Source organism: Streptomyces sp. NPDC058326 (genome assembly GCF_042879855.1).
Lineage (GTDB): Bacteria > Actinomycetota > Actinomycetes > Streptomycetales > Streptomycetaceae > Streptomyces.
Genome location: NZ_JBHVZO010000022.1, coordinates 56,270 through 113,940, shown reverse-complemented (window position 1 = coordinate 113,940; position 57,671 = coordinate 56,270). Strand labels below are relative to the sequence as shown.

Below are 57,671 nucleotides of genomic sequence, written 5' to 3'. Positions count from 1 at the left end.
CGGACGGACCACCGGCCCGGCCTCGTCGTCGAACCAGTGGTGGGTGCCGGGGGCCTGGTTCTGGTCCGGCTGGTTCCGCCGGTCTGCGTCACTCATGCCGTCCCACTCATCCTCCCGAGGGCTGGCCGGTCCTGGGGGCGGTCGCGAGGTGGGCCCCGACCCGCTTCACCATCAGCGTCATCTCGTAGGCGACCTGGCCCACGTCGGAGTCGGCGTCGGCGAGCACGGCCAGGCAGCTGCCGTCACCGGCGGCCGTGACGAAGAGGAAGGCGTCCTCCAGTTCGACGACCGTCTGGCGGACGTTGCCCGCCTCGAAGTGACGGCCGACGCCCTTGGCGAGGCTGTGGAAGCCGGAGGCCACGGCGGCGAGGTGCTCGCCGTCCTCGCGGGTGAGGTCCTGGGAGGCGCCGGTGGGGAGGCCGTCGCTGGAGAGCACCAGGGCCTTCCGGATGGAGCCGACGCGCTGGACGAGCTCGTCGAGGAGCCAGTTCAGCTCGCCGTTTCCGTGGCCGTGGCCGGAGGTGGTGCTGGGTGCTGCGGCGTTCGGTGCGGTCATCGACCGTCCCCCTCGGGTGTCGTTCCTTGTGCTGTCGGGTCGTCAGGGCCGGCGTTGTCCCGTCGCCCGCGCTGCCAGCCACGCTGCATGGCGGCCATGCGTGCGCGTACCTCCTCGGCGTCGCGCTCGAAGGAGTCGGGGTCCGTGGGCGCGGCGCCGCCGTTCCCCCGGGCGTCGGCGCGCCCGGCCGGGCCGTCGGTCGCGCGCAGCTGCGGCGCCAGGCTGGCCTGGCGGACACGGCGGGGCAGCCCGCCGAACGGCTCGGGGTCGGCCGGGGGTACGGGACGCTTCGGCGGCGCGGAGTCCTCCGGTGGTACGGGGCCCCTCGGCGGCACGGGTCCGTTCGGCGGCACGGGGACGAGGGTGGGGCCGGTTCCTCTCGGGGGCGCCGGCGGGTCGTCCGGTCCGGCGCCGTGGGCGAGGTGGCCCGAGCCGGGGCGCCCGGGCGTCCGGCCGGGGGCGGGGTGCGCCCGGCCCGTGAGCGACGGGTCCCGGGCGGGAAGCTGGTGGTCGCGGGCGGTGAGCCGGCTTTCCCGGTCGGGAGGCTGGTGGCCGCCGACGGGGGGCTCGTGGTCCCTGGCGGGGAGCTGGTGGTCCCTTGCCGGGAGTTCCCGCGCGCGGCCGGGGACCTCACGAGAACGGTCGGAAAACGCCCGCGCCCCGCCGGAGGGTGCGTCCGGCGTGGACTCCGCGCGGGCCGCGAGGGGGTGCGTGCGGTCCGGCTCGTCGACGCGCCGGCCGTGGTCGACGACGAGCGTCGGGGTGCGGCGGCGCGGCAGCGGCACCGGGCCGAGGACTCCCCCGTCGGCCGCCGTCCCGCCCTCGCCGTGGCCGTTCGTCCGGTCCGCGGCCTGCTGGTGCTGTTCGCCGGCGGGCGCGAGCCCGGCGCGGCGCCTGCCGCGGGGCAGGAAGAGGCCGCCTCGCTCGCTCTCGGTGTCGAGGAGGTCGGCGGACCGGTCGAGGAGCGCGTCGAAGTCCTCACCGCCGACGGGTCCCTCCAGCTCCACGGGACCGTCGAGCGGCCCGGGGCCCTCGGCCACGTCCGGGACCCTGGCGAGCGCCGGGCGCCGGCCGGGCGGCGTACCGCCGTCGCCCGCCGGCTCATCGGCGGCGGCGATGCGCTCCAAGGTCTTGCGGTCCAGGCGGAAGCCGGCGCCCTGGGTCTCGGGCGCGTCGGTGAGCAGCGCGGCCGGGATGAAGACGACCGCGGTGGTCCCGCCGTACGGGGAGGTCTGGAGCGAGACGCGGACGTTCTGTCGCTGAGCCAGCCGGCTGACCACGAAGAGGCCGAGGCGGTCGGTGTCCGAGAGTTCGAACTCGGGGGTCTCCGCGAGCCTGAGGTTGGCGTCGAGCAGGGCGTCGGGGTTCATGCCGAGGCCGCGGTCGTGGATCTCCAGGGTGAAGCCGTTGGCGACCCGCTCGCCGAGCACCTGGACGGCTGTGTGCGGGGGCGAGAAGACGGTGGCGTTCTCGAGGAGTTCGGCGATGAGGTGGGTGAGGTCGGCGACGGCGGGACCGCCCACGCCGAGGCGGGGCAGACGGCGCACCTCGATCCGCTCGTAGTCCTCGACCTCGGCGACGGCGGCGCGGACGACGTCCATGAGCTGCACGGGCTTGCGCCACTGCCGGGAGGGTGCGGCGCCGGAGAGGATGACGAGGCCTTCGGCGTGGCGCCGCATGCGGGTCGTGAGGTGGTCGAGCCGGAAGAGGTCGGCCAGCTCGTCGGTGTCCTCGGTGCGCCGCTCCATGGTGTCGAGGAGGGTCAGCTGGCGGTGGAGCAGGACCTGGTTGCGGCGGGCGAGGTTGACGAACACCTCGGAGACGCCGCGCCGCAGCTCCGCCTGCTTGACCGCGGCCTCCACGGCGGCACGCTGAAGGGTGTTGAGGGCCTGGCCGACCTGGCCGACCTCGTCCTCGCCGTAGCCGAGGTGGGGCACCTCGGTGCCGACGTCGACCTGTTCGCCCGCTGCGAGCCTCCGCATCACGCTGGGCAGGCGGACGCCGGAGACCTCCTGGGCCTCCTTCCGGAGGCGGCGCAGGTCGCGGATGAGCTCACGGCCGACGCGTACGGAGATGACGATCGAGGCGAGCAGGGCGATGAAGCCGAGGACACCGGCGACGCCGGCCTTGAGGAGGACGCTGTACGCGGCGGGCTGGACGCGGTCCTGGTAGCGGTCGCCGGCTGCGGTGTTCTCTCGGGCCAGGGCGTCGAGGACGGGGCCCGTGTGGTCCTGCCAGTAGGCGGCGGTGACGGCCCGGGGGCTGTCGGTGGGTCCCTGTTCGACGATCGCGTTCTCAGCGGTGCGCAGCGGCCGGGTGTCGGGGCCGCGCCAGTACTTCTCGAAGCGTACGCGCTCGGCGGCGGGCAGGAGTTCGAGGTTGACCTCGTAGAACTGCTCGCGGTTGGCGATGAGGTCGGATATCTCGCGGATCTCCGGGGCGGTGATCCGGTCGGCGACGAGGGCGGAGAGGACGAGGGCGTCCTCCCGGGAGAGGAGCTCACGCGCGCGGGTGATGCCGACGAGGGCGCGGCCCTGCTTGTCCATCTCGACGTTCTCGAGGGCGTGGAGGGTGACGAGGAAGCTGTAGCAGGGGTCGACGAGACGGTTGTAGAAGTCGAGCGCCTGCATACGGCCGATGTCACGTTTCTCCACTGAGCGGCGCAGCGAGGCGAGGCCGTCGAGTGCCTGGAGGAGGGAGGTGAGCCGTTGTGCGGTGACGGGCCGCATCTCCTCGCGTACGCCGGGGTCGGCTGCGTTCGCGCGGATGCGGGCGATCTGGCGGTCGGTGGCCTCGCGGGTCTCGCGCAGGGAGCCGAGCGCGTCGGAGCCCCGGGGGTCGGCGAGGTAGATGAGCGACTGGCGGCGTTCGAGCTGGATGACCCGGGCGGTGTCCTCCAGGGGGTAGCCGACCTTGTCGACGATGTAGCCGACGTCGAGGAGCTGGTCGGCCTCGCGTCCGGTGAGGGCCGTGGCGAAAACCCACAGTCCGGTGAGGGAGACGAGCGGTACGAGCAGCAACGCCACGATCTTCCGGCGGATGGACTTCCCGCGAAAGCGCATGGCCTCCCCCAGCTCGGCCCCCGTGGCCACGGGGGTCCTTCACGTTCGTGACGTCCCGTGTCAACACGCGGCGTCTACCTTGAGTTCCAACAAATGGCGGCGCGAGCCTACTACTGCATCACGGCCATCCCGAAGGCATGTCCGGGCTATTTTCAGCCTGTCGAGTGAGTGTTGATCATGAGATGTCCTGTTATTCGGGGAGTTGGGATCGGCCACTGTGGTGCAGGACACCTGATGTCGCGGCTTTTCTCCGGCCTGCGGAGATGGCTGGAATTGTTTGTTCCGCTCCCGTCCCCGTCATGTTCGTCCCGGGGCGGGCGAAACCTTTTCCCTCTCTCGTGCGTCAATAAGTACGGGGAGGGCTCTGTCCGTGTAAAGGCGCTCAAGACGGGCAGCCGACCCTGAAGTCGTTCAGTGGTGGGGAGTGACAGGACAATGGAACACGAGGCGCGGTCGGCGCGGCAGTTGTGGGTGGACGAGGAACGGGGCCGACGCCGGATGCCCGATCCGGTGCGTACCGCGGCCGTACGAGCCGTGATGATCACATCGGTGACGCTCATCCAGGCGGTGGTGGCGTTCCTCTGCTCCTTGGCGGGCTCCTGGCTGGCGTTCCCCGTGACCGTCAGCGCGGTGGTCTTCACCGTCGTGGCCACCTGGAGTGTCCTCGACGTCTGGATCACCCGTCAGGTGTGGCGCCAGCGCAACGGTGTGGTGTCGGAGCCGAGCAGCACGGCACGACGGCCGATCCGTGAGAAGCACGAGGAAGGCCGGACGGGAACGGCGTCGCTGTCCGAGGCCGCCTGAGCCTCGGACAGCGGACAGCGGAGAGACGGTGAATGGCCCGGCCCCTGGAAGGGGGCCGGGCCATTCACCGTCCACGGGGTGCTACAGGGTGTTCGTCGGGGCGGCTTCGTCGGACTGGTGCCGGCGGAACATCCTGGTGGCCGTGATCTCGCCGTGGATCGTCTCGCCCTCGGCCGCGGTCTGCGGCAGCCCCGGACGCAAGTGCTCCTCCACGCTGATGTACTTCAGCCCGGCCCGCAGGTCGGCGTCGTTGCGCAGCCGGATCACCAGCGGGAACTCGGCCAGGGCGGTCGTGTCGAACAGCCCCGTCGTGTACAGCAGCTGGACGCCGAGCGCGTCCGAGACGGCCCGCTGGAGCTCCAGGAGATACGTGGCGTTGGCGCGGCCGATCGGGTTGTCCAGGAACAGCGTGCCCGCGTGCCGGTGCTTGTCACGGCCCCGGTCGTTGGAGCGGAGCGCCGCCATCGTGCAGTACAGGGCGATGGCCGCGGTGAGCAGCTGACCGCCGGAGAAGACGTCACCCATCTGTCCGACGGGAACCCGCTCGGCGCGGAGCACCGCGTCCGGCTTGAGGATCTCGACGGAGACACCCTTGGGTTCGAGGGCCGCCTGCACCCCCCGCAGCAGCAGGGACATGCCGTCGCGGCGCAGGTCGGAGTTCTTCTTGACGGCGGCGCGGGTGGCCTCGTCGACGACCTCGCCGAGCCGCTCCGCGAGGGTGGCCTGGTCGGGCTCGTCGAAGCGGATCCGCAGGAACTCCTGGCCCGACCACTCGCCGAGGCCCTCGGGGAGCCGGGAGAGCCGCTGCGCGGAGCGGAGCGTCGCGAGCGAGGACTCGACGAGGCCGCGCAGCCGGTCCACGATCGAGTCGCGGTTGCGCTCCAGCTGTTCCAGCTCGTCGGTGAGGACCCGCAGCCGGGGGGCGAAGGCCTCGGCCCACTTGGCGGCGTGCTCGGGCAGCGCTGACGCCGGCAGTTCGCGGATCTGCTGACGGGCCGGGGTGCGGACCTGCTCGTAGCGGGTGGAGTTGGCGTGGCGTACGAGGATGTCGCTCGCCTCGCGGACGGCGGCGTCGGCCGCGGACAGCTCGGCGGTGCAGCCGCGCAGTGAGCGGCGCGTCTCGGCGGCCGTCGTACGGGCCTCCTCCAGGCTGCCCGGGTACGGCTCGGCGGCGTCACGCTCCTCGTCGGCGTGGTCGCGGAGCAGGTCCCGCAGCAGGGCCGCGGCCTCCTCGAAGCCACCCGCCGCGTCCTCGGCGGCCCGGTGGTCCCGCAGCAGGCCGGCGTGGGCGGCGCGCGCGGCCTCCAGGGCGTCCGTGCGGGAGGCGAGTTCGGCGGTGGCGGTGCGGAGCAGGGCCTGCGCACGCTCGGCGTCGGCGGGGACGAGCTCCTCGGGCAGCTCGGTGTGCGCCTCTCCGTCCTCGGGGGCGAGGCGCTCGGCCTCGCCGCGGAGACGGCCGAGCTTCTCGCTCGCCTCCGACGCGCGTGTCTCCAGCATCTGCACGAGGGACTCGGCGCGGGCGGCCGCCGCCTGCCGGGAGGGGCCGTCGGCGCCGTCGGTGGACTCCAGGAGCTGTTCGGCGCGGGTCCTCACCTTGTTGGTGAGACGGTCCAGTTCGGCGAGGGCGGCGGACTCGTCGCTCTCGGCGCGGGCCTGCTCGGCGCGCAGGTCGGCGCCGACGCCGACCTTCTCGTACAGCTGAGAGGCGGCCCGGTAGGCCTCGCGGAGGGTGGGTAGCGCGGCGCGGGGCGCGGGCGTGTCGTCCTCGGGAAGGGTGTCGGGGGCGCCGGCGATCTCGGCGCGCTCGGCCCGCAGGGCACGGGCGGTGCGGTGGGCGTCGTCGGCGGAGCGCTGGGTGGCGCGACGGTCCTCGTCGGCGGCACGGGCGCGTTCCAGACAGGTCTGGGCGCGGGCCTCCGCCTCGGCGGCGTCGTCGGCGAGTTCCCTGAGCTTGGCCTGCCAGGCGGACCGCTCGCGCAGCCGGTACGCGAGGCCCGCGAGGGCGTCGGCGACCCGGCGGGCACGCTGGGCCGCCTCCTGACGCTCGTCCCGGAGGCGGGCCGCCTCGGCGGCGGCCTCCTCGGCCTCAGCGCGCGCGGTACGGGCCTCTTCGAGGGTCGCGGCGGCCGCCTCGGCGTTCTCGCGGGCGGTCGTGGCGACGGCGGCGAGTTCGGCGAGCATCCCGGGCGGGCAGTCGGCGCGCCAGGACCCGATCCGCGCCGCGAGGGAGCGGTCGCCGGCGAGCCGGGCGGCGAGGGTACGGATCTCCTCGTCGCGGGCGGCCGCGCGGGCGCGCAGGGCGTGGCGCTCCTCGTCGGCCGCGTGCTCGTCGTGCATGGCCGGGTTCGGCGGTACGAGGAAGACGCCGTGGGCCCCGGTGTCGTCCGTCGTGTCCTGCGCCGGCGCGGGGGCGAGCAGGGCGGCGGCGGTGCCGACGGCCACGGCGGAGCGGGGCAGCAGGGCGGCAGAGCCGAGGACCTCGCGGGCGCGTCCGTACGAGACGGGGTCGGTGATCACGACACCGTCGACGAGCTCGGGGCGGGCGGCGAGGACGCGCGCGTGGTCGGCGGGGTCCACGGACTGGGCGAGGTAGCGCCAGCCGGGGAGGGCGGGGATGCCGTGCTCACCGAGGTACTCGACGGTGGCGAGGACGTCGGGTCCCGGCGGCAGCAGACCGCCGTCGCCGAGGGCGCCGAGGATGCGGGAGTCGTCGGCGGCGGCGGTGCGCAGGTCGAAGAGCTGGCGCTCGGCCGAGGAGACGGCCTGGTCGAGCATGCCGCGCAGGTCGTCGGCGTACCGGTCGAACTCGGTGACGGTGAGCGGGCCTTGGACGGTCCGGCCGGTGCCGGCCCCGGCCGTCTCCCCGGCGTCGGCGGTGGCGGCTCGCTGTCCCGGCAGGGGGGAGCCGGAGGCGGGGAGGCTCAGGAGTTCGGCGAGGCGTTCCTCCGCGGCGAGGAGCTCGGCGGCTCGGCGCTCCGCGTCGTAGGCGTTCCCCGCGGCCTCGGCCGCGTCCGCGGCGCGGGCGGCGGCGAGTTCGGCGCGGGACTCCGCCGCCGCGGTCTCCCGCGCGCGCTCCGCCGCGGTGCGGGCGGCCTCGCGGGCCGTGTCCCAGGCGGCGACGGTCGTCTTCTCGGCGTCGCTGGCGGCGAGGGCCGCGCGGGCCGGGTCGGCGTCGGGCGCCGTGTCGTCGAGCCAGCCGGCCCGTACCGCCTCCGCGGTCTCCTGCTCGACCTCGGCGAGCCTCTGGCGCAGGTGACCTGCCTCGCTGCGGGCGCGCTGGGCCTCGGTGGCGGCGGCCGTGGCGTCGCGGTGCGCGGTCTCGCCGACCTCCTGGAGGGCGGTGGAGCGTTCCTCCTCCTCGGCGGCGTGACGCTCGCCCTCCTCGGCGGCCGCGGCCAGGGCACGGACGAGGTCGGCGGCCGCGTCGGCGCGGGCCGCGAGGGCCGGGGCGGCGTCCCGCTCGGCCTCCCGGATGGCGACGGCCACGCGCGCGGAGCGATCGCTCGCGGCGCGGTGGCGGAGGACGACCTCGGCCGCCTGCCAGGCGGCGTGCGCGGTGCGGGCGTCGGTGAGTTCGCGGCGCTGGGAGTTCGCACCCTTCTCGGCGGCGGTCAGGGCCAGGGAGGCGTGCCGGTAGGCGAGTTCGGCGGCGATGAGGGAGCTGCGTCCGCGTGCGGTCTCGGCCTCGGCGACGGCGTGGGCCGCCGAGGTCACCTGCTGGGCGAGCTCGGCGCCACGGCCGCGCTCCTGGGCGGCGCGGGCGGAGAGCCGGCGGGCCAGGGTGCGGGTACGGCGCTCGGCGGCGGTGTGGATCTCGCGCGCGTGGGACCGGGTCTCGGCGGCGCCGACGATCCGGCCGAGGAGGTCCACCGAACCGGCCGTGAACTCGCGCTCGGCGGTCAGTTCGGCGCGGCGGCCGAGCTTGTCGCCGAAGCCGCCGACGAGGTCGGCGAGGCCGTCGGTGTCCCGGGTGTCGGTGACGGCGCGCAGCAGCAGGTCGGTGAAGTCGGAGTCCTTCTTGACCGCGAAGAGGCCGGCGGCCTCGCCCTCGTCGGCGTTCATCTCGCGCTGGTAGCGGAAGAGTTCGGGGTCGAGGCCGAGCTCGCCGAGGTGCTCGTTCCAGCGGTCGTGGATCTCCTCCCAGTAGACCTCCAGGTGCGGGTAGGCCTTGCCGGCCTCCGTGATGGCGTCGCGGAAGCCCTTCATGGTGCGGCGGCGGCCGGTCGCCCCCGAGGCGCCCTCGACGGGCGGGCGGACGGACGTCGCCTCGGCGACGGGGAGGTTGTCCAGGCTGAGGCCCGGGCCGGGGCGGAAGGAGTACCAGGCCTCGGCGAACTTCCGCGGGTCGTGGGAGACCTGGCGGCCCCGCCACTCACTGGCCTTGCCGACGACGACCAGTTCGCCGGTGAGGGTGTGCTGCCACTCCAGGGCGACGTGCCCGCAGTCGTCGGCGAGGAGGAACTTGCGCAGGACGCCGGAGCTGGCGCCGCCCAGGGTGTTGCGGTGGCCGGGGAGCATGACCGAGAAGATCAGCTTGAGGAGGACGGACTTGCCGCCGCCGTTCTCCAGGAAGAGCACGCCCGCGGGGGCGGGGCGGCGCGGCGGGCCGACCGGTTCCTCCTCGAAGAACTCCGCCTGCGTGGGGGCGGGGTGGGGCACGGGCGCGCCGACCCCCCGCAGGTCCAGGACGGTGTCGGCGTAGCGCGCACCGGCGGGACCGATGGAGTACAGGCGGACCCGGGACAGCTCGTACATGGCGAGGGACTCTCGTGCTCTCGTGCTCTGGAAGGTCGGTTGCGCGGGGCGGTCGGGCAGGTGGGTCGCCCGGCTGGGTCACGCGGCTTCTGACGCGGGTCGGTTACGGGTGGAAGGGCAGGCCCGCGCCGGCCGCGAGCTCCAGGTCGTCGCCCTCGGGCGGGGGCAGCAGGGTCGCGGAGCCGTCGCTGACGGGGACGACGCCCAGTTCCAGGAGTTCGGCCATGGCGGCGGAGCCGGCCATGTCGCGGACCTGGAGCTGGTAGCGGGCGGTGGTGCGGTAGGAGCCGCCGCCCTCGTCGCCGGTGCGCTGGAGGAAGCCGGAGTCGGTGAGGAAGGCGGCCGCCTTGCCGACGATTCCGGTGGTGGATCCGGCGAGGCGGCGGGCGTCCTTGGTGGCGCCGGTGGCGCTCCGCCGCGCGTAGATCCGCCAGGCCGCCTCAAGGCCGGGCGCGTCCGAGGCCGGGTCGGTGTTCTCGCCCTGCTCCTCGGCTCGCTGTTCGAGGCGCAGACATGCCTGGCGTACGAACGCGTCCACGCCGTTGACGGTGAGACGGCCGATGTACGCGTCGTCCGCGAGGTCCTCGGGGCGGGGGAAGGCCGTGGCGGCGACGGCGAGATGGGCCAGTCCGTGCAGGAACCGGTCGGCGGAGTCCGTGGAGGCGCGGCGCGCGTAGTCGCCCATGCGGACGGCGAAGACCGAGTCCTCGCCGGCGGTGACGGCCATGCCCGCGCGCGGGGAGACCTCGAGGACGACGAGGCCGAGACCGGTGGCGACGGCGTCGGCGAGGCGCGCGAACGGGGGGTCCTCGCGGTAGCGCCGGAGGAGCTCCCCGTACTCGGCGTCACGGGCAGGGAGCAGCTTGGGCTGGAGCCCGAAGGAGACGAGCCGGGCGGCGTCGGCGGCGTCGGCGGGGGTGACGGCGGCGGTGCCGGTGGCCGTCGCGGGGGTGGCCGGGGGCTGCGGGGGCTCCTGCTCGCCCCACGCGTCCGCGTACTCGGCGTGGGTTTCGCTCACGGCTGGGGCTCCTCGGTGCGGCTCTCGGCCGGTGTCGGTACGGCGGGGGTGACGGGTCGGGGCAGGGGCAGCGGCACGGGGGTGACGGCCGCGGGGGGCGTGGCGGGCCGGTCCGTGGAGGTGGGCGGTTCTTCCGTGAGCCGGACGGCGCGCACGGAGGGGACGTCCCGCCGGCGGGCGGACGCCGTGCGGGACGCCTCGGGCACGGCCACGACCCCGAAGCGGGGCCTGGTACCGGACGGCGGGGGCCGGTCCCCGGCGTCACCGCGCGCTCCGGCGGGCGGGTCGACGTGGACGGGCCGCACGCGGGGGCCGGCTTCCGGTTCCGGTTCCTTCCCCGGTTCCGGTTCCTCTTCGAGGACGGGCTCGGGCTGGAGTTCCGGTTCCGGTTCCGGATCCTCTTCGAGGATGGGCTCGGGCTGGAGTGCCGGTTCCGGTTCCTCTTCGAGATGGGGCTCGGGCTGAGGCGGCACGGCGGCGAGGGCGATCGTGGTGGGGGCGGGCGGGACGAGGGTCACGTGGCCTCCGTACGGTCGGCGGCCATGCCCGCCGCGTCGAGCAGGGCCGTACCGACGATGAGGTCGGCACCGCCGAACTCCGGGTCGTCGAGCGGGGTGCCGTCGTCGACGGCGAAGAGAAGACGCTCCTCGCCCTGGCGGTAGGCCGTGCCGACCGGGGGGCTCGCCGCGTGGACCGCGAGGAGGGCGACGAGGTAGGGCAGGTCCCCGTCGAGCTCGCGGGCCTCGGCGAGCAGCCCGGAGAGGCGCCGCGGGGCGTCGTGCTCCAGGTCGAGCAGGCGCAGGGCGCTCGCGAGCTGTTCCTCGCTGAAGCGGGAGTCGTCCGGGGTGGCGATGAGGTCGGGCTCGGGCATCTCCGCGCCGAGGTGCTCGCGCTCGACGGGCGGGGTCAGCAGCAGGTCCACGAGGTCGCCGAGGCGCACGGAGGCGGGGGTGCGCAGTCCGGTGCCCCGGGCGAAGAAGGCGTCGGTGACCCTGGCGGCCTGTTCGACGGGGAGCGGCAGGGTCGGGGCGACGAGCTGACCGTACAGATCGAGTCCGGTGTACGTGGTGGGGGCGGCGAACGCCTGCCGGTCCTGCTCGGCGCGGAAGAGCGGCCCGGCGTCCAGGAGTCGGGACTGGAGCTGGGTGTGGCGCCGGATGCAGTCCTTCACTATGTCGACGAGCTCGGCGGCGCGCCGCTTGTGCTCGGCCGTCCTGGCGTCGGACATCGCCTCGGCCTCGTCGCGGACCCTGCGGATGTTGGTGAGGATCGCGTTCTCGTGGCGGTAGCGGTCGGCGACGTGGTCGAGCGCCTCGGCGATCATGTCGGGCACCGCGTTGAGCCAGTCCACCGCGCGCACGTTGCGCCGGGTGGCCTCCAGGGTCTTGCGGAGGGTCTCGGCGTACTGCACGGTCCGGTAGCGCGCCTGCTCGGCGGCGAGCTGGGCGTCGGCGAGGCGGCCCCGGTTGATGAGGACCTCCAGCTTCACCTCGGCGGCGATCTGGGCGCTGGTGACGTCGGTGTCGAGCGCTCCGACGAGGACGTTGACCGCTTCGTCGGTCGTCCGGAGGTAGACACCGCCGCCGTACCCCGGGACCTCCTCGATGAGCTTGAAGTCGTAGTCCCTGCGGACGTAGACCCCGTCGGTCCCGAAGGTGCCGTAGACCGCGCGGAAGCCGCGGTCGACGCTGCCGACGTTGATCAGGTTCTCCAGGACCCAGCGGGCGACGCGCTCGTGCTCGGCGGCGGGCCGGTCGGGCGCCTGGGCGGCGACCCGGGGCAGCAGGCGGGCGACGATCTGCTCGTGGTCGGCGCCGGTGTCGAAGTCCATGTTCAGCGTGATGAGGTCGATCGCGGCGAGGGCCACCTCGGCCATCGCGTAGACCGAGTACTCACCGGCGAGGTTCGCCTTGCGCGCGTCGAGGTCGTGCAGCGGGGCGGTGCACGCGAGCGCGCGGAGGCGCCGCGCGAGCCCTTCGTCGGCGGCCGGGCCCTGCGCGGGCCGCGGCCCCGCGCTGAGCTGGGGCGGAACGAGGTCCGTCGAGGCAGGCGAAGTCACGGTGCACAGATTAGGTCCTCGAACTGACAACGGTCGAAACGGCGCAGATGCGACCGGCCCCGGGGAGTCGGTCCGGCCGGGCTCCGGGAGGTCAGCGCGACCGGGCCGGCGGGCTGTCGACGGCCCGCTCGTACGCGGCGGCGAGCCGGGTGCGGGAGTCGTCGAGGTAGCGGGCGAGGAGGTCTTCGGCCCTGGTCCGCTCGCCGGCCCGCAGGGCCTCCAGGATCTCCCGGTTCCGGGCCAGGTACGGCTCGTGCAGGGCGCGGGGATCGCCGACGAGGTGGAACGCGAGGCGGAGTTCGGCCAGGACGCCCCGCATCAGCTCGTCGGTGCGGGCGCTGCCCGCGAGGGCGACGAGCTCGCGGTGGAAGTGGATGTTGGCCGTCGAGACGCCGTTCCAGTCCCCCGCCCGGGCCGCGGTCTCGCCCTCCGTCACGGCGGCAGTGAGCGCGTCCAGGGCGTAGGGGGGCTGCCCGAGGCCGCGCACGACGGCGCACTCGACCAGCCGCCGGGTGCGGTGGATGTCGTCCACGTCGTCGACGGCGAGCACGCGTACGAAGACGCCGCGGTTGAGCTCGTGGACGAGCAGCCGCTCGTGGGTGAGGAGCCGGAAGGCCTCGCGCAGGGTGTTGCGGGACACGCCGAGGGCGCCGCCGATGCCGTCCTCGGAGAGCCGGGTGCCGGGCGGGAAGTAGCCCTCCGCGACCCGGGTGCGCAGGATGTCCGCGACCCGTTCCGCCGTGCTGGTGCGTCCGAGGAGCACGCGGTCGGCGGTCAGGTCCCCGGTTTCGCTCGCTGCCACGCCGCTCCCTCTCGTACACCGGACATCAGTCTTCTTGTCGGATCGTTCAACGATCCTCTACCTTGACGGCACCGTACGGTACCCCTCCCTCCTGCGAGGTGCAGATGCGCACACCCCCGGCCCAGGCCCCGATCGATCTCAACGCCGATCTCGGAGAGGGCTTCGGCCGCTGGACGCTCACCGACGACGAGCAACTGCTGTCCGTGGTGACCAGCGCCAACGTGGCCTGCGGATTCCACGCCGGGGACGCGGCCACCATGCGGCGGGTCTGCGAGCTCGCGGCCGGACGCGGGGTGCGGATCGGGGCCCAGGTCTCCTATCGCGACCTGGCCGGGTTCGGGCGGCGTTCGATGGACGTGCCGGCGGCGGAGCTGGCGGCCGAGGTGGCGTACCAGATCGGCGCCCTCGAGGTCTTCGCACGGGCAGCGGGCGCGCGCGTGGCGTACGTGAAGCCGCACGGGGCGCTCTACAACCGGGTGGTCCGGGACGAGGAGCAGGCGGCGGCGGTCGTCGAGGGCGTGCTGCTCGCGGACCGCTCGCTGCCGGTCCTGGGGCTGCCCGGTTCGCGGCTGCACGAGGCGGCGGAGGCGGCGGGGCTTCCGGTCGTCGCCGAGGCCTTCGGCGACCGGGCCTACCGGGCCGACGGCTCCCTCGTGCCGCGTGGGCAGGCGGGCGCGGTCGTCAGCGACCCGGCCGCCGTGGTGGAACGGTCGGTGGCCATGGCCCGGTTCGGAGTGGTCACGGCGCACTGCGGGAGTTCCGTGGCGGTCCGCCCCCGGTCGCTGTGTCTGCACGGCGACACTCCGGGGGCGGTGGAGCTCGCCCGGCGGGTCAGGGAGCGCCTGGAGACCTCCGGGGTCCGGGTGGAGGCCTTCGCGTGAACGCGCGGGCGCTGCGGGTCGGCGAGCGGGCCGTCCTCGTGGAACTGGCCGGCGGCCCGGAGACCGAGGCGTTCCACGCCGAGCTGCTGCGGCGGCGGGCGGCCGGCACGCTGCCCGCCGTACGGGAGATCGTGCCGGCGGCGCGGACCGTCCTCCTTGACGGGGTGGCCGACCCGGACCGGCTGGCGGCCGAGATCACCGGTTGGGACGTGGGGCCGCTCCCCGCGCGCGTGGGCCGGGCGGTCGAGATACCGGTGCGCTACGACGGACCCGATCTCGGAGAGGTCGCCGCGCTGTGGGGGGTGTCCGTCGAGGCGGCGGTACGGATCCACACGGCCGCCGAGTTCCGGGTCGCGTTCTGCGGGTTCGCACCGGGCTTCGGCTATCTGACGGGGCTCGACGGGCGGTACGGGGTGCCGCGGCGGGCCACTCCTCGTACCGCCGTCCCGGCCGGTTCGGTCGCCCTGGCGGGGCCGTACACGGGCGTGTACCCGCGTTCCTCCCCGGGCGGCTGGCAGTTGATCGGCACGACGGACGCGGTGCTCTGGGACAGGGCCCGGGAACCGGCCGCGCTGCTCACCCCGGGGACCCGCGTCCGGTTCACGGCGACGGGCGTCACGACGGAGGGCGGGCGATGAGCGACCGCGCCTTCGCCGTGGTCCGGGCCGGAGCCCTGACGACCGTGCAGGACCTGGGCCGTCCCGGCCACGCGCATCTCGGCGTGCCCCGCTCGGGCGCCCTCGACCCGGCGGCCGCACGGCTCGTGAACCGGCTCGTCGGCAACCCGGAGACGGCGGCCGTCCTGGAGACCACCGTCGACGGCTGCGCCGTGCGGCCCCGGTGCGCGGTGACCGTCGCGGTGGGCGGCGCGCCCTGCCCGGTCCGGGTGGACGGACGGCCTGCCGCCTGGGGAACGACGGTACGGGTGGGGGCCGGGTCCGTCCTGGAGGTCGGCCATGCCGTGCGTGGGGTACGCGCGTACGTGGCGCTCGGGGGCGGGATCGGCGTCGAGCCGGTGCTCGGCAGCCGCTCCACCGACCTGCTGTCCGGCCTCGGCCCGGCACCGCTGGGGAACGGGACCGTCCTGCCGCTCGGACCGTCTCGTCCGCCGGCCGAGACCGTCGCGAAGGGGCTGGTCGACGTTCCCCCGTGGCCGGGCCCACCCGACGAGCTCGTGCTGCGGATCCGGCTGGGGCCCCGCGACGACTGGTTCACCGCCGACGCGCTCCGCACCCTCGCCACGCGCGCGTACCGGGTGTCGCCGGCGAGCAACCGCATCGGACTGCGACTCGAAGGCCCGGCCCTCGAACGGGCCCTGCCCGGAGAGCTGGCGAGCGAGGGCATGGTCCTCGGCGCGGTCCAGGTGCCACCGGACGGGAGGCCCGTGGTGTTTCTCGCGGACCATCCGACCACCGGGGGCTACCCGGTGGTCGGGGTGGTGCGGGAGGCCGACCTGGGCGCGGCGGCGCAGGCGGTGCCGGGGACTCCGGTGCGGTTCGTCGCGGTGCGCTGAGGCCGTCGGGGGGAGCGGCGGTGAGCCTCTCGCCGTACGGAAGCGAGGCGCGGGCGTCTCGCCGCAGGGAAGCGGCGGCGGTGAGACGTCTCGCCGTACGGAAGCGGCGGCCCGGGCGTCTCGCCTCCCCCGGGGCCGTTCACGCCTCGACGGGTGGCGGGCCGTAGCCCCCGCCGCCGGGGGTGCGCAGTACCAGGACGTCGCCGGCGCCGACCTCCGTGGTGGCGGCGCCGGCGAGGTGCTCGACGGTGCCGTCGGCGCGTTCCACAAGGTTCTCGCCGAGGGCGCCCGGCTCTCCGCCCGCCATGCCGTACGGGGGAACGCGCCGGTGCCCGGTGAGAAGGGCCACCGTCATCGGCTCCAGGAACCGGATGCGGCGCTCCACCCCGCGTCCGCCACGCCACCGGCCGCGCCCGCCGCCGTCGTCCCGTACCGCGAAGGCGTCGACCCTCACCGGGTGCCGCCACTCCAGGATCTCGGGGTCGGTGAGCCGCGAGTTGGTCATGTGCGTCTGGACGGCGTCGGCGCCGTCGAAACCGTCCCCGGCGCCCGAGCCGCTGGCCACGGTCTCGTAGTACTGCACGCGCGCGTTGCCGAAGGTGACGTTGTTCATGGTGCCGGAGCCCTCGGCCTGGACGCCGAGGGCCGCGTACAGCGCGCCGGTGACGGCCTGTGAGGTCTCGACGTTTCCGGCGACCGTGGCGGCCGGAGGGACGGGCGCGAGCATGGACCCGGGCGGGACCCGGATCTCCAGGGGCTCGAGGCAGCCGCTGTTGAGCGGGATGTCCTCGTCGACGAGGGTGCGGAAGACGTACAGGACGGCGGCCATCACGACGGCCGTGGGCGCGTTGGCGTTCCCCGGGAGCTGCGGGGAGGTGCCGGTGAAGTCGATGAGCGCGGAGCGCCGTTCGCGGTCGACGCGGACCGCGACCTGGATCACCGCGCCGCCGTCGGTCTCGTAGCGGTACGCGCCGTCCTCCAGGCGCGCGACGATGCGGCGCACGGACTCCTCGGCGTTGGCGCGGACGTGCCGCATGTAGGCCTGGACGACGTCGAGGCCGAACTCGTCCACGGTTCTCCGCAGTTCCTCGATGCCCTTCTCGTTGGCCGCGATCTGGGCGCGCAGGTCGGCGAGGTTGGTGTCCGGGTCTCGGGAGGGGTGGCGTGCGCCGGTGAGCAGGGCCCGCGTCTCGGTCTCGCGCAGCCGTCCGTCCCGTACGAGCAGCCAGTTGTCGAAGAGGACGCCCTCCTCCTCGACGGTCCGGCTGAAGGCGGGCATGGAGCCGGGGGTGATGCCTCCGATCTCGGCGTGGTGGCCCCGTGACGCGACCAGGAAGCGGAGTTCGTCGCCCGTGTCGCTGAACACCGGTGTCACGACGGTGACGTCGGGGAGATGGGTGCCGCCGTGGTACGGGTCGTTGATCGCGTACACGTCGCCGGGGCGCAGGTCGTCCGCGCGCCGCCGCAGGACCTCCTTGATGGATTCGCCCATCGAGCCGAGGTGGACGGGGATGTGGGGGGCGTTGGCGATGAGGTTGCCCCCGGCGTCGAAGAGGGCGCAGGAGAAGTCGAGGCGTTCCTTGATGTTGACGGACTGGGCGGTGTTCTCCAGGCGGACGCCCATCTGCTCCGCGATGGCCATGAAGAGGTTGTTGAAGACCTCCAGGAGGACGGGGTCGACGTCCGTGCCGGCCGCCACGCGCGCGGGGCGTGGGGTGACGCGGTGGAGGAGGAGGTGCCCGGTGTCGTGCGCGGTGGCCCGCCAGCCGTCGTCGACGACGGTGGTGGCCTCGGACTCGGCGAGGATCGCGGGGCCGTCCACGGTGTCGCCTGGCCGCAGATCCTCCCGCCGGTGGAGAGGGGCGTCCCGGGGTGTTCCCCCGCTGTACATCCGGACGGTGGCGTGGGGCGTGAGGGGGCCGGTCCGGCCGTCCGGGCGCCCCGGGCCGGCGTGGACGGGGCCGTGCGGGCCCGCGCGGCCGACTGCCTCGACGGAGACGGCCTCGACGACGAGGGGCCGGTCCAGGCTGAAGGCGTACCGCGCACGGTGGGCGGCTGTGAACGCGGCTTTCAGCTCTTCGGGGGGCGCGAGGTCGACCTGGAGGCTCGCGTCCGTGCCGGCGTACCGCAGGAGTACGCGCGCGTGCGTCGTGATCGCCGCGTCCGGCAGGCCGTCGGCACGCAGTTCCGACCGGGTCAGCGCGGCGAGTTCGGCGCAGAGGGCCGTCACGCGCGCGGGGGTTCCGGGGGCGGCGAGTTCGGCCTCGACGGACCGCTCCCGCATGGCCGTGGCGTCGGCGAGCCCGATGCCGTACGCGGAGAGCACTCCGGCCAGTGGCGGTACGAGGACGGTGTCGACGCCCAGGGCGTCGGCGACGGCGCAGGCGTGCTGGCCGCCGGCGCCGCCGAAGCTGGTGAGCGCGTACCGGGTGACGTCGTGGCCGCGTTGCACGGAGATCTTCTTGACGGCGTTGGCCATGTTGAGGACGGCGATCTCCAGGAAGCCCGCGGCGACCTCCTCCGGGGTGCGGCCGCCGCCGACCTCCCCGGCGAGGGCCGCGAACCGTTCGCGTACGACGTCGGCGTCCAGGGGCAGGTCGCCGGACTCGCCGAACACGGCGGGGAAGTGGGCGGGCTGGACGCGGCCGAGCATGACGTTGGCGTCGGTGACCGTGAGGGGTCCGCCCCGGCGGTAGCAGGCGGGTCCTGGGACGGCGCCGGCCGAGTCGGGGCCCACACGGTAGCGGCGTCCGTCGAAGTGGAGGACGGATCCGCCGCCGGCCGCGACGGTGTGGATGCTCATCATCGGTGCCCGCATCCGTACACCGGCGACCTGTGTACCGAGTTCGCGCTCGAAGGCTCCGGCATAGTGCGACACATCGGTGGAGGTGCCGCCCATGTCGAAGCCGATGACCCGCTCGTAACCCGCCTGTGCCGAGGTGCGCGCCATGCCGACGACCCCGCCGGCCGGTCCTGACAGGACCGCGTCCTTGCCCCGGAAGTGGGCCGCCTCGCGCAGTCCTCCGTTGGACTGCATGAACATGAGGCGGATTCCCGCGAGTTCACGGGCGACCTCGTCGACGTACCGGCGCAGGATCGGCGAGAGGTAGGCATCGACGACGGTGGTGTCGCCGCGCGGGACGAGCCTGATGAGCGGGCTCACCTCGTGCGAGCAGCTGATCTGGGCGAAGCCGGCGGCACGGGCGATCTCCGCGATCCGCGCCTCGTGTGCCGGGTGGCGGTAACCGTGCAGGAGGACGACGGCGACCGAGCGGAATCCGTCGCCGTGGGCGGCGGCGAGCGCCTCGGTGACGGCGTGCTCGTCCAGGGGACGGACGACGTGCCCGCGGGCGTCGACCCGCTCGGGGGCCTCGACCACGCGCGCGTAGACCGCTTCCGGGAGCACGATGTGGCGGTCGAAGAGCCGGGGCCGGTTCTGGTAGGCGATGCGGAGCGCGTCGCGGAAGCCCTCGGTGACGAGGAGGACGGTCGGCTCGCCGCGCCGCTCCAGGAGGGCGTTGGTGGCGACGGTGGTGCCCATCTTGACGACGGCGATCCGGTCGGCGGGGACGGGTTCCCCCGGCGTGAGCCCGAGGAGGAGACGGATTCCGGCGACGGCGGCGTCCTGCTGCCGGGCGGGGTCGTGGGAGAGCAGCTTGCGGGTGACGAGCCGGCCGTCCGGCCGTCTGCCCACGATGTCGGTGAAGGTGCCGCCCCGGTCGATCCAGAACTCCCAGCGCCCGTTCATCTCTCCATTGTGGCCGCGAGCGCGGCGCCGAGGGCGGCGTCCGCGCGCGCGTCGAGGGGAGCGGGGCCGGTGCCGTCGGCCCAGGGCCCCCGGGCCCGCGCCCGAGCGGCGCGGGCCCCCGCGCGCCGGCCGTCCCGGTCCTCCGGGGCGGGGCCTCGCGTGGCGGGTTCTCCGTCGCGGGCCGCGCCGCCCCGGGGCCGGGGGCGGGGGTGACCTGGGTCAGACCTGGAGGTCCGGGCCTATGCGGTTGCGGACCGCGGTCTGGACCTCGACCTCCTCGGCCGGGTCGGCGGCGAGGCGGCGCAAGCGCTCGGCGACGCGTACGTCCCCGGTCTCGGCGTGCTGGGCCGCGACCTCGCGGGTGGTCTCCTCGCAGTCCCAGAGGCATTCGACGGCGAAGCCGGTCGCGAAGGTGGGGTCGGTGGCGGCGAGGGCGCGGGCCACGCGCCCGCGGAGCTGCGAGGAGGCCGTCTCGCGGTAGACGTGGCGCAGCACGGGGGCCGCGCAGGCGATGCCGAGACGCCCCGCGCCGTCGACGAGCCCGGCGAGCGCGGGCGAGTCGGGGCCTTCCGAACGGATGGTGTCGCGGAGTGCGCCGAGGACGGAGGGGGAGTCCTGGGCGGTGCCGCGGCAGGCGAGCACGTCGGCGGCGGCGGCGCCGAGGGCGTCGGTCCTGCGGACCCACGCGCGGGCGCGGGCGACCGCGTCCTCGCCGCACATGCGCCGGTAGGCGGCGACGGCGGCTTCGGCGACCTCGTGCGAGTCGCCGTCGGCGGCGGCCTCGACGAGGTCGAGGACGGCCGGGTCCCGCGACTCGGCGAGGTGGTGCAGGGCGGCGCCCCGGGCTCCCACCGAGCCGTTCCGGGCGGCGGCGAGCAGCTCGGGCCGGTCCTCGGGGCCGGCGACGGCGGTCAGGCAGCGGGCGGCGGGCCCGTAGAGGACGGCTCCGCGCTCGTACCCCTCCTGCGCCCAGTCGAGGACGGCCCGGACGCTCCAGCCGGGGCGGGGCCCGGCGGGGCGCATCTGGCGCTGCCAGCGGTCGAAGGAGCCCTGTTCCTGGGCGGCCCTGACCCGGGCGCCGACGGCGTCGCGCCGGTCCTCGGCCCAGAGTCGCCACGGGCGCGGCTCGAAGGCGTCCCGGACGATGCCGGCCAGCTCGGCGTCGCCCTCCGCGTCGGCCGGGAAGCGGGCCAGTACGGGACCGGCGAGCGCGCGCAGTCCGGCGTCGTCGTCGCGGAGCGCGAGCTCGTCGAGGGCCCAGGCCCAGTTCGTGCCGGTCGCCGCGTAGCGGCGGAGCAGGAGCAGGGCGTCCTGGCGTCCGTAGGACGCGAGGTGCCCGAGGACGGAGAGCGCGAGCCCGGTCCTGGACTCCTCGGTGTCGAGGTGGTCCTCGGCCGCGAAGAGGTGGGCCTCGATCTCCTCGAGACCTCCGTGGAGGTCCAGGTAGAGACGGGCGTAGTAGAGGGAGCGGTTCTCGACCTGCCAGTCGTGGCGGGGGTCGTCGAGAACGCAATGGTTGAGGGCCGCGAGGGCCTCGGCGCGTGGCGCGGCGAGCGCGTGCAGGGTGCCGTCGCCGCGGCCCCGCTGCAGCAGGCCGAGCAGGGTGCCGCTCGGCGCTATGACTGGATCGAACATGGGAAGACGCCTCACATCAAGCTGTCGACACGACCGGGGGATACCGGGATGACCCGGGTCAGGCGGTACATCGCTGTACGCCTAGGCCGTGCGGCAACATGTCGGGCCGCCCGTCGTCCTGCGCTTGCCAGTGACCATCTTCCTCTGCCTCTCGTCGGTGGCCCGTTTTGCCGGGCCCGACGTCATGATGACCCACCCATTTCGCCACCGCGACCACATTTACGACGCTGCTCTCACCTGGGGTTCAGTGCCCGTTCACCGGGTTCCGAAGAGCTCGAGGAGTTCGGTCTTGCCGAACATCCGGGCGGTGTCGACAGCGGACGGAGTCCCCGCTTCCGGATTTGCGCCGCCGGCGAGGAGCGCGCGGATCACGGCGTCCTCACCCTTGAAGACGGCGCCGGCGAGCGGGGTCTGGCCGCGGTCGTTGGCGCGGTCGGCGTCCGCGCCGCGCGCGAGGAGGGCGGAGACGGCGCCGGCGTGGCCGTGGTAGGCGGCGAGCATGACGAGGGAGTCGCCCTTGTCGTTGGTGAGGTTCGCGGGGACGCCCGCGTCGACGTAGGCGGCCAGCGCGTCGGCGTCCCCGGTGCGCGCGAGGTCGAAGACCTTGGACGCCAGCTCGATGACCTCGGGGTCCGGAGTCTCGCTCATCGGGTGGGACCGCCTCTCTCCTGCGTTGTCGGCCTGCGCACGGCGAGCGCCGCCGTACGAGTGAATCGACAGGGTACTGCCCGCCCGGTGACATGACCTCGCCCGACCGAGGCAAAGATCACGGCAGCCCGCACCCGGTTCGTCCCTCTAACCCACCCCGGGCATTTCGCCACCCGACAGTGCGTTCGACATCCGCCGGTCAAGTGAAATCGCCCGTTTTTCACCCGAATGAACCTTTAGTCACATAGATACTTGCTGTGAACTTGGAAGGACTCATGGTGACTGTCCCCTCAACCAGGAGAACAACCAATGATCCTGTCCATCTCAGGCGTCGTCCTGCTCGGCATCATCTGCTTCCTGTTCTTCAAGAAGGACGGGATGAAGGCCTCGCACGCCCTCGTCAGCGCGCTGTTCGGCTTCTACCTCGCGGGCACCGCCATCGCCCCGAGCATCACGGCGGGCGGGCAGAGCCTCGCCGGCCTCCTGGGCGGGATCAAGTTCTGACGCCCTTCAGTCCCTTCCACCACCTCAGGAGTACTTCGTGGCCCGGCGACCACTCCCCCGCATTCTGAGCAGCGGCAGCGTACAGATCGCTCGCAGTCGAGAGATCGCGCGTACGGCCGCCGACAGCGCCACCGACGTGCTCCATCCCCTGATCACGGTCTCCCGTGGTCTGCGGAAGCTGGCCGCCACCGCGCGCGCCAAGTGGGCCGCGACCCCCAAGGAGCGGCGTGGTCCCACGCTGTTCCTGGTCGCGGCCTGCGTCCTGGTCATCGCCCTCGCGCCGTACGGGCCGCTCTTCGCACTGGTCACGCTCATGGGCGCGGCCGCGTGGAAGGGACGCGAACGGCCGGTCGCGAAGACCGGGCCCGACGACGCGGAGGCCGCCCGGCTCAAGGGCCTGTACGAGGCCCTCGTGCCCTACTTCTCCGTGCCCGACGACCCCTCCCCGCTCTTCGCCCACGGAGGCGACTGGAGCAGCGCCTTCGCGGAGTACGCCTTCGACGAGGACGGGCGGCTCACCCGGCTGCGGATCGCGTACCCCCCGTACTTCACCGACGGCGAACCCGACGCACGCGCGCGCATCGAGCATCTGCTGCACGCCAAGTCGGGACGCGGCCGCGAGTACCGCTTCGACTGGGACGAGGAGGGCAACCGGCTCGTCATGAGCGTGCTGCCCGCCCTGCCCACCACCATCGCCGCTCAGCGCTTCGTCACCGTGCCGGGCGAGACGGTCCTCGGCTTCACCGACGCGGACGCCGTGCAGCGGACCGTGCCCGTGGTCGTGGCGGACGGTACGGAGGACGCGCCGGCCGTGGTCTGGCGCACCGGGCCCCGGTCCACCGAGCCGCATCTGCTCGTCGTGGGCCAGCCGGGCAGCGGCACCACCTCCCTGCTCCGTTCGATCGCCCTGCAGGCCCTCCCCCACGGAGACGTACTGATCGTCGAGGGCGGCGGCGCCGGCGAGTACGCCTGCCTCACCGGCCGCGACGGCGTCCTCGCCGTCGAGTGCGGGCTGTCCGGCTCCCTGGCCGGCCTGGAGTGGGCGGCGCACGAGACGGAACGCCGGCTCATCGCCGCCAACCGGGCCCGGCAGGCCGGCCACCCGGCGCCCGAGGACACCCGGCGGCCGCTGTGGATCCTGCTCGACCGGCCGAGCATCCTCGGCCACCTGGCCGCCGCCGACGGCCGCACCGACCCGCAGGAGCTGCTCCAGGTGCCACTGCGGCACGGGCGCGCCGCCCAGGTCACGGTGGTGGTCGCCGAGCAGTTCGACAGCGTGGAATCGCTGAGCGAGGCGGTACGCACGCACACGCGTGCCCGGATCGTGCTCGGCCCCGCCGCGCCGCGACAGATCGCGGCGGTCCTCGGCGTGGAGCCGCACACCACCCCCACGCCCCAGGTCCCGGCGGGCCGCGGCTACGCGCGCCTGGGGACCGGCCCGGTCCTGCGTCTCCAGGTGCCGGCCACACCGGACCCGTACGACGAGGCGACGAGCGAGGCGCACCGCAAGGCGGTCCTCGACCTTCTCCCGGAGCGCCGCGCGGTGACGGCCACGACGGTCGGGACGGTCGCCGGCTCGGCCGCCCTGTCCAAGGCCGTCGGCTCGTCCCCCGAACCCAGGGCCGTCGCGGGCCCGTCCCCGGAGCCCAAGACCGTCGTCAGCCCGGCCCCCGTGCCCGAGACCATCGCCGCTCCGGCCCCCGACCCGGCTCCCGCGCCCCGCGCCGAACCGCACCCGGGCCCGGCCCCCCTGCACGCCCCGGTGCCCGCCGAGGGCTGAGCACGCGCACGGGGAGAGGCCGGTACGGACCCCAGGTCCGTACCGGCCTCTCCCCGTGACGAAGCTCCCTACGCCACGAACGACCGCGGCGGCTCCGTCCCCCCGCCCGCGCCCGACTCGACCAGGCGGGCGGCGGCGGCCAGCCGCGCGGCGGCCTCGTCGGCGACCGCCCCGCCGACCGTGAAGGGCAGCCGGACGAAGCCCTCGAAGGCCCCGTCGACGCCGAAACGCGGACCGGAGGGGACGCGGACCCCGACCCGCTCGCCCGCCTCGGCGAGCCGGGAGCCGGAGAGGCCGCCGGTACGGACCCAGAGGGTCAGGCCGCCCCGTGGCACCGCGAACTCCCACTCGGGGAGCTCCCGGCGGACGGCGGCGACGAGCGCGTCCCGGTTCTCCCGGGCCTGCTCGCGGCGGAGCGCCACGGCCTCCTCCCAGCCGCCGGTGTGCATGAGCCAGTTCACGCCGAGCTGTTCGAGGACGGGAGTGCCGAGGTCCGCGTACGCGCGCGCGGCCACCAGGGAGCGGATGACGTCGGGAGCCGCCCTGACCCAGCCGATCCGCATGCCGGCCCAGAACGCCTTGCTGGCCGAGCCGACCGTCAGAACGGTGGAGCCGGCCGGGTCGAAGGCGCAGACCGGACGGGGCATCTCCAGGTCGTCGTCGAGGTGCAGCTCGGCCATGGTCTCGTCGACGACGAGGACGGTGCCGGCCGAGCGGGCGGCGTCCACGAGCTGCCTGCGCTGGTCCTCGTCGGCCAGCGCCCCGGTCGGGTTGTGGAAGTCGGCCACGACGTACGCGAGGCGGGGTGCCGCGTCCCGCAGCACCTGGCGCCAGCGGCCCAGGTCCCAGCTGCCGAGGCCCTCGGACATGGCGACGGGCACGAGCCGGGCCCCGGCCTCCCGCATCAGCTGGAGGATGTTGGCGTACGAGGGGGATTCGACGGCGATGCGCTCGCCGCGTCCCGCGAAGAGGTGGCAGATGGCGTCGATGGCACCCATGGCGCCGGTGGTGACCATGATCTGCTCGGGCATCGTGGGGATGCCCCGCGCGGTGTAGCGGTCGGCGAGCATCTGCCGGAGCGCGGGCAGTCCCGCCGGGTAGTCCCCGTGCGTGTGGGCGTACGGCGGCAGTTCCTCCAGCGCGCCCTGGATGCCGCGGGTGAGCCAGGGTTCGGGCGCGGGCAGGGCCGCGCAGCCGAGGTCGATCATCGAGCCGAGGGACTCCGGGGGCAGCGGTTCGAGGCCGCGCGCGGGCAGCGGGTTCCCGGCCGGTACGGCGGTCCAGCTGCCGGCCCCCCGCCGGGACTCGAGGAAGCCCTCGGCGCGGAGCGCCTCGTAGGCCGCGGCCACCGTCGTGCGGCTGACGGTGAGGGCGAGGGCGAGTTCCCGCTCGGCGGGCAGCCGGGCGGCGACCGGAACCCGGCCCTCCAGGACGAGCAGGCGGATGCCGTCGGCCAGCGCGCGGTAGGCGGGCGGCTTGCGGGTGCCGGGCCCGCCGGGCCGCGGCTGCTGCGCCCGGAGCTGCCGCGCGAGCTGAGCCGGTCCTACCGCCGAAGTCCACTGGGCCATCGAAATCAGTCCACCTTCCTCGAATTGGCCATGGTTGGCATCCGTTCCCCCGCCACAGAGTGTCATGGGCCAGTCCACTACCACCACCCTGGGGGAATTCCTTTGTCCATCGCCTCCGGCCGCGACGGCCGGCACCTCACCCGTCGGCTGATCCAGCTCTACGTGGGTCTGGCGCTGTACGGGGCCAGCGCGGCGCTGCTCGTGCGCAGCGGTCTCGGCCTCTCGCCCTGGAGCGTCCTCGACCAGGGCCTCGCGGAGAAGACCGGGCTGACCATCGGCGTGGTGTCGATCATCGTCGGCGCGGTGGTGCTGCTGCTGTGGATCCCGATCCGCCAGCGGCCCGGTCTCGGCACCGTCTCCAACGTGTTCGTGATCGGTCTGGCGATCGACGGCACCCTGGCTCTGGTGCCGGACGTCCACGGCCTCGTCGGGCAGGTGCCGCTGCTCGTGTTCGGCGTCGTCCTCAACGGGCTCGCGACGGGCCTGTACATCGCGGCGCGCTTCGGGCCCGGTCCCCGCGACGGCCTGATGACCGGTCTGCACCGCCTCACCGGCCGCTCCATCCGTCTGGTGCGGACGGCGATCGAGGTGGTGGTCGTCGCCACCGGTTTCCTGCTCGGCGGCTCGGTGGGCGTCGGCACGGTGCTGTACGCGCTGGCGATCGGGCCGCTCGCCCAGTTCTTCCTTCGCTGGTTCGCCGTTCCCGAGCCTGACTCCGGCAGCACCGCGGTCGCCCCGGCGACACCCTCAGGGGCCATACTGCGGCGGTGACTCGCGTACGCCACCCCTATCTCGACCATCCCTCGCCCCTCCCGTTCGCCCATCGCGGCGGCACGGCGAACGGCCTGGAGAACACCGCTGCCGCCTTCCGCCGGGCCGCCGCCGCGGGCTACCGGTACTTCGAGACCGATGTGCACACGACGGCGGACGGCGTGCTCGTCGCCTTCCACGACGCGACCCTGGACCGGGTCACGGACACCACGGGCCGGATCCGGGACCTGCCGTGGGAGGCGGTGCGCGAGGCCCGCGTGGCGGGCAGCGAACCGCTGCCGCTCTTCGCCGACCTCCTGGAGGAGTTCCCGGAGGCCCGTTGGAACGTGGACCTCAAGGCCGAGTCGGCCCTGGAGCCGCTGGTGGACCTGATCCACCGGACGGGGGCCTGGGACCGGGTGTGCGTGGGCTCCTTCACCGAGGCCCGGGTGGCACGGGCACAGCGTCTGGCCGGCCCCCGGCTCGCCACCTCGTACGGGGTGCGCGGGGTGGTCGGGCTGCGGCTGCGCTCGCTCGGCATCCCGGCGGCGGTACGGGCCGGGGCGGTGGCGGCGCAGGTCCCCGAGCGCCAGGGCGGCGTCCAGGTGGTGGACCGGCGTTTCGTCCGGGAGGCGCACGCGCGCGGGCTCCAGGTCCATGTGTGGACGGTGAACGATCCGGCCCGGATGAACTCTCTCCTCGACCTCGGGGTCGATGGCATCATGACCGATCAGCTGGAGACGCTGCGCACGGTGCTGACCGAGCGGGGCGTGTGGGTCTGAGCGCGCGTGCCGGGGGCACCGGGCGCGGGTCACCGGTCCGGATCACGGGGACGAACGAGGGGGCGGGGCCTTGACCGCTGGAACCACCGAACCGGAGGAGTACGCCGCCGGGCCCGCCGAGCGCCGGAGGGAGCAGCGGGGCTGGTACTTCTACGACTTCGCGTGCTCGGTGTACTCGACGAGCGTGCTCACCGTGTTCCTCGGGCCCTACCTGAACTCCGTGGCCCGTGCGGCGTCCGACGCGGAGGGCTTCGTCCACCCGCTCGGGATCCCCGTGCGGGCCGGTTCGCTCTTCGCGTACGCGGTGTCCGCCTCGCTCGTGGTCGCGGTCCTGGTGATGCCACTGGTGGGCGCCGTGGCGGACCGTACGGGCCGGAAGAAGCCGCTGCTCGCCGCCTCGGCGTATCTGGGGGCGACGGCCACGGCGGGGATGTTCTTCCTCGCGGGCGAGCGGTATCTGCTGGGCGCGTTCCTGCTGATCGTGGCGAACGCCTCGCTCGCGGTCTCCATGACGCTCTACAACGCCTATCTGCCCCAGATCGCCGAACCCGAGGAGCGGGACGCGGTCTCGTCGCGCGGCTGGGCCTTCGGCTACACGTCCGGGGCGCTGGTCCTCGTCCTGAACCTGATCCTGTACTCCGGCCACGACTCCTTCGGTCTCACCGAGGGCGAGGCGGTCCGGATCTGTCTGGCCTCGGCCGGTGTGTGGTGGGGCGCCTTCACCGTCGTACCGTTGCGGCGGCTGCGCGACCGGCGGATCCGCTCCGAGGGGTACGACGGGGCGGGCGGGGGTGGCGTCGGCAGTGGGTGGCGGCAGCTGCGGGCGACCCTCAAGGACATGCGCCGGCACCCGCTGACTCTCTCCTTCCTCCTCGCCTACCTGGTCTACAACGACGGCGTGCAGACGGTGATCTCGCAGGCCTCCGTGTTCGGCTCGGAGGAGCTGGGGCTCGACCAGACCACGCTCATCACGGCGGTCCTGCTGGTGCAGGTGCTCGCGGTGGCGGGGGCCCTCGGCATGGGGCGACTCGCCCGGGCGTACGGCGCCAAGCGGACGATTCTGGCCTCCCTGGCCGTCTGGACGCTGATCCTGGTGGCGGGCTACCTCCTGCCGGCCGACGCGCCGGTCTTCTTCTACTGTCTGGCGGCCGCGATCGGCCTGGTCCTGGGCGGGAGCCAGGCCCTGTCGCGCTCGCTGTTCTCGCATCTGGTGCCGCGCGGCAAGGAGGCGGAGTACTTCTCGGCCTACGAGATGAGCGACCGTGGGCTCAGCTGGCTGGGTCCGCTCGTGTTCGGTCTCGCGTATCAGCTGACCGGAAGCTACCGGGATGCCATCATCTCCCTGGTGATCTTCTTCGTGGTCGGCTTCGCCCTGCTCGCCCGGGTCCCGGTGCGGCGCGCGGTGGAGGCCGCGGGGAACGCCGTTCCGGACCGTATTTAGACGTGGCAGTGAAAGGGCGGTAGTGTACGCGTTTGACCTGCCAGGCGGACCGTTACTGCGTGCTGCTTTGGTGAAAAGGCCGGGTTACTTCTGCCGTCAGATGTGACAAAACGGGCACTGGTGGGTACAACAAGGGGCGGCACGACGGGCGACGCATGACCCGGCACGGGAATCTTTACCGCCGACCGGACGTTGACCGGATAACGACGACAGCGACACCTGTCCTGTGGGCGACAAGCCCGGGAGGCACGATTCATGAGTGAGCGAGCTCTTCGCGGCACGCGCCTCGTGGTGACGAGCTACGAGACCGACCGCGGCATCGATCTGGCCCCGCGCCAGGCGGTGGAGTACGCATGCGAGAAGGGACATCGTTTTGAGATGCCCTTCTCGGTTGAGGCGGAGATTCCGCCGGAGTGGGAGTGCAAGGTCTGCGGAATCCAGGCACTCCTGGTGGACGGGGACGGACCTGAGGAGAAGAAGGGCAAGCCTGCGCGTACGCACTGGGACATGCTCATGGAGCGGCGCACCCGCGAGGAGCTGGAGGAGGTCCTCGCCGAAAGGCTGGCCGTCCTTCGTTCCGGCGCCATGAACATCGCCGTGCATCCGCGCGACAGCCGCAAGTCCGCCTAGCGGACCCACCGGACGAACAACGCCGCGGGGCCCGGTACACGAACTGTGTACCGGGCCCCGCGGCGTTTCCCGTGCGCCGCTCCGGAAGAGGTCTTCGTGCCCCGCTCCAAGAGAAGCGGGGCGGGGCGTGCGGACCGGTCGCGTCAGGGGGTCAGGGGCGGGCGCCGCTCGTCGGCGCTCCGCGGGCCGCCGGCGGCGTCCTCGCGGATGACCTCGCCCTGGACGACCTTGCCGTCGGGGCGGTGGATACGCGCCTGCTGGAAGGCGTCCTGGAGGCTGCCGGGAGGCGCGGCGCTGATCCGGCGCTCGGCGGCCCTGTCCGCGTACCGCCCGAGGAATGAGCGGACCGGGGGGATCAGCAGGAGCAGTCCGGCCGCGTCCGAGACCAGGCCGGGGATCATGAGGAACAGGCCGCCGAGCATCAGGAAGCCGTTGCGGTCCTCCGTGCCGGTCCGCTCCGGCGTCCGGGGCATCTCCCCCGACTGAGCGGCCGCCTGGGCCTGCTGGAAGGTAGAGGTGAGGTTCCGGAAAGCACGCCGTCCCGCCCGCTTCATGACGGCGGCACCGAGCACGGCGCCGCCGACAAGCAGGGCGAAGACGGTCAGGCCGCCCGCCGCGCCTGCCACCACCGTGAGCAGCCAGATCTCGAGGACCAGCCAGGCGGCGACGCCGAGCGGGAGGAACGTACGCGCGCGTGAGCGCTTGGGGGCGAGGGGAGGCGGTGCGCCGGTCGTCATGGTCCCCAGTGTGCCTGGGGCCCCGCCGGAACGTCGTAAAGAGGGGATCAGAACGCCCGGGGACGGGGATCCGTCCCCTGACGGATCAGGAAGGGCCGCGGCCGAGCAGCTTGGCGACCTTCTCCGCCCGCGCCGACACGCCCCAGCCGGTGACCCGCCACAGCGCCTCGACGACGATGTTCCGGCTCATCTTCGAGTCGCCGACCTCGCGCTCCACGAAGGTGATCGGCACCTCGACGACATGGAAGCCCGCGGCGACCGCCCGGCGGGCCAGGTCGACCTGGAAGCAGTACCCAGCGGAGGCCACGTCCTCGAGCCCCAGGCCCTCCAGGGTCTCCTTGCGGAAGGCCCGGTAGCCGCCGGTGACGTCGCGGATCGGCACGTCCAGCATCACGCGGGAGTAGAGGCTGCCGCCCCGGGAGATGAACTCGCGGGACTTCGGCCAGTTCACGATGCGGCCGCCCGGCACCCAGCGGGAGCCGAGCACCAGGTCCGCGCCCTTGAGGGCGGTGAGCAGCCGCGGGAGCTCCTCGGGCTGGTGGGAGCCGTCGGCGTCCATCTCGACGAGGACGCCGTACCCGTGCTCGATGCCCCACTGGAAGCCGGCGAGGTAGGCGGCGCCGAGCCCCTCCTTGCCCTTGCGGTGCAGGACGTGCACATGGTCGTCCTCGGACGCGATCTCGTCCGCGAACTTGCCCGTGCCGTCAGGGCTGTTGTCGTCGGCGACGAGCACGTGCGCCTCGGGCACGGCCTCCCGTACCCGCGCGACGATCGGCTTGATGTTCTCCGCCTCGTTGTAGGTCGGAATGATCACCAAGGCCTTGCCGAGCGGGCCGTAACGCCTCTGGCCACCGTCGTTCACTACTGCCCCTTCGGATACAAACGCAGGCCCCCACCATAGCGAGGTCCCCGGAGTGCTCCGCCGCGGCGGGTCCTGTGGCAGGGGTGGCGTGCGGTGCGGGGCCCGACGTCCTTCGGTCCGACCTGGGATCCGCTGGCTGCGGGTCGACCGAGAGCCGTTGTCTACTGAACGTCCGGGCCCCACCCGGGTCGCACCTTCCGCCGGAGAAACCTTCCCTCGTGGCCGAGGCGCGGGCGGCGTTCGGCACCTGCGAGGGGGTGGCCCGGTCGGACGTCCTGTGGTGGACGCGGAGAACCTACCCGCCCCTTGCGGTCGGCTGTCAATACCGGCTTGACCTGCGGAGACGTACCAAAAGGCCAGGCCGGAGGGGAAGATCCGCAGGTCGGGGACAAGCGTGCGGACGAGGACCCCAGGGGGGACATATCCCTACATCACTCGTTCGGTCGCACAAACACCGTCCGGCCGTGCACGACCGTCCGGAGGCAGACGGGGAGGTCGGCGCCAGGGGTCAGATCGGGCAGACCGGGCGTCCCGGACCGGGGGTCAGTGGACCAGCGGGCCACCCGGTCGTCCGGGGCCTGGACGACGAGTTCCTCGGTGCGCCAGAGCGCGTAGTCGGCGGGGGCACCGGGGACGAGCGTCCCCGCGTCGTCCCGGCCCACGGCCCGCCAGCCGCCCCTGGTGTGCGCGGTGAAGGCGGCCCGGACCGAGATCCGGTGCTCGGGAGTGCGGTGGAAGGCGGCGGCCCGGACGGTGCCCCAGGGATCGAGCGGGGTGACCGGGCTGTCCGAGCCGAAGACCAGCGGCACACCGGAGCGGAGCAGCGCCGCGTACGGGTTGAGCGTGCGGGCCCGCTCGGCGCCGAGCCGGTCGGCGTACATGCCTTCCTCGCCGCCCCAGAAGGCGTCGAAGGCGGGCTGGACCGAGGCGGTCAAGCCGAGCTCGGCAAAGGCGGCGATGGTCTCGGGGGTGAGCATCTCGACGTGCTCGACGCGGTGCCGGGCGGCCCGGATCCTGGCCAGGCCGAGCTTCTCGGCGGCCGCCCTTACGCCCTCGACGACGGCGGTCACGGCGGCGTCCCCGATGGCGTGGAACCCGGCCTGGAGGCCCGCCTCGGTGCAGGCCACGACGTGGAGCGCGACGGCCGCCGCGTCCAGGTGGGCGGCGCCCGTGTGGCCGGCGTCCGCGTGGTCGGCGTACGGCTCGTGGAGGCAGGCCGTGTGGGAGCCGAGGGAGCCGTCGGCGAAGAGGTCACCGGCCGCGCCGAGGGCGCCGAGGGCGCGGGCCCGCTCGACGTCCAGGTCGGCCCAGTAGCCGACGACACGGGGGCCGGCCTCGTCGCGGGCGAGGTCGAGGAGACCGGTGAAGTCCTCCTCGGAGGAGATCTGCGGGCCGCCGCACTCGTGCAGGGTGCCGATACCGAGGGAGGCCGCCCGTTCACGGGCGGCGCGCTGCGCCTCGGTGCGCTGGCGCGCGGAGACGGCGCCGAAGGCGGCGGCACGCACGGCGTGGTGGGCGTCGCCGGTGAGCGGCCGCTGCCCGTCGTGGAAGCCGTCCAGGTCACGGACGCCGGGGACGAGGTCGAGGAGCGCGGTGGTTACGACGGCCGAGTGGACGTCGATACGGGTGAGGTAGAGCGGGCGGCCGCCGGTGAGCTCGTCGAGTTCGGCGCGGCTGAGCGGCCGGCGCTCGGGCCAGCGGGAGGCGTCCCAGCCGTGCCCGATGAGGATGCGGTCCTCGGGACGGGCGGCGGCGTGGGCGCGGATCAGCTCCGCCGCCTCCGCGAGCGAGGCGGCGGAGGACAGGTCGAGCCCGGTGAGGGCGAAGCCGGTGGCGGTGGTGTGCACATGGGCGTCGACGAACGCCGGGGTGACGAGCGCGCCCTCCAGGTCGACCACCTCGTCCACACCGGAGGCGAAGGCGTCGGCCGCGCCCTCCGAGCCCACCCAGGCGACGTGCCCGCGCTCCACGACCATGGCGGTGGCGAAGGGGTCGGCGGGGCTGTGGACTTCTCCACCGCGCATCAGCACGGTGCGGTGTTCGGCGGGAGACGCAGGAGGCATGGACTCACTCATGCGACCAGGCTAGGACCTGCCGGGACCCGGTTTGTCCGGCAGGTCCCCCGGGGGCGGCCCGGCATGATCCAAGAGACAGGCCTGAGCGGCCCCGGCCGCGATCCGCCGGACACCACGGGGGCACGTCAGATGCGCGGCGGCCGTGCCTCGTACGGGGTGGAGAGGACTACCGTCGTGCGGCTGGAGACGCCGGCCTGGGAGCGGATGCGGCTGAGCAGGTGTTCCAGCTCCAGCGGGGTGGCGACGCGGACCTTGAGGATGTAGTTCTCGTCACCCGCGACGCTGTGGCAGGCCTCGATCTCCGGGATGTCCGCGAGGCGGTCCGGGGTGTCGTCGGGTGAGCTCGGGTCGAAGGGTTTGACCGAGATGAAGGCGGTCAGCGGCAGGCCCACGGCCTCCGGGTCGACGACGGCGGCGTAGCCGCGGATGACTCCGCGCTGCTCCAGACGGCGGACGCGCTGATGCACCGCCGACGTGGACAGGCCGGTGGCCTTGCCCAGGTCGGTGTAGCTCATGCGCCCGTCCTTGACGAGCAACTCCACGATCTGACGATCCAGCTCCTCCATGCGGTGACCCTATTGCCACCGGGGGAAAGGGGCACCGCCGGGGAGCACCGCTATCAGGCGGTATGGGCGGCCACGGGGCACCTGCGACGGGCATGTGACGAACGCCACAGGTTTGCGTCCGCCCTCGGGTACTGCCACACGGTTATGCGGACGGCCGCATGGGAAGTGCTTGCTGTGGTCGAGGCCGTACAGACCGGCCGACCCACCCGAGGGGGAGATTCTCCATGCAGGAGCCTGTTGATTCGGTCGACACGTCCGACGAGCTCGACGCGTACGACACCTTTGAGATGTTCCGGGTCATCTGCCCGGAGTGCGTGCAGCCCATCGCGCTGCTCGCGGACGAGGACGCGCTGCCGGAGCACGCGCTGTGCCCCACGCCGTGGAACCCGTTCGTCCTGACGGTCTGCCCGGGTACGGGCCTGTCGGCGACCGAGGCCCGTCCGGCCGACGACAGCCTGGAGGTCCAGGAGCAGGACACCGCGCTGCTCCTGACGCTCCCCCAGGGTCTCGACTGGCGCACGCAGCCCTTCTCGCACGTCGGCGGTCCCGGCTCCCGTCCGATGCGGGTGCCGCAGATGCGGCGCGCGGCCTGAAGAACGTCAGGGCCGGCGCCGGCCCTGACACGCGCTCACCAGTAGCTTCCCCGCACCATCGCCGCCAGGGCGGCGTGGTGCAGGATCAGGGAGTCGGGGTCCGCGGGTACGTCGACCTCGCCGAAGTGGACCTGCCGGTACGCGATCCTGAGCATGACGATCGCGTGCCGCAGCGCCGCGTACAGGGTGTGGAAGTCCATGTCGCGCGGAGTGTGCCCGGTCAGTTCCGCGTACCGCCGTTCGACGGCGTCGCGCCGCAGGAGGCCGGGCAGCCCCGCCTGGCCGAAGCCCACGGTCAGGTCCTGGAAGAAGCGGTGGAGGTAGACCGTCCAGCCGAGGTCCACCTCGCGCGGGACGCAGGCCGCCATCTCCCAGTCGAGGACGGCGACGGGGGTGAACCCGTCGTAGACGATGTTCCCGATCCGCGCGTCGCCCCAGCCGAGGACGGCCGGTCCCTCCTCGGCGGGCCAGTGCGCCTCCAGCCGGTCGAAGGCCGACTCGATGAGCGGTGAGGGGGCGAGTCCCTCCACCACCCAGGAGTAGTAGGCGCGTTGGGCGTCGACGTGGCGGCGCAGCGGACTTCCGGCGCCGTCCGGCAGGAGGAACTCGGCCTCCTTCACCGGGAACTGGTCGTGCAGCCGGGCCAGTACGGAGACGGTCTCGGATTCGAGCAGGGCGCGTTCGGCGTCGGTGGCGGCGTGCAGCCAGTTCCCCTCGTACGTGTAGGGCATGACGTCCGGCGGGACACGGCCCTCGGCGCGGGCCATCACGAAGAAGGGCGCGCCGAGCGGATCCGGGTCCTCCTCCAGCCAGAGCACGCGCGGTACGGGGACGTCGGTGTGCTCGCCGACCAGGCGCATGACCCGGTGCTGGCGCGCCATGTCGTAGACGGGGAAGACGGAGTACGCGGCGGGGTCGGCGGCCAGCCGGAGGGCGCAGCCGCGGACGGGGGCGTCCGGGTGGTCGAGGTCGAAGAGCAGGGTCTCGCTGGACATGCCGTTGGAGCCGGGGACGGCGAGTCCGGTGACGCGGGCCCCGGGCAGGTGCCGGTCCAGCCAGGCGGTGAGCCGGCGGCCGAGTTCCTCGGGGTCCCGGGTGGTGGTGCGGGGTCGGGGCGTGGCCAAGGCGTGCTCCTCAGAGGGCCGTTGACGTGTGGTCGGTGAATCCGCTGGGGTCATGGCGGCCGAAGGTGCCGTGCTCGAAGACCCCGTGACCGATGCGGCCGTCGAGGGTGAAGCGGGCGGCGTGGTCGGTGACTCCGTACGCGGCCATGGGGTGGGCCGCCGGGTCCGAGAGGTCGTAGACGCGCCGGTCGGTCCAGCCGCGGCCCTGCCAGGTGCCGTGCTGCCAGTCGGTGGCGGGCGGGTAGCCGGCGCCGACCGCGAGCGGGGAGGAGGCGAGGATCTCGACGCCGATCTCCAGGGGCTTCCCGGTCGGGTCGGTGAGGTGGACGGTGGCCCGCTCGGGGTGGCGGGTGCCCGGCCGGTAGGTGATCTCGGTGCGAGGCCAGCCGAGTTGGGTGTCGCGCCGGCCGTTCCGTACGAGCAGGGCCTCGTTGAGGGTGCGGTAGCCGTCGGCGTCCTCCTGGGCGATGACCATGAGGAAGCGGTCCTCGAAGCGCATCGGGACCCAGAGCCAGTGGAAGCCCTCGGGGCGGTGCTCGGCGGCACGGCCGGGCTCCTCGCCGGGGATGGGACGGACTCCCCAGCTGCGGTCGCGGGTGCCGGTCCACTCCCCCGGGGTGACCGTGAACTCCTCGCCGCCGGCCCTGATCGTGCCCGCGCAGTGCCCGGCCTGGACGAAGCGGCGGCCTTCGAGGGTGAGCCGGCCGCCGTGGCGCTGGGTGTGGTGGGGCTCCCAGACGGCGGGGAAGTCGCCGGTCCAGGAGAGCTCGTAGGAGAGCCCGTCGGGGTCGTCGGGGTCGGCCGCGCAGCGCAGGGAGAGGCGCTTGAGGGGTTCGTCGACGGTGATGGCGAGCGGGCCGACGGAGAGGTTCGTCCGGTCGTCGCCGAGGGCGTCGGAGGCGCGGACGGCGTGCAGCCGGTCGCCGACGCGGAGGGTGGCGTAGGCGTCGATGACGCCGGTGTTGGGGTAGACGCCGAGGCCGGCGATGAGCAGGGCGCGGCCGGTGTGGTCGAAGACGTGGAAAATGCACCGGTCGTAGGCGTTGCGGTCGCCGCTGATGTGGTGCTTCATCGAGAGCGGGGCCTGGTGCACGGGGTACTCGTCGAGAGCGACGGGCCGGTCGTCGACGTGCCGGTGCGCGGACATGGCTGACCTCCTGGTCGGCGGGCTTCCGGCGAGGGGAACTGACGGTACGTCAGGCGTGGGTCCGGGGACCAGAGCCGTGCACCGGGTACCGGGCGAACTGCCGCTCGAATCCGTTCGTCGGTGACCACGGCCGCCGGGGCGCGTTGGTCCGGGCATGACCACGCTGTACACCACGCCCAGCGGAATCGGTCGGCACCGACAGGCCGAGCCGCGCCTTGAAGAATCGGTTCCTCATCCCTCGCCGTCACCCGCGCCCGGAGGAGCACCCGCACCCGCGCGGACACCGGCACCGGTGTCGGCGCCCGTGCCCGTCCCCGTACCGGCGCAGGCGGCCGCCCCCTCCCCCCTCCCCGCCGACCCGCCCATCTACAAGGCGGTGCTCTCCCTCTGGGCCAGCCAGGGCCGGACCCTTCCCGGCCACCGCGACCAGGAGTGGGCCCGGCTCGCGGCCGGACCCGTCTGGGCGGACCGGACCGTGCGCGTCAGCGGGATTCTGGTCCGACCAGGTGACGGGCGATGACCACCCGCTGGATCTGATTGGTCCCCTCGACGATCTGGAGCATCTTCGCCTCCCGCAGATACCGCTCCACGGGGAAGTCCGCCGTGTACCCGTACCCGCCGAGCACCTGCACCGCGTCCGTCGTGACCTGCATGGCGGCGTCCGTGCAGAACAGCTTGGCCATCGCGGCGCACCGACCGAAGGGCCGCCCCTCGTCCCGGAGCCGCGCCGCCTCCAGATACAGCGCCCTGCCCGCCTCGACCCGGGTCGCCATGTCCGCGAGGAGGAAGCGGAGCCCCTGGAAGTCGGCGATGGGCCGGCCGAACTGGCGGCGCTCCCTGGCGTACGCCACGGCCTCGTCCAGGGCCGCCTGGCCGAGGCCGACCGCGCAGGCGGCGATGCCGAGGCGCCCCGAGTCCAGAGCGTCCAGCGCCAGGGCGAAGCCCTGCCCCTCCGCGCCGAGGCGCCGCGCGTCGGGAACCCGTACCCCGTCGAAGTGGAGCTGCGCGGTGGGCGAGCCGGTCATGCCCATCTTCCGCTCGGGAGGCGCCGCGCTCAGCCCCGGTGCGTCCCCCGGCACCAGGAAGGCGGTGATCCCCCGCGCGCCCGCGCCGCCCGTACGGGCCATGACCGTGCAGAAGTCCGCGATCCCACCGTGGGTGATCCACGCCTTGGTCCCGTCGATCACCCAGTCACCGCCGCCGTCGCCGACGTCACCGCCGCTGCCCGCGCGGGCGCCCTCCCGGACGGCCCGGGTGCGCAGCGCCGCCGCGTCCGATCCGGCGGAGGGTTCGGAGAGGCAGTACGCGCCGAGGAGGCCGCCACCGAGCATCGCGGGCAGATGGGCGGCACGCTGCTCCTCGGTGCCGAAGCGCGCGAGCGCGTGGCAGGAGAGGGCGTGGACGCTGACGCCGAGCCCCACGGTGAGCCGGGCCGCGGCGAGCTCCTCGAGAACCTGCAGGTAGACCTCGTACGGCTGGCCGCCCCCGCCGTACACCGGGTCGTAGGGGAGCCCAAGCAGTCCGGAGCGGGACAGCAGCGTGAACAGCTCGCGCGGGAACCGTCCGGCGGCTTCCTCCTCGGCGGCGCGGGGAGCGATCTCCCGCCGGGCGATGTCACGCGTCAGGGCGAGCAGCTCGCGGGCCTCGTCGGTGGGCAGCCGGCGTTCCACGCCGTCCGCGTTCCTCTCGGCTGCCATGACCGGAGCTCCTCCCTGCCGGGCGCGGTCGGGCCGCGCGCGGGGTCGCGGGGAGTATGCCCCTTCGAGGCGCGGGGCTCACGCGGGCCCGCCGGTGGATCACACGGACGCCCGGGTGGGCCGCCCGGGCGCAGGGGAGGCCCGCCGGATCACATGAGGCCCGCCCGTGTGACGAGCACGGCGAGGAGGACGACAAGGGTCCAGCCGAGGACGTGCTCCACGATCTTGGGGCCCCAGTCGTCGTCCTGGGGACCGCCGGTCCGCGCGCGGAGGAGGAGGCGGGTGCAGGTGGTGGAGGTCATGGCGACCACCTTGCGGTACGGGGGCGGCCCCGGGGTAGAGACGTCGGTCACGTCTCCCGGGATCGCGCCTCCGCGTCGGACGGCGCCGAGGGCGGCGAGAGCCTTGCGCCGCACGGGCGAGAGGCGGGCGGGCCGGTGGAGGGGACAGTCCCTCCTGTGCCCGAGACCACTCCCTCGGCGGGGCGGGGGAAGCGTCGGGCCGGGGCTCGACGACGCCGCCTCGGCGCCGGCCGTCGCCCGCTGGGCGGCACCGGGCGCGCGCACCGTCAGTAGTTGAACGGATGGAGTACGCCGGAGAGCCGGAGTTTCTCGTACGGCATGGTCTCCAGCAGTCTCTTCGCCGCCGGCCCGATCGGCAGATAGGCGTCCTTGAAGGCCTCGCTTCCGGCGAAGGGAACCCCTCGGCCGAGCTTCACGGCCTCCCGGTGCGTCGCGCCCTTGAACTCGAACCACTCGTGCTGGAGCGCCGCCTGGACGCGGGTCGCCAGGCGCGCGGAGTTCCATTCCGTCCAGTTCTTCACCTGCTTCACGATGCCCGACTCGAGCCCGATGCCGCCCTCCTCCAGCGAGCCCGTCTGGTTGCGGCCGATGTCCTGCCCGTGCGGATCCAGCACCTTGCGCTTCGGGTCGCCGATGGTGGCCGACCCCCGCTGCCGGCCCACCGCGCGCTGCTCCTCGCCGACGCCGGCCCGGTCCAGGAAGTCGGAGGCCAGGGAGTTCACCTTCGACTCCAGTTCGGCGGTGAGACCCGGGACCTTCAGGCGGCCGGCGTTCGGCTTGCCCGACATCGTGCCCCGGGAAGGCGAGGCCGCCTTGAACATGCCGGCCTCCGCGAGCATCGGGATCACCGTCTGCCCGAACTCCTCCATGGCCCCCTGTCCCTCCGCCAGGTGCTTGCCCGCCCCTCGGCCGTCGCCGCGGTCGAGGGCGTCCACGGCGGAGACCGGGGCGCCCACCAGCGCCACGCCCAAGTGGTAGAGCGGGTTCATCTCGGCCGTGTCCTCGCCCACCTTCGCGATGCCCGCCTCCGCGACCTTCCACGGGCTCGCCCCGCGCTTGCGTGCCGCCGCCATGGCGTCGCCCGCGTGCCAGGACGTCGAACCGCTCCACGCGCGCAGTGCGGCCGCGGCCTTGCCCTCCTTCCGCGCGACCTCACGGACCTCCTTGACCTCGGTGGAGACCTTCTCCACCACCATCTGGGACAGTTTGATCGGCGCGGTCACCGGGTTGAGGAGCAGGGCCTTGTCCGCCAGAGCCGCGACCCGTGTCTCGGCGTATCCGAGGAGCACGGCGCCGGCGGTCTTCGCCGCGCCCTTGGGGTCGCTCAGGAACTTGTCGACCATCGCCGGCCATCTGCCGGTGTCGTCCTTCATCCCGATCGGATCACCGTCCGCGTAGGCGTACAGGTTGGGGCCGCCGGTCATCCCCGAGGGGTCGCAGCTGATCCAGCGGGCCAGCCACGGCGCGTAGTACCGCGCTCCCAGGAGACTCAGACCCGTCTCCTCGTCGCGCTCCTTGCCCAGGTACCGGTAGCGCTTCGCGGTCGACCGGATCGCCCGGTTCTCCGCCTCGTAGGCGACGGTGCCGTACGGATGCCACTCCTCGTACGAGACGGTCTCCGCGCGCTCGTCCAGTTCGAGCGCGGCGGAACCCAGGTGGTTCTCGTACTGATAGCGGTACAGGGGGCCCACCGGAAGCCGGGGGTCGTCCGTGCGCAGCACGTCGTCGACGAGCAGCACCCGGCGCGCGCCGTCGGCCACGTGGACCGACTCGATCTCCTCCACCACCCGGCCGCCCGCGAAGCGGCGGTGGATCTCGAGGCCGCCGAGCTGGATCCGGCTCCACTCCAGCCGGTTCCCCGACCCGTCCTCCGCGGCCTTGCGGGTCCGCTGTCCGCCCGCGTCGTACTGGTAGTACACCCGCCCGCCGCCGCCTCGGTCGCACAGGTGCACGAGGTCCCTGCGGTCCCAGCGCAGGTGGAACTCCGCCGGGGTGTTCTGGAAGTTGAGGAGGTTGCCGTGCGCGTCGTGGGCGTGCCGGACGGGTCGTGCCCCGTCACCGGAGACGGTGGTGGCCAGCCGGTTGCCGTCCGCGACGTAGGTGTGGGTCCGTGTCCAGCTCCCGACCGGCCCGGCCGCGTGCCGCACCCGTTCGATGTTCCCCACCGCGTCGTAGCCGTAGGTCTCGGTGTATCCGCGCAGCGCGTCCGCCTCGGTCACCGGGAAACCGACCTGCCGGCGCGGGGCGGTCCCGTGGGACGGCGGGGCGGTGGCCCGGCCGTTCTCCCGGCCGGTGGCGGACACGAGCCGGTACACCGCGTCGTACACGTAGCGCTGGACCGGGTCCACGCGCTGGTTGGCGAAGAACTCCGGTTCCTGGGCGTCGTCGCGGATCTCGGTGACGTTCCCGACCGGGTCGTGCGTGGAGGAGAGGTGCTGGAGGACGCGCCCGCCGTGCGTCGTACGGATCGACGTCAGGCGTGAGCTGTCCCGGTCGTAGGCGTACGTGGTGGTGGTGCCGTTCCCGTACCCCACCGACCGCCGGCGGCCCCGGGCGTCGTAGACCGCGGCGGAGACGACGGCGGTACGCCGGCTGTCCGCGCCCTCGATGTGGCCGCCGGCCGCCTTCACCGCCCCGACGACGAGCTCATGGCGGGCGAGCAGACCACGCTCCCCGTACGCCAGTTCGTGCACCGCCACGCGACTGCCGGTCCCCCGGTGCCAGTTGTACAGGCGCCGGCGGTTGCCCAGGGCGTCGTACTCCGCGACCTGGGCGTAGCTCTCCGTCTCCAGCCGCGCGTCCGGGTCTTCGCCCTGCCAGTCGGTCGCCGCGGCCCGGTGGTCCGCCACGAGCCTGCGGCTCACCCGGAGCACCTGACCGCCGAAGTCGAGGCGTTCGGTAACCGTCAGGCCCGCCGAGTCGTGGTGCCGGTGCAGCCGCCCGCAGAGGTTGCGCTCCTTGGCCTCGGCCACCGCCACGGCGTCGCCGTTCCCGGCGTCGCGATAGCCGTACCGGGCGATCATCGCGGGCGGGCCGTCGTCCACGGTCAGCCACTGTTCCACCGGCCGGCGCAGGACGTCGTACACGGTGCGCAGCCGCCGCTCCTCGGGGACCAGCTCCCCGGCCGTCTCGTCCTGCCGGTCGCCGGGGTCCCAGGCCAGGAGTGTCTCGCCCGCGCCGTCGGCGAGACGCCAGCGGTCTCCGGTGTCCGTGCCGTGCTCCGAGAGCAGGTTCCCGGCCAGGTCGTAGCAGGGAGCGCTGCCGGCCGGGATCCGCTCGGGGTGCGCCGGGTCGGGTTCGTCGGCCCGCCGCGCGGGCTTGGGCGGCCGGATGTGCTGGGTGATCAGGTTCCCCCGGGCGTCCCTTGTCCACAGGGGTTTGCCCTCGGCGTCCAGCTTCGTGTACGTCGCGTACTTCTCCTCCCGGTCCTCGCCGGACTCGTCGCGCCACCGGTTGTGGGCGACGGCGAGCACCTCACGGCCCAGGGCGTCCAGCACGGTGAGCGCCGGGGTGTCCGCATGCCCGGCGGCCAGCTCGGCCGCCCGTCGCTGCGCCTCGGGCGCGCCGGGCGCGGTCCGCGCGGCGAACCAGGTGTTGCCGGGCTCCGCGACCGTGTCGTTCGGGTCGTACGTCCGTACCTGCCAGGGCGAGAACTCCACCCGGCTGAAGGTGCCGTCGGCCTGCTCGACGCGCACCGTGCGGCCCAGGGCGTCGTAGTGCGTGATCGAGGTGACGCCCTCCTGCCGGGGTTCCTCGAAGCGGTGGCCCACCTCCGGGTCGCTGAAGTACGGCTCGTAGGCCAGCACCGGCATCGCCTTGTTGTTGACGACCGTGCGGCCGCTCGCCAGCCAGCGCGGCGGCTCTCCGGGTTGCTCCGGCTCGGCCGGGGACTTGGTCGACAGGACGGCGCCGAGCCCGTCGGCGTACGCGAAGGAGACGCTGAGGCGGCTCTGCTCGCCGTGCGGAAGCCGGCGTACGTGTTCCTCGCGCAACAGCGAGCAGACGCAGGGCGGCTGCCGCACCCAGACGGTGGTGCCGTCCGGCGCCGTGCGCCGGCCGAGGTCGTGGACGTAGCGGGCCGTCGCGTTCCCCAGCCAGCGGCGGGCCGTCGCCTCGTCGAGCGCGGCCGCGTCGAAGAAGGCGTCGAGTTCGTCCTGCGGGGGATCGGCCAGGGCCGGGGTCAGCAGGGCGAGGTCGTCGGCCTCCTCGCCCTTGCCGCGGGCCGCCACGGCCACCGTGCGGCCGAGGATGTCGAACGCGACCTCCGACACGTTGTCGTTCGGATCCAGGACGGCGGCCGGGGCCATGACCCGGTAGTCGAATCGCAGGACGCGCGTGCGGTTGCCCGCGGCGTCGGTGCTGGACTCGACGAAGAGGTCCCGGGCGTCGTGCGCGAGGACGCCGACGTTCCCGAAGGGGTCGGTGTGGTTCGCGGGAAGGTAGAAGTGCCGGTCCGCGTCCGGGGCGAAGCCGGACCTCCCGGACCGCAGCCAGAACTGTCCGGTATTCGCCTCGCCGGGGAACAGTTCGTCGAGGAGCACGCCGCCGGCGTACCCCGCTCCGCTCTCGTCGGCCAGGAGCTGCCGTACGTCCTCGGTGAAGCGGTCGCCCAGCACGGCGGTGAGCAGGTCCTCGGTCAGGGCGAGCTGGTACTCCTCGTACGGAAGCGCCAGGCGCGGCAGCGTGCCCAGGGGCGCGGGCCGTTCGAGCGCGGGGTCGGTGTCGTCGGTGAACAGGGTGCGGCGGTGTTCGACGAGCCGCTTGCGGGCCCCCTCGGCGGGGGCGGGCAGGTGGTAGGGCTGGTCGGGTACGGCGGTCAGGCCCGGGTCCGGCGGCTGGTGCACGGAGCTGAGCGCGAGGTCGAGCAGCTCGGCGGCTCCGAAGTAGCGGCCCTCGCGGGGGATCACGCCCGTCAGGTCGTGGACGAGGGTCTCGCAGGGGACGGGGATCCGGTGGTGGTCCGTGTCGTCGTCCGCGCCGTCCTCCACGCCCGCGTCCGCGACGTCGGCCGTGAACCGCGTCTCGGTGTAGGAGAGATGGAGCTCGTCCTGGACCTCGCGCACCAGATCGACCGTGGCGTCGTCGAGCGTGTCGTCCTCGAAGCGGCCCGTCCGGGGGTGGACCGCGGTGACGGACTGCAGGACATGTCCGCGGGCGTCGAAGCGCAGGGGCAGGGTCTGACTCACACGCGGATCGAGGGAGAGGGGGGAGGCGCGGAGGTCCGCCTCGTAGGCGAGGGAGACGGATTCGCCGGGTGGGACGAGGAAGACGGCGTGCCGGTTCGCCCCGCGGCGCTGAAGGCAGTGGACCCTCGTCCCGTTGGACACCGCGCTCAGCAGCCGCACGGGACGGTGCTCGCCGGCCTCCAGCGCCTCGGGGTCGAGCTCGTACGTCTCCTGACGGACCATCTGCCCCTTGCGGGCCCGGGCGGCCTGCCGGAGTTCCTCGGCGTCGAGGCTCCCCGGCTCGATCCGGGACGCGGGCTCCGGTTCCCGGAAGGCTCCGCTCCGCGCCCCGGCGAAGTATTCGGCTGCGTACCGCGGAGGCCCCGTGGCCGGGCCGTCGACACCGGTGTCGTACCAGGTCACGGTCTTGACCGGCGGCTGGTAGAGGGTCTCGTCGGCGGTGGTGAAGGGGCCGTCCGGCTGGGCCGCGGCGAACGTGCCGAAGGATTCGGTGTCCACCCGCTCGACCCGGCCGAAGCCCCGGAACTCCCGCTCGGCCCCGTCGTAATGCCCGTGGTGATAGGAGTGCGTGGTGGCGAAGACCGTGCCGCGCCATCGGTCGCTCACCGTGATCCGTGAGACGCAGTGCACGGGGAAGGGCAGCCGCGACAGCCAGGGGGCGCCCGCCCGCCGGTCTTCGAGGTAGTAGTGCGTCGAGGGGGTGTACGCGATGTCGGTGCGCGCCCCGAGGTTGTTGCGGAAGCCGGTCAGCAGGTGGGGTTTGCGGCCACCCATGAGGTCCACGTACCGCAGGGGTGCGTGTGCGTCGGCCGGACGGGGCGACGACCACACCAGGCAGGCGGTGCCGGCGCCGAGCAGGTCGAGGACGGACACGGTGACGGAGCCGTCGTAGCGCGGCACGTCACGCAGCCGCCGGGGGCCGCTCCACGCGTTGCCGGACTGGTTGAAGTGGAGGGTGACGCCGTCTCCGGTCAGGTAGAGCAGGTCGGTGGTGCCGGAGCCGTCCACGTCGGCGAACCGGATCCGCCCGGCGTCGAACAGGTCCGGGGCGTCGAGGACGGGCGAGTCGTCCATCGTGACCTTCCGGCCGAACCGTCCGTGTCCGAGGTTCGGCCAGTAGCAGAGCTCGCCGTTGCGCACCCGCACGAGATCGCTGAGCCCGTCGCCCGAGAGGTCCACGAGCGCCACGGCCTGCCGCGGGTCGGCGAAGAGCAGCCGTGGTCCCCGCTCCTCGTCGAGGGGCAGGGGCGCCCGGCGCGCCGGGCCGAAGCCGTCCTCGCCCAAGGACTCGTACCAGGTCAGCGCGTCGTCCTCGGCGGACAGCAGGTCCGTCAGGCCGTCACCCGTCACGTCGGTGAAACGCAGCCGGGGATCGGACCAGTCCAGTACGGGCAGCGAGGCGAACGGCCGGAAGGGCGCCCATCCCCCGGCCGCCGTGCGTTCGTAGAACCCGGGCACGGGGCCGGCGAAGGCGGCGAGGTCCAGCTGACCGTCACCCGCGAGGTCCAGGAGCTGCCGGGTGCCGGCGGCGAGCCCCGGCTGGAGCGGCGTGCGCGCCTCGACGGCGCCACCGGTGAAGCTCGGCCCCATCGGCCCGGTTAGCCCGGTCGGCCCGGTTAGCCCGGTCGGCCCGGTCGGCTCCGTCGGCCCGGTCGGTCCCGTCTCCGCGCCCGTGGGCACACCGCCGGCTGGTGCCGGCGGGCCCGTGTTGCGGCGGTAGAACCACGCCCCGCCGACCTCGGTCAGCAGTCCGGTGAGCCCCTCGCCGTCCAGATCCGCCCACTGGGTGCGGCGCCCGTCGACCGGTCCCGGCGGCACGGCGTCCGCGGCGGGCGGGACCGTGCGCACGGTCTCGTCGATCCGGGGCGTGCTGTATTCGAGGTCGAGCGGAGGCAGGGAGCTCGACCGGTACCCGGAGCCCGAGCGGACGTAGCCGCGCTGCGTGATCCTGGTGAGGAAGGAGTACACCGGTCCCGGGGCGTCCACGGTGCTCTCCGGCACCCCGTAGGTGAAATCGGTGGAGCCCACCAGACAGTCCCGTCCGACCCCCGGCTCCTCCGGGAAGTGATGGAACATCAGAATCCGCCGGCAGAGCCGGTAGGTGCGGACCTCGAACCCCGCCCGGTAGGTGGAGAAGGGGTCAGGCCGTACGTTCCACACCCCTTCGGGTTCACGCGGCAGCGGGGCCGTCGCGTCGTGCTCGCCATAGTCGAGGACGACTTCGAACATCCACTCCACCGCGGCCCGCGCGGCCGCCGACAGGAACCGGGGCCGCCGGCCCCGCTCGTCGAGCAGCGGCTCGCGGTTGCCGTACCGGATCCGCTTGAGGTGGCGGGCGGCGCACCGCAGCGGGCTGTCGCGGTCCCCCCGGTTGCGCTCGTGGACCCGGGAGAGGTTCACGTCCCGGCCGTCCTCGCGCTGGTACTCGAACAGCACGGCCTGTCCCCGGTCGTCGCGCCGCTCGCAGATCAGCCAGCTGAAGACCCGGCCGGGATCCTCGGGGTCGCTGACGCGCGAGTCCTCGTCCCCGCCGTAGACGGTGAGGACGTTGTCGGCGGACAGTACCCGCCAGTGCGCCGCCCGGCTCTCCTCGTTCGTCCAGCGCTCGATGCGCGCGAAGGCGCCCTCGACGCGCGGGCGATAGCGGTGCACGGTGAAGCCGTCGATCTCGGCGTGGGACGGGGTGCCGTCCGGGCGCAGCTCGGGCACCAGGTCGTCGGCGCCGGACAGCAGGAACACGTCCTCCTCGGCGCCGGCCTCCCCGTATCGGGGGATCCCCTTGTCGGTCTTGCGGGTGATGGCCGGGACCGGCAGGGACCAGCCGACGCCGAAGACGCCGTTGCCCGCGCCGGAGTCGTACGACAGGCTCAGTCCGGGGCCGAAACCCGCGCGGCCCGGGGATGTGGGCACCGGGACGCCGAACGACCCGGTGCCGGTCACCGGGTCGGCCCCGAACTTCTCCCCCATGCCTCGGACGGCCCCGCCACCCTTCGGGAGCGCGATACGGGGCGCCTCCGGCCGGAAACCCGGGTCGGCCGGTGAGCCGGCGGCGCCGGAACCCTGGGGTTCAGGTGCCATGACGCCTCCCGACGATCGGAGAGTCCCGTTGCTCCATCCGGGTGCACTCACTCGAACGTACCTCCGCGCCGGATCCCCTGCATGCGGAGTCCGCGGGCCCGGCGGACGGGTTCCCCGGCGCGGCGGACGGCGTGCTTCGGGTGCGGCGGACGGGGGCTCCGCGTGGCAGGCGGGCTCCCCGGGGCGCGGCAGACGGCCGAACATCGGTCGCGGTCGCGGTGGCCGCTCCGGATAGTGGCCCCATGCGAGCACTCACGCCGACCGTTCCCGGCAGTACGGGCACGCCCGTCGCGGATCTCCATGCCGCGCTCGACCGGATCGATCGCGGCTCGGGCATCCCTCCCGAGGAGCGGGCGGCACAGTTCTACGGGCACGGGACCGCCGCCGCGGTGCGTGAGTTCCAGGAGGATCTCCAGCTCGACTCCCCCGCCGACGGTGAGGTCGACGCCGCCACCGCGGTCGCGCTCAACGAGCTGCTCTTCGCGTTCGCCCAGTTCGGCCGGGTGGAAGGGAGGCTGCGCACGCCGACGGGTGCACCCGTGGCGGGGGCGGTGGTGGAGGCGGCGGACGCGGAGTTCCTCGACCCGGGCGAGTCCGGGCTCGGACAGACCGTCAGCGAGGCGGACGGCACGTACCGGCTCTTCTACGACCCCGCGCACTACGCGCGGCTGGGGCCGGGCATCGACCGTGTGAAGGCGCGGGTCGCGCTCGTCGTGCGCGTCCGTGACAGGGACGGCAACGTGCTGTCCCAGTCGCTGCCCCGGGACGACCTGCACCGCGTGGAACACGTCGACCTGACACTGCCCCATGCGCCGGTGTCCGCGACTCCGCAGGGGCCCGGGCCGGGAGTGACTCCCGCGACCCCGCAGGGCCCGGGACCGGGACCGACTCCCGCAACCCCCCAAGGCCCAGAAGCAGGACCGACTCCCGCAACCCCCCAAGGCCCGGGCCACACGGTCCCCGCGGCCGGTCCCGGAGGTGTGGCCCCGTCTCCGCCCCCTCGGCCGCCGTCCCCGCCCGCCGCCCCCGCCGGCCTGCGGCCGGACGCTCCCCTGCTGCCGTTCGCCCCGGATCCCCCGCACGGCGACGGCGGGCCCGTGTTCGCGGCCGCCGCGGCCACGCTCGTCGCGGAGGCCGAGGTGCGCGGCCGGGTGTTCACCGACGCGCGCGTGCCCGTCCCCGGCCTGAAGGTCACCGCCGCCGACGTGTTCCTCGCGGACGAGCTCCCGCTGGGCGAGGCGGTCACCGACGCCAAGGGCGGCTACCGCATCGTCTGCGACCTCTCCGCCTCCCGCGCGCGCGGTGCGGCCGCCCCCGACCTCCTCGTCCGTGCCCTGGACGAGCACGGCACCGTCCTGGCCACCGCCCCGGTGGTCTTCTCGGCCGGCGCCGACACGCACGTCGACCTGGCCGTCCCGGCCACCGCGTTCCGGCGCCCCGTCGAGTACGAGCAGCTCACCACCTCGCTGCCCGGCGCTCTTGAGGGTTCGGGACTTCGGCTGGCGGAGCTGACCGAGACGCCGGAGCGGCCCCAGATCACGTATCTCGCGAACAAGTCCGGCTGGGACGCCCGGATGATCGCCATGGCCTCGCTCGCCGAACGTTTCGCGGAGGGCAGCGAGGTCCCGGCTCCGCTCTACTACGCGCTGTTCCGGGCCGGTGTGGCGGCCCGCCCCGGTGTCCTCGGCCGACTGGACCGCCCGACGGTCGAGGGGATCTGGCGCGGCGCCGTGGCCGAGGGGATCGTGCCCGCCGAGCTGGGGGACCGCCTTCCCGGTCTGGTCGAGCGGTTCGCCGCCGAGGGCTCGCGGCAGCTCCTCGACCAGCCGCTCGCCCACGACCGGAGCGGCGACGCCACCCTCGGCGACCTCCTGACGGCCACCGGTCTCGACGACGACCAGAAGGAACGGTTCGCGACCGTCTACCACGCGCGACGCCACGACCCGCCCACCATGTGGGAGGAGGCCACGGCGGCGTTCGCCGCGGCCTCCGGGGAGGCGCCGGACGAGGCCCTGCGCACGGCACGGCTGCTGACCGAGGACATCCGGCTGACCGGCAAACTGGCCCTGCTCACCGGCAACGTGCCCCAGCTCGTCTCGCGCCTCCGTGGCCGGGTCGACGACCGGGACCCGGCCTCGCTGGTGGCCCAGGGGCTGCACCGCGCCGAGAACTGGGATCCGCTCCTCGCCGGTCTTGACGTGCCCGAGGGGATCCCGGGAGAGAGCGAGCCGGAGCGGCGCGCCGCGTACGCGAAGGTGCTGGCCGGTCAGCTCGCGCTCAGCTACCCCACGGCGACCGTCGCCGCGATGGTCGGCGCCGGCGAGCTGGCGCGGGAGGCCGAGGTGCCGGTCCGCGACGAGCTGCACGGCTTCCTGACGGGTCACCAGGACTCCTTCGAGCTGGGCACGCACCCGGTGGACGGCTTCGTGCGCGAGCACGGCATCAGCCTCGGGCCGGACGCCCTCGTCGAACTCCGTACGCTGCAACGGCTGTACCAGATCAGCCCGTCCGACTCGGTGATGGCCGTCCTGGCCGCGCGGGGGATCGACTCGGCCTATGCGGCGGTACGCCACGGCGAGCGGGAGTTCGTCGCCCGCCTCGCGGAGGACCTCGGCGGCGAGGAGGTGGCGCGGCTCACCTATGCCAAGGCGCACCAGGTGCACCACGCCGTACTGAGCCTGGCCGCCGGCTACCTCACGGCCCGCGCCGCACCCGCCCTCCGCGCCGTCCCCGACCCGTTCTCCGGCACGGCGGGGACGGGCGACGACCAGGTCTCCAGCCTTGCCGGTGCGGTCGCCGGCCCCGTCTCCGGCCTTGCCGACGGGGCCGTGCCCGGCGAGGACGGTGCCGCGCCCGCCGCCCAATCCGACAGCGCGGACCTGGAGTCGCTCTTCGGCGGCCTGGACTTCGTCGCCTGCGCGCACTGCCGTTCGGTGCTCTCTCCGGCCGCGTACCTGGTCGACCTGCTGCTGTTCCTGGACCGCGCGCCGAGCGACACCGACGGCGCGCCGAACCCGCTGGACGTCCTCCTCGAACGTCGGCCCGATCTGGCCCATACGGAGCTGACCTGCGAGAACACCAACACCACTCTTCCGTACGTGGACCTGGTCAACGAAGTCCTCGAACACTTCGCCGTCCACAACTTCTCCCTGGCGGGTTTCGAGGGCTTCGACGTTCCGGCCGGCACCGACCCCGAAGCGGAGTCCGCGCGCCTCGCCGCGGCCCCGGAGCACACCGAGAGCGCCGCGTACACGGCCCTGCGCGACGCCCGCTATCCGCTCACCCTCCCCTTCCACCGCGATCTGGCGGAGATCCGGGCCCATCTCGGCCTCGCCCACATCGCCCTCGACACCGCCCTCGAGGTCCTGAGCCCCGGCGGTGGCACGCTGGATCCGCCGCCCGGCGCACCGGAGACCGCCTACGCCCTGCGGGACGTGCTGACCGAGCGCCTGGGGCTCTCGCGCCAGGAGCGGCGCCTGCTCACGGACGGATCGCTGCCCTGGCACGAGCTGCTCGGGGCCGATGTGACCGTGACCACCGAGGCGGAGGCCATCACCGAGCTCAGTTCCGCCAAGACCCTCGCACGGCGCCTGGGCGTCACCCCGACCGAGCTGACCGACCTGCTGCGCTGTCGCTTCGTCAACCCCGCGGTGGCGTTGCTTCCCCAGCTCGAACGACTCGGCGTCGGCTTCGCGGACCTGAGGCGCCTGCACAGCGGCGAGCTCAGCCCGTCGGCCTTCACCGAGCTGTTCCTCACCGACCAGGACTCCGAGGCCTTCGGCGGCGACATTCCCGGCTGGATCCTCGCCCGACACGATCTGATCATGAGTCTGATCACGCTCACCGACCCCGGCACCACCTCCGAGGAAGGCGAGAGCGGCGACGCGGGCGACGGCTCGGCGTTCGACCGGCTCGAACTGCGGCGCGCCCTGCCCGATCCGGCGGCGAACCGGCTGACCCCGGCGGACTTCCGGCGGCTCACCCGGTTCGTGCGGCTCCGGCGCGCTCTGGGCTGGACCGTGGAGCAGACCGACGCGGCTCTGGTGGCCCTGTTCCCCACGGTTCCCCAGCAGCCGGCCGACCCCGCGCGGGACCCCGCGTCCGTCGAACGCGACCGCTTCGACCGGGGCTGCGGAGAGCTGCTCCTGCGGCTGGCCCACGTCCGTACGGCCATGGGACTCCTCGATGTCGAGCCCGTGGAGCTGCCCGCGCTGCTCGCCTGCTGGGCCCCCCTCGACACGGCCGGGCCGCGGTCGCTCTACCACCGGCTGTTCCTCGGCCCCGGCTGCCTGCCCGCCCCGGCCTTCGCCGACGACGGCTACGGCAACGTCCCTGGCGCCCGGGACGCCCGCCTCGCCGACCAGGCCGCTCAGCTCCAGGCCGCGACCGGACTCGACGCGGCCGGACTCGCGGACACCTTCGCGGCTCTCGGCGTCGACGGAGAGACGCCGCTGACGCTGGAGAACGTCAGCGCCGTCTTCCGCCACGGCTGGCTCTCGCGCAGGCTCGGCCTCGCCCCCGCCGATCTCGTCCTGCTGGCCGAGCTCTCCGGCATCGATCCGTTCGCGCCCCTCACCGACACCACGGCCGAGCCGCCACGGGCCGACGACCCGCCCCTGGTCCGTCTGACGGAGCTGGCCCTCCGGCTCGACGCGGCCGGCCTCACGCCCGGCCGGCTGCGCCTGCTGCTGCGCCACGAGGACCCCTCCGGGCACGCCCTGCCACGTGTCGCCGACATCCGTGCCCTGGCCGAGGAGTTGCACCAGGACCTCGTACGGATCGACGCCGAGATCACGGTCGCGGTCGAGGACCCGACGGGCGAACTGGGCCGTGCCCGCCTCGCGCTGCTCTACGGGACGGAGGCCGCCGACACCTTCTTCGGCCTCCTGGACAGCACCCTCGTGTTCTCCGCGCCCTACGCCCGCCCCGACACCGGGGCGGCCTCCACCAAGGAGGCCGGGGAAGCCCCGTACGCCCAGGTCCACCCCGGGCTTCCGAGGGAGCTGCCGGACCTGGCCCCTGGACTGTCGTACGACCCCTTCGCCGGCACGCTGAGCCACCGGGGTGCCGTCCCGACGCCGGTCCGCGACGCGGTCCGCGACGCGTACGGCGCGTCCTCCGCCCTCGCCACCGCCGTCGGGCGGCTGTACGAGCTGTCCCGCGCCGACGCCGAGGAGTTCTTCACCCGGTACCCGGACCTGCGAGCCGCGTACACCACCTACGTCGACACGGCTGGGCCCCGGGAGGACCGGATGCGCGGCCTGCTCGACGGGATCCTGCCCGGGATCCGCGACCGGCTCCAGCGCCGCCAGGTCCACCAGCGGCTGGCCGCCGAATGCGGGGTGACGCCCGCGGAGATCGCCCCGCTCCTTGACGACCCGGCGCTGCTCGGCTCGTCCGCCGTCCCGGGCCGCGCTGCCGTCGAGGACGCCCTGGCCCTGGTCCGTACCGGACTGACGCTGAAGGTCTCCGGGGAGCAGGCGACGGCCGAAGGCCCGTCATTCCGTGCCGGGGACTCCTTTGAACAGGAGGCCAAGGACACCTCGTACGGGACGTACCAGGGCACGGTCGGTCACGCGGCGGGCAGCGAGCGGCGCGGCTTTCTGAGCGCGCCCGACAACGGCCTGTTCACCTTCACCGTCAGCGCCCCCGCCCCGGCCGACTACACCCTCGCCGTCGACGGCGTCGACATCCCCCTCACGCCGGAGCCCGACGGGTCCGGGACCTCCTGGACGAGCGGCCCCGTCGCGCTGTCCGCCGGCCCGCTGGCCGAGCTGCGGCTGACCGCCAGTCCTGAGGCCTCTCCCGTGCTCGGCTGGGGGGCCAGCGGCCGCGCGAGGGAGGCCGTGCCCGAGGCCGCGCTCCGCCCGGCCGCCGAGTTCGCCGCGTTCACCGCCACCTGGATCCGGCTGACCAAGGTCCTCGACCTGGCGAGGACGCTGGGGCTGTCCGTGGCGGAGCTCCGGCACTTCGCCGCCGACCCCGGCCACGCGATCGACGGCACGAGCTGGCTCCACGCCGTGCCCGTCGTCCCGCCCGACGCCGCCCAGGGCCCCGACAGGGCACGCGAGCGCGCCCTGTTCGCAGCCGCCGACGCCCTGGCGCGGTACGTGGCGCTCCGCCGCGACCTCGGGGTGCCGGGGGACGCCCTCCTCGCGGTACTGCGCGACCCGGCCGCCACCGGTCCCGACGGGCGCCCCTCGCGCTCCACGCTGCCCGGCTGGGACGAGTCCGCGCTGGAGGACGTACTCCTGCGCACCGGCCTGAGCGCGGCGGACCTCGCCTCCGTGACCGGACTGCGGCGCGTCACCGCGGTCTTCGCTCTCGCCGCCACCACCCGTGTCAGCACCCGTGAGCTGCTGGACACACTCACCAACGAGCCCGCTCCCGGGGCCGCCGCGACCGTACGCCAGGCCTTGCGCGCCCACTACGACGAGGCGGGCTGGCTGAGCCTGCTCCGCCCGCTGAACGACGGGTTGCGCCGCGCCCGGCGGGACGCGCTGACCGCGTACGCCCTGCACGGTCTGGCCCGGAATCCCGCCACCCGCGCCATCGACACCCCGGACAAGCTGTTCGAGCACACGCTGATCGACGTGCAGATGGACCCCTGCATGCAGACCTCCCGCATCAAGCAGGCCATCTCGACGGTCCAGCTGTTCGTCCAGCGGGTGCTGCTCAACCTGGAGCCGCGGGTCTCACCGGCCGCGATCAAGGCCGGCCAATGGGAGTGGATGAAGCGGTACCGGACCTGGGAGGCCAACCGCACGGTCTTCCTCCATCCCGAGAACTGGCTGGAGCCGGAGCTGCGGGACGACAAGTCGCCGCAGTTCCGCGAGCTGGAGAGCAGGCTCCTGGCGGGGGACATCACCGACGACGCCGCGGCCGGCGCCGTCGGGCACTACCTGGAGGAGCTGGCCGGGGTGGCCAAGCTCGACATCCTCTGCGTGTACGTCGACGAGCGCGACACCGGGCCTTCCATCGGCGCCGCCGACGACGTCGTCCATGTGGTCGCCCGCGGCGGCGGCGGCCGCCGCGAGCACTACTACCGCCGACGCGCCCAGGGAACCTGGTCACCCTGGGAGCGGATCGCGCCCGACATCGCCGGCGACCATCTGACGATGACGGTCTGGAACGGGCGGCTGCTGCTGTTCTGGCTCGTCCTCCGGGAGGAGCCGGTCGCCGCGCGGGTGGCGGCCGAGCAGCCGCTCATCGAGATGCGGGGGCGCGACGTCCCCAGTCCTCCGATGGTCCACATGACCACGACGCTCGGCTGGAGCGAGTACACCAACGGCCGCTGGCAGTCCGCGCGCACCTCCGACCCGAACCGACCGCTGCGGATCGGCGGCCCCGATCACCCCGGCGGTTTCGACCGGCAGAACCTCGCGCTGTTCCCCACGGTCGAGGCCGACGGCCGGCTGTGGGTCAATCTGGCGCACATGACCTGGCACGGCGGCTACGCCTTCGTCCTGGACAACCTGCACTCCGTACCGACCGGCGTCAACGAGACGCGGTTCTTCGTGAACCCCGAGGAGCGCCGCCGGTACGTCTCCGTGTCGGACGGGGTCTCGCTCCACTACCTCGGACCGCTGGAGCTCGAACACACCGTGCTCCGCAACTCCGCGGGGCTCACCCAGGTGTTCGGGTGGCACGCGCTCGACAACCCGTACGAGGCCCCCTTCTTCCTGCAGAACCGGCGCCGCGTCTTCTACGTCCGTCCCCGGGTCTCCCACACCACCATCCGCTTCTTCGACGACCTCCCTGTCCCCCTCGACCCCGTGACCGTCGGCAGGCCGCTCTTCCCCGGCGCCCACCGGCTGCCGGAGGAGGACCTGGTCCTGCCGGAGCGCGACCTGCCCCGCCCGCATCCCGACCTCGTGACCGGGCTCATCGACCCGACGCCGGTGGAGACCCTGCTGGCCTCCGACGGACGGATCCGCACCGTCCTGGACGGCGGAGACGCCGTGCTCTTCGACGGGCTCCCCATCGGCCCGGCCGGCTCCCTCGACGGCGCACCGCCCGTCGAACGCCCCTGACGAAAGGCCGACCAGCATGGACAGAGCAGCGGTCCTTCCCGGCTTCCACCACGAGGCGCTGCGGCGCGAGCTCCTCACCCGGCTGGGCTCCACCCTCCTCATCAGCCGGCCGGTGGTGACCTATACCTTCGACAACCACTACCACCCCTATGCCGGGGAGCTGCTGGCGCTGCTCAACCGGTACTCGCTGGACGGACTGCTCGACCCGACCCGGCACGCCGCCATGCGGAACGACTTCTTCGACTCCCTCTTCGAACCGGTCACCGACGACAGCAGCGTCGGCGGGGTCCACTCCCGTCCGGAGGAGATCGACCTCGACGAGCTGGGCCCCTATGCCGGCTACAACTGGGAGCTGCTCTTCCACATCCCCTTCACGATCGCCGTCCACCTCAGCAAGAACCAGCGCTTCGCGGAGGCCCAGCGCTGGTTCCACCGCATCTTCGACCCGACGACCGACGAGACCGACCAGCCCGAACCGCAGCGCTACTGGAAGTTCCTGCGTTTCCGCCGGAGCGGACGCCCCAAGGGGATCGACGAGCTGCTGGCCCTGATGGCCAAGCCCGCCGACACGTGCACCCCTGAGGAGCTCGCCACCCGGGAGCTGATCCTCTACGGGTACGAGGCGGTCCGCGCCAGGCCGTTCCAGCCGCACGCCGTGGCCCGGACGCGTGTCTCCGCCTACCAGTACGCGGTCGTCATGAAATACCTCGACAACCTCGTCGCCTGGGGCGACAGCCTCTTCCAGCAGGACACCATCGAGGCTCTGAACGAGGCCACCCAGCTGTACGTGCTCGCCGCCGACCTGCTCGGGCCCCGGCCGCAGGAGGTGCCCCGCGCGGGCGAGGTACGCCCCAAGACCTTCGGGGAGCTGCGCGGGAAACTCGACCCGCTCGGCAACGCCCTCGTCGACCTGGAGGTGCGCTTCCCCTTCAACCTCTACCGCCCGGCGAGCGACGGCGTGGACACCGACGCGAGCGCGCCCGTGCTCGGTCTTGGCCGCACCCTGTACTTCTGTGTACCGCCCAACGAGAAGCTGCTCGGTTACTGGGACCTGGTCGAGGACCGCCTGTTCAAGATCCGCAACTGTATGACCCTGGGGGGCGTCGTACGGCAGCTGCCCCTCTTCGAACCGAGGCTGGACCCCGGCCTGCTGGTGAAGGCGGCCGCGGCCGGCATCGACGTGTCCAGCGCGGTGGGCGGGCTGCAGCAGCCGCAGTCACCCGTACGCGCGGCCACGCTCCTCACGAAGGCCCAGGAGATCTGCGCGGCGGTCCGCGAACTGGGCGGCGCCCTGCTCTCGGCCTTGGAGAAGCAGGACAACGAACAGCTCGCGCTGTTGCGGCAGCAGCACGAGATCGGCGCGCAGAAGCGGGTTCAGGACGTGCGTTTCCTGCAGTGGAAGGACGCCGAGGAGGCCACCGAGAACCTGCTGCGCGCCCGGGAGACGCTCTTCGACCGCTACCGCCACTACCAGTTGCTGCTCGGCAGGAAGGACGCCGACATCGCCCGCCACCGGTCCCTCGCCCTGGCGCGTACGCCCGTCACCGAGGAGAACTTCGACGAGGTGCACCGCGATCTCGTCACGCGGTACGCGACGCCGATCCCGCCCGAGCGGGACGAACCCGGCTCCCTCGCGCACGCCTCCGCCCCCGGAGCCCAGGCGGGGCTGACCTCCGTGAGCGATCTACGGCTCATCCCCGGCGAGGACCGGGAGCTCAACCAGCACATGCCCGCCGCTCAGGACCGGCAGCGCGAGGCCGTCGAGGTCGACACGCTGTACAGCGTCCTCGGCATGCTGCCCAACTTCGGCATCGACATCGAGCCCTTCGGACTAGGCGGCCACATGGAACTGGGCGGCCCCACGCTCTCCGCCATCGGCCGCATCCTGTCCGGCCGCGAACGCGGCGAGGCCGAACGCGCCGTCGCCGAAGGCGGCCGCGCCGGGCGCACCGCCGGCTACGAGCGGCGCATGGAGGACTGGATCCACCAGAGCAACACGGCGGCGTACGAGCTGATGGCCAACGGGCGGCAGCTCATCTCCTCGCTGATCCGCGAGCAGATCGCCAGGCGTGAGTACGACAACCTCCAGAAGGAGCTCGAACAGTCCTTCGCGATGGAACGGTCGCTGCGCGAGAAGTTCACCGGCGCCGAGCTGTACGGCTGGATGCAGGGCGAGCTGTCCAAGCAGTTCTACGCCTGCTACCGGATGGCCTTCGACGTGGCCCGCCGGGCCGAGCAGACCGTCAAGCGCGAACTGATGCGACCGGAGCTCGACCAGAGCGAGTTCATCAAGTTCAACTACTGGGACGGCGGCCGACGCGGTCTGCTGGCCGGCGAGGCCCTCCAGCTCGACCTCAAACGGCTGGAGCTGGCGTACCACGAGCACAACCGCCACGAGTTCGAACTCACCAAGAACGTCTCCCTCGCCCAGCTCGACCCGCTCGCCCTGATGCGGCTGCGGGAGACGGGCACCTGCGAGTTCGGTCTGCCCGAGTGGCTCTACGACCTCGACTGCCCGGGCCACTACCTGCGCCGGATCAAGAGCGTCGGGCTCACCCTGGCCGCCGTGACGGGCCCCTACACCGGGGTGCACGCGACCCTGACGCAGCTGCGTTCCTCGGTGCGGCTGACCCCGCTGGCCAAGGAGGGCGAGGGAGGACCGTACGCCCGCAAGGAGAGCGACGACCGCTTCGCCGACTACACCGGGTCCGCGCCGTCCATCGTGACGAGCACGGGCAACAGCGACTCCGGCATGTTCGAGACGAACCTGCGCGAGGACCGCTACCTGCCGGCCGAGGGCACCGGCGCGGTCGGCCAGTGGCGGGTCGAACTCCCGGCCCGATTCCGGAGCTTCGACTACGGCACCATCAGCGACCTCGTCCTGCACGTCCGCTACACAGCCCGGCCGGGCGGCGCGAAACTGCGCGCCGAGGCGGAGGAGTTCGTCGCGGCCCAGCTGCGGGAGGCCGACCGGGCGGGCCTGACGCGGCTGTTCAGCCTCCGCCACGACTTCTCCTCCGCCTGGCACGCCTTCGTCATGGGCGATACGGACTTCACGGCCACCCTGACGGCGGAGCACTTCCCCTTCTTCGCCCAGTCCGGTCCGATCAGGATCACCGGAGCCGAACTCCACCGCACCGGCCCTGGCGACACCCCTCCCCTGCGTCTGACGGACGACGCCGTGGAGACCCTCTCCTCGGCCATGGAGAGCACCCGCACGGCAGCCCTCACCCTCACCGCGGACGACCGCGTCCTCACCCGCGACGCGACGACAGACGTGGTCCTGCTGCTGCGCTATGCCCTCGACACGGCGCCCTGACTCGGCGGGTCATGGC

At 73.6% G+C, this 57,671-nt stretch carries 35 protein-coding genes (1 of these 35 cut by a window edge); 14 read left to right on the top strand and 21 right to left on the bottom strand.

Annotated features, from left to right (window positions below):
- The 3 genes in view from ACFVYX_RS31030 to ACFVYX_RS31020 are tightly spaced (at most 10 nt apart) and all read right to left on the bottom strand, a layout consistent with a single transcriptional unit that may run on beyond the window.
- A protein-coding gene (locus tag ACFVYX_RS31030; RefSeq protein WP_389684799.1) for a DUF742 domain-containing protein crosses the window boundary here: on the bottom strand, positions 1–96 show its 5' end (the start). It extends 330 nt beyond the left edge of the window; 96 of the gene's 426 nt are visible here — the first part of the coding sequence; its start codon is at positions 94–96; its stop codon lies off the left edge, out of view.
- A 10-nt stretch (positions 97–106) separates the two neighbouring features.
- Complete coding sequence (locus tag ACFVYX_RS31025; protein WP_389684798.1) at positions 107–556, bottom strand: roadblock/LC7 domain-containing protein; 450 nt, start codon at positions 554–556, stop codon at positions 107–109.
- Positions 553–3,648 carry a nitrate- and nitrite sensing domain-containing protein gene (locus ACFVYX_RS31020; RefSeq protein ID WP_389684797.1) on the bottom strand — a complete coding sequence of 1,032 codons (3,096 nt, stop codon included), beginning with the start codon at positions 3,646–3,648 and terminating at the stop codon, positions 553–555. The genes ACFVYX_RS31025 and ACFVYX_RS31020 overlap by 4 nt, the downstream gene beginning before the upstream one ends.
- Positions 3,649–4,053: 405 nt before the next feature.
- Here ACFVYX_RS31020 and ACFVYX_RS31015 point away from each other — a divergent pair, with 405 nt between their 5' ends.
- Positions 4,054–4,422 (top strand): hypothetical protein, encoded by a 369-nt coding sequence (locus tag ACFVYX_RS31015; RefSeq protein WP_389684796.1) that lies wholly within the window; start codon positions 4,054–4,056, stop codon positions 4,420–4,422.
- 81 nt (positions 4,423–4,503) lie between these two features.
- Here ACFVYX_RS31015 and ACFVYX_RS31010 read toward each other — a convergent pair whose 3' ends face one another.
- The 5 genes from ACFVYX_RS31010 to ACFVYX_RS30990 all read right to left on the bottom strand — a co-directional run bounded on the left by ACFVYX_RS31010 (position 4,504) and on the right by ACFVYX_RS30990 (position 13,056).
- Positions 4,504–9,177, bottom strand: coding sequence for a hypothetical protein (locus ACFVYX_RS31010; RefSeq protein WP_389684795.1), 4,674 nt, complete (start codon positions 9,175–9,177; stop codon positions 4,504–4,506).
- Positions 9,178–9,280: 103 nt separating this feature from the next.
- On the bottom strand, positions 9,281–10,195 hold the full coding sequence (locus ACFVYX_RS31005; RefSeq protein ID WP_389684794.1) for a hypothetical protein: 915 nt from the start codon (positions 10,193–10,195) through the stop codon (positions 9,281–9,283).
- The gene (locus ACFVYX_RS31000; RefSeq protein ID WP_389684793.1) at positions 10,192–10,713 is read right to left on the bottom strand and encodes a hypothetical protein; all 522 of its coding nucleotides are present in this window, start codon (positions 10,711–10,713) and stop codon (positions 10,192–10,194) included. Before ACFVYX_RS31000 ends, ACFVYX_RS31005 begins: the two co-directional genes overlap by 4 nt.
- The gene (locus ACFVYX_RS30995) at positions 10,710–12,254 is read right to left on the bottom strand and encodes a hypothetical protein (RefSeq protein ID WP_389684792.1); all 1,545 of its coding nucleotides are present in this window, start codon (positions 12,252–12,254) and stop codon (positions 10,710–10,712) included. The genes ACFVYX_RS31000 and ACFVYX_RS30995 overlap by 4 nt, the downstream gene beginning before the upstream one ends.
- 91 nt (positions 12,255–12,345) lie before the next feature.
- Entirely contained in the window at positions 12,346–13,056 is a 711-nt protein-coding gene (locus ACFVYX_RS30990) for a GntR family transcriptional regulator (protein WP_389684791.1), read from the bottom strand.
- Between the two features lie 104 nt (positions 13,057–13,160).
- Here ACFVYX_RS30990 and ACFVYX_RS30985 point away from each other — a divergent pair, with 104 nt between their 5' ends.
- The 3 genes from ACFVYX_RS30985 to ACFVYX_RS30975 are packed head-to-tail and all read left to right on the top strand — an operon-like array spanning position 13,161 to position 15,450.
- The gene (locus tag ACFVYX_RS30985; protein ID WP_389684790.1) at positions 13,161–13,937 is read left to right on the top strand and encodes a LamB/YcsF family protein; all 777 of its coding nucleotides are present in this window, start codon (positions 13,161–13,163) and stop codon (positions 13,935–13,937) included.
- Entirely contained in the window at positions 13,934–14,575 is a 642-nt protein-coding gene (locus tag ACFVYX_RS30980; RefSeq protein WP_389684789.1) for an allophanate hydrolase subunit 1, read from the top strand. Before ACFVYX_RS30985 ends, ACFVYX_RS30980 begins: the two co-directional genes overlap by 4 nt.
- On the top strand, positions 14,572–15,450 hold the full coding sequence (locus ACFVYX_RS30975) for a biotin-dependent carboxyltransferase family protein (protein ID WP_389684788.1): 879 nt from the start codon (positions 14,572–14,574) through the stop codon (positions 15,448–15,450). Before ACFVYX_RS30980 ends, ACFVYX_RS30975 begins: the two co-directional genes overlap by 4 nt.
- Before the next feature lie 139 nt (positions 15,451–15,589).
- Here the strand turns inward: ACFVYX_RS30975 and ACFVYX_RS30970 are convergent, their stop codons facing one another.
- The 3 genes from ACFVYX_RS30970 to ACFVYX_RS30960 form a co-directional block, all read right to left on the bottom strand.
- Entirely contained in the window at positions 15,590–19,198 is a 3,609-nt protein-coding gene (locus tag ACFVYX_RS30970) for a hydantoinase B/oxoprolinase family protein (protein ID WP_389684787.1), read from the bottom strand.
- Positions 19,199–19,417: 219 nt separating this feature from the next.
- Positions 19,418–20,833 (bottom strand): HEAT repeat domain-containing protein, encoded by a 1,416-nt coding sequence (locus ACFVYX_RS30965; RefSeq protein ID WP_389684786.1) that lies wholly within the window; start codon positions 20,831–20,833, stop codon positions 19,418–19,420.
- A gap of 255 nt (positions 20,834–21,088) precedes the next feature.
- Positions 21,089–21,481, bottom strand: coding sequence for an ankyrin repeat domain-containing protein (locus ACFVYX_RS30960; RefSeq protein ID WP_389684785.1), 393 nt, complete (start codon positions 21,479–21,481; stop codon positions 21,089–21,091).
- Between the two features lie 309 nt (positions 21,482–21,790).
- Here ACFVYX_RS30960 and ACFVYX_RS30955 point away from each other — a divergent pair, with 309 nt between their 5' ends.
- Both ACFVYX_RS30955 and ACFVYX_RS30950 read left to right on the top strand, forming a co-directional pair.
- Positions 21,791–21,985, top strand: a complete 195-nt coding sequence (locus tag ACFVYX_RS30955; protein ID WP_015032212.1) for a hypothetical protein — start codon at positions 21,791–21,793, stop codon at positions 21,983–21,985.
- Positions 21,986–22,022: 37 nt separating this feature from the next.
- Positions 22,023–23,765: a hypothetical protein gene (locus ACFVYX_RS30950; RefSeq protein WP_389684784.1), complete on the top strand. Its 1,743-nt coding sequence runs from the start codon at positions 22,023–22,025 to the stop codon at positions 23,763–23,765.
- A 68-nt stretch (positions 23,766–23,833) separates the two neighbouring features.
- Here the strand turns inward: ACFVYX_RS30950 and ACFVYX_RS30945 are convergent, their stop codons facing one another.
- Entirely contained in the window at positions 23,834–25,333 is a 1,500-nt protein-coding gene (locus ACFVYX_RS30945) for a PLP-dependent aminotransferase family protein (RefSeq protein WP_389684783.1), read from the bottom strand.
- Positions 25,334–25,435: 102 nt separating this feature from the next.
- Here ACFVYX_RS30945 and ACFVYX_RS30940 point away from each other — a divergent pair, with 102 nt between their 5' ends.
- From ACFVYX_RS30940 to ACFVYX_RS30925, 4 genes are all read left to right on the top strand, one after another.
- Positions 25,436–26,104 carry a YitT family protein gene (locus ACFVYX_RS30940; protein WP_389684782.1) on the top strand — a complete coding sequence of 223 codons (669 nt, stop codon included), beginning with the start codon at positions 25,436–25,438 and terminating at the stop codon, positions 26,102–26,104.
- Positions 26,101–26,865, top strand: coding sequence for a glycerophosphodiester phosphodiesterase (locus ACFVYX_RS30935; protein ID WP_389684781.1), 765 nt, complete (start codon positions 26,101–26,103; stop codon positions 26,863–26,865). The genes ACFVYX_RS30940 and ACFVYX_RS30935 overlap by 4 nt, the downstream gene beginning before the upstream one ends.
- Before the next feature lie 70 nt (positions 26,866–26,935).
- On the top strand, positions 26,936–28,306 hold the full coding sequence (locus tag ACFVYX_RS30930) for an MFS transporter (protein ID WP_389684780.1): 1,371 nt from the start codon (positions 26,936–26,938) through the stop codon (positions 28,304–28,306).
- 255 nt (positions 28,307–28,561) lie between these two features.
- Positions 28,562–28,936: an RNA polymerase-binding protein RbpA gene (locus ACFVYX_RS30925; protein WP_015032218.1), complete on the top strand. Its 375-nt coding sequence runs from the start codon at positions 28,562–28,564 to the stop codon at positions 28,934–28,936.
- A gap of 143 nt (positions 28,937–29,079) precedes the next feature.
- Here ACFVYX_RS30925 and fxsA read toward each other — a convergent pair whose 3' ends face one another.
- The 4 genes from fxsA to ACFVYX_RS30905 form a co-directional block, all read right to left on the bottom strand.
- Positions 29,080–29,673 carry an FxsA family membrane protein gene (gene fxsA / locus ACFVYX_RS30920; RefSeq protein WP_389684779.1) on the bottom strand — a complete coding sequence of 198 codons (594 nt, stop codon included), beginning with the start codon at positions 29,671–29,673 and terminating at the stop codon, positions 29,080–29,082.
- An 85-nt stretch (positions 29,674–29,758) separates the two neighbouring features.
- Positions 29,759–30,535, bottom strand: a complete 777-nt coding sequence (locus ACFVYX_RS30915; RefSeq protein ID WP_389684778.1) for a polyprenol monophosphomannose synthase — start codon at positions 30,533–30,535, stop codon at positions 29,759–29,761.
- A 431-nt stretch (positions 30,536–30,966) separates the two neighbouring features.
- Positions 30,967–32,610 (bottom strand): amidohydrolase, encoded by a 1,644-nt coding sequence (locus ACFVYX_RS30910; protein WP_389684777.1) that lies wholly within the window; start codon positions 32,608–32,610, stop codon positions 30,967–30,969.
- Positions 32,611–32,735: 125 nt separating this feature from the next.
- Positions 32,736–33,176, bottom strand: a complete 441-nt coding sequence (locus ACFVYX_RS30905; protein ID WP_073818744.1) for an Lrp/AsnC family transcriptional regulator — start codon at positions 33,174–33,176, stop codon at positions 32,736–32,738.
- 224 nt (positions 33,177–33,400) lie between these two features.
- Here ACFVYX_RS30905 and ACFVYX_RS30900 point away from each other — a divergent pair, with 224 nt between their 5' ends.
- Positions 33,401–33,769 (top strand): hypothetical protein, encoded by a 369-nt coding sequence (locus ACFVYX_RS30900; protein WP_389684776.1) that lies wholly within the window; start codon positions 33,401–33,403, stop codon positions 33,767–33,769.
- Between the two features lie 35 nt (positions 33,770–33,804).
- Here the strand turns inward: ACFVYX_RS30900 and ACFVYX_RS30895 are convergent, their stop codons facing one another.
- Together ACFVYX_RS30895 and ACFVYX_RS30890 are read right to left on the bottom strand one after the other, a co-directional pair.
- Positions 33,805–34,893: a phosphotransferase family protein gene (locus ACFVYX_RS30895; protein ID WP_389684775.1), complete on the bottom strand. Its 1,089-nt coding sequence runs from the start codon at positions 34,891–34,893 to the stop codon at positions 33,805–33,807.
- A gap of 10 nt (positions 34,894–34,903) precedes the next feature.
- Positions 34,904–36,040, bottom strand: coding sequence for a hypothetical protein (locus ACFVYX_RS30890; RefSeq protein ID WP_389684774.1), 1,137 nt, complete (start codon positions 36,038–36,040; stop codon positions 34,904–34,906).
- Positions 36,041–36,332: 292 nt separating this feature from the next.
- Between ACFVYX_RS30890 and ACFVYX_RS30885 the strand changes: the two genes are divergently transcribed.
- Entirely contained in the window at positions 36,333–36,560 is a 228-nt protein-coding gene (locus tag ACFVYX_RS30885) for a hypothetical protein (RefSeq protein WP_389684773.1), read from the top strand.
- Here ACFVYX_RS30885 and ACFVYX_RS30880 read toward each other — a convergent pair.
- The 3 genes from ACFVYX_RS30880 to ACFVYX_RS30870 form a co-directional block, all read right to left on the bottom strand.
- On the bottom strand, positions 36,523–37,737 hold the full coding sequence (locus tag ACFVYX_RS30880; protein WP_389684772.1) for an acyl-CoA dehydrogenase family protein: 1,215 nt from the start codon (positions 37,735–37,737) through the stop codon (positions 36,523–36,525). The two genes, ACFVYX_RS30885 and ACFVYX_RS30880, sit on opposite strands and share 38 nt — an antisense overlap.
- A 149-nt stretch (positions 37,738–37,886) precedes the next feature.
- A complete protein-coding gene (locus ACFVYX_RS30875) occupies positions 37,887–38,090 on the bottom strand; it encodes an SCO1431 family membrane protein (protein WP_389684771.1) in 204 nt (67 codons plus the stop codon).
- Positions 38,091–38,305: 215 nt separating this feature from the next.
- Positions 38,306–46,303 (bottom strand): SpvB/TcaC N-terminal domain-containing protein, encoded by a 7,998-nt coding sequence (locus ACFVYX_RS30870; protein ID WP_389684770.1) that lies wholly within the window; start codon positions 46,301–46,303, stop codon positions 38,306–38,308.
- Between the two features lie 242 nt (positions 46,304–46,545).
- On the opposite strand from ACFVYX_RS30870, the gene ACFVYX_RS30865 reads away from it, so the two are divergent.
- Complete coding sequence (locus ACFVYX_RS30865) at positions 46,546–54,336, top strand: neuraminidase-like domain-containing protein (RefSeq protein WP_389684769.1); 7,791 nt, start codon at positions 46,546–46,548, stop codon at positions 54,334–54,336.
- A 16-nt stretch (positions 54,337–54,352) separates the two neighbouring features.
- Entirely contained in the window at positions 54,353–57,655 is a 3,303-nt protein-coding gene (locus ACFVYX_RS30860; RefSeq protein WP_389684768.1) for a hypothetical protein, read from the top strand.
- Positions 57,656–57,671 lie beyond the last annotated feature (16 nt).

Bases quoted from the DNA above. Each gene is read 5' to 3' on its own strand.
- ACFVYX_RS31025 (WP_389684798.1), bottom strand. From the start codon at position 556: ATGACCGCACCGAACGCCGCAGCACCCAGCACCACCTCCGGCCACGGC.
- ACFVYX_RS31015 (WP_389684796.1), top strand. From the start codon at position 4,054: ATGGAACACGAGGCGCGGTCGGCGCGGCAGTTGTGGGTGGACGAGGAA.
- ACFVYX_RS31010 (WP_389684795.1), bottom strand. From the start codon at position 9,177: ATGTACGAGCTGTCCCGGGTCCGCCTGTACTCCATCGGTCCCGCCGGT.
- ACFVYX_RS30985 (WP_389684790.1), top strand. From the start codon at position 13,161: ATGCGCACACCCCCGGCCCAGGCCCCGATCGATCTCAACGCCGATCTC.
- ACFVYX_RS30975 (WP_389684788.1), top strand. From the start codon at position 14,572: ATGAGCGACCGCGCCTTCGCCGTGGTCCGGGCCGGAGCCCTGACGACC.
- ACFVYX_RS30970 (WP_389684787.1), bottom strand. From the start codon at position 19,198: ATGAACGGGCGCTGGGAGTTCTGGATCGACCGGGGCGGCACCTTCACC.
- ACFVYX_RS30965 (WP_389684786.1), bottom strand. From the start codon at position 20,833: ATGTTCGATCCAGTCATAGCGCCGAGCGGCACCCTGCTCGGCCTGCTG.
- ACFVYX_RS30960 (WP_389684785.1), bottom strand. From the start codon at position 21,481: ATGAGCGAGACTCCGGACCCCGAGGTCATCGAGCTGGCGTCCAAGGTC.
- ACFVYX_RS30955 (WP_015032212.1), top strand. From the start codon at position 21,791: ATGATCCTGTCCATCTCAGGCGTCGTCCTGCTCGGCATCATCTGCTTC.
- ACFVYX_RS30945 (WP_389684783.1), bottom strand. From the start codon at position 25,333: ATGGCCCAGTGGACTTCGGCGGTAGGACCGGCTCAGCTCGCGCGGCAG.
- ACFVYX_RS30925 (WP_015032218.1), top strand. From the start codon at position 28,562: ATGAGTGAGCGAGCTCTTCGCGGCACGCGCCTCGTGGTGACGAGCTAC.
- fxsA (WP_389684779.1), bottom strand. From the start codon at position 29,673: ATGACGACCGGCGCACCGCCTCCCCTCGCCCCCAAGCGCTCACGCGCG.
- ACFVYX_RS30910 (WP_389684777.1), bottom strand. From the start codon at position 32,610: ATGAGTGAGTCCATGCCTCCTGCGTCTCCCGCCGAACACCGCACCGTG.
- ACFVYX_RS30905 (WP_073818744.1), bottom strand. From the start codon at position 33,176: ATGGAGGAGCTGGATCGTCAGATCGTGGAGTTGCTCGTCAAGGACGGG.
- ACFVYX_RS30900 (WP_389684776.1), top strand. From the start codon at position 33,401: ATGCAGGAGCCTGTTGATTCGGTCGACACGTCCGACGAGCTCGACGCG.
- ACFVYX_RS30890 (WP_389684774.1), bottom strand. From the start codon at position 36,040: ATGTCCGCGCACCGGCACGTCGACGACCGGCCCGTCGCTCTCGACGAG.
- ACFVYX_RS30880 (WP_389684772.1), bottom strand. From the start codon at position 37,737: ATGGCAGCCGAGAGGAACGCGGACGGCGTGGAACGCCGGCTGCCCACC.
- ACFVYX_RS30870 (WP_389684770.1), bottom strand. From the start codon at position 46,303: ATGGCACCTGAACCCCAGGGTTCCGGCGCCGCCGGCTCACCGGCCGAC.
- ACFVYX_RS30865 (WP_389684769.1), top strand. From the start codon at position 46,546: ATGCGAGCACTCACGCCGACCGTTCCCGGCAGTACGGGCACGCCCGTC.
- ACFVYX_RS30860 (WP_389684768.1), top strand. From the start codon at position 54,353: ATGGACAGAGCAGCGGTCCTTCCCGGCTTCCACCACGAGGCGCTGCGG.